Genomic DNA, 57671 nt, shown 5'->3' with positions numbered 1-57671 from the left:
CAATAGCTTCATCGTGCTGTATCCTAACCAGTCGGGAGAGCCGTTGGATACGTCTTTCTTCTCCAAGTTATATACTGATACCGAAACCCGACATTACGAGAAAGTCGGTAAATGGTTTTACAGGTGGTTTAAGAAAGAGGGATAAAATTAGAATTGAAAAGTTCCGTTTAATTTATAAATATCGATACATTTATCTATATTTGTACTATTAGCAATTTTGCTATAAACACCTAAAGGAAAAGAATGGTATGTCAAACGTTGATTTTTCCAAAATAACAGAAGGAATCTATCATGTGATAGAAACTGAAGAGAAAATACTAACCGGGCTACAAAATGATACGATCACGTTGAAACGTAATAAACAAAATCGTACTATCAAACAGATTCTCGGACATTTGATTGATTCGGCATCAAACAATCACCAACGCATGGTCAGATTGCAATACAGTAAAGATTTGCTTTTCTTTCCCGATTACCGTCAGGATAATGATCTGTGGATAGCATTACAAGATTACCAAAATGAAGATTGGAATAACCTGATTCAACTATGGAAGTTTTTTAACCTGCATATCATTCAGGTTATAAAATCTGTAGACCAGACAAAATTGGATAGCTACTGGTGTGATTTTGAAGGAACAAAGGTTACGCTACAAGACATGATAGAAGGTTATCTAAGTCATTTACACCTGCATATTCATGAAATCCATGAATTAATGAATACTTAAAAAGGATAGCGGCTGCTGTTCTTTATATTCTATAATTTTTTAAGATGTATCCACATGGCAACTTACACTCATTTCGCAAAATAACCCGATGTACTGAAACATCTGATACTCTGTGAAGTTCTTAGAAATGAAGCCCCACAAGTATATGTAGAAACCAATTCCGTATGTGCCATCTACTCCATGACGCAAACTCCGGAGCAGCAATATGGTATCTATCATTTCCTGGAGAAAGCAGATGATGACAAATCTCTAAAAGATTCCATTTATTACCAACTGGAAAGTACAGAAATGGCAAAAGGAAATTATCTGGGTTCTCCTGCCCTGGCAATGAATGTATTAGGAAAGCAAGCAAAAAGGTTCGTATTCTTCGATTTAGAAAAGAGTGCGCTGGAGAATGTAGACATTTATGCCAAACAAATCGAATTAAGTACATCCGTAGAAATACATCATACCGACTCCCTGAAAGGCACAATAGAACTGTTGCCTTCACTTCCCGCATCCTCTTTCATCCATATCGATCCTTACGAAATAGACAAGAAAGGAGATTCAGGAGTAACCTATCTCGATATCCTGATACAGGCTACTCAATTAGGAATGAAGTGTTTATTATGGTATGGATTCATGACCGAAGATGATAAAGAATCTTTGGACAACTATATTGTATCCAGTCTGGAAAAGGCAGGTATCAAGGATTACATAGGTGTAGAGCTTACCATGAATTCAATAAAAAAAGATAGTATATTGTGTAATCCCGGCATTCTGGGAAGCGGTATTCTGGCTACAAATGTATCACAAACTTCCAAAGATATCATTCTTGATTACAGTAACAAACTGGTTGATATATACAAAGATGCTAAATACAAAGATTATGATGGAAGTTTATATATTCAGCATCTTTGATATCCACTTATTAATTTAATTACCTAGAACATTACTCTACAAACAGAGCGTCAGAAAGCCGGAGCTTTTAAAATCAGTTTCCGGCCTTTTGGCTATAAATTAACTTATTTCTTTGGCTGATTGTCCACAAGCCATCTATTAGCCGTACATTTTTCGTATCGTCATCTTCCACGTTCCATGCATAACCTCCTGAAGGCAGGCCACGTCTGTCCAATATTTCATTGGGCTGATTATTGGAAAAGAAAAGTTCCAGTTGCGTAGAGTCAGGACTAAACACAATAAAGGCAGAAGCATTGCTATCGTCCACCGATTCCGTGCGGATTCCTTTCTCAAACAAGCGGATACAGTCTTTTTGCACTTCACACCATACATATCCGGCAGAACCGATACAGCCATGTTCATCCCGATCACCTCCCACAATCGGAGATTGCGGATACTGAACTAATTTAGAAGCCGGCATTCCCGGTGTATATTTTCCGGTATAGAACACTTCCAGCGTATCATTCAGAAGCAAACCGTTGACTTCATCTTTATTTGCATCTATCGTACTGAACGAAAGGGTATCATTCTTATCAGTAACAATCGTTACCGTATTCATGGTTGCATCACTAACGATTCCTTTTGAGCTTGCCACTTTTGACGAGCAACCTGCCATGAGGCAGAGCGTACCTACTGCTAATAATATTGTTTTCATTTTCTTTAATTGGGGCTTTGTTTTTAAATTAATGCAAAGATAAAGGTTATACTGCCAATATTTCGCTTTTACAAAATAAATTAATTTCCGGGCAGATTGTTCACCAGCTACACACAAAATGCCTATATTGGACAACGATCTATTAGAAAATCAGCCTACCTTTGTGATATGGATAATCAAAAGTAAATACAGAATACCATGAAAGAAACTTTGCAGATTCCCACTCCCGAAACACTGGAAGCCTTGATAGGTAAGGAACTTTATGATATATGGACTTCACTTTGCCAGCTTATCGAGCAAAAGTACAATATGGAACAACTATGGAACCATGGAGGGAAAAAATGGATATACGAATATAAATATCGCAAAGGCGGAAAAACGCTGTGTGCCCTATACGCCAAAGAACAAACGATTGGCTTCATGGTCATTTTAGGTAAAGATGAGCGTGCCAAATTTGAATCTCTGCGAGAAGTATTCTCCAATGAGACTCAAAAGATATACGATGAGACGACGACTTTCCACGATGGGAAGTGGCTTATGTTCGAATTGAAAGACACTTATTTATTTAATGATATGGAGCGACTGCTATCCATCAAACGAAAACCCAACCGATGATTGAATCAGATATAAATAAAAGGTATTGTCAAAGTTGCGGGATGCCTCTCCGCTTTGATATAGAGAAATATCTGGGTACTAACTCCGACGGTTCCCGAAGTGATGAATATTGCTACTACTGCCTGAAAGATGGAAAATATATCGTCGACATTCCGATGTCGGAAATGATTAATATCTGGATAAAATACACCGATAAGTACAATGAATATGCAGATACCGCTTATTCGCCGAAGGAACTTAGACGAATACTCAACGAACGGCTCCCCAAACTGAACCGATGGAAACAGAAGTTGGAAACCAGTAATATCCATCACCAAAAGATTCAGGATATAGTCGTTTACATCAACAATCATTTATTCGATAGTTTAGATGCAGATATACTTAGTACGATAAGCGGACTTTCCAAATATCACTTCAGAAGAGTGTTTCAAACCGTTGCCGGAGAAAATATTGGAAGCTACATACAACGTTTGCGCCTCGAACATATAGCACATCTGTTAGTATCCACCGACTTTACATTAAATCAGATTTCGGAGCAAACAAACTATCAGACTAAATTCAGTCTGGCAAAAGCCTTCAAAAAACATTTTGGAGTGTCAACCTCTCAATATAGGGAGAAGTATAAGCCGATGTATGACGAACAGCATGCGGTTATCACTCCTGAAATCCGGTCGATTCTGCCGATGAAAGTATTTTGTATCGAGGTGGGTGAAAAGTATAAGGATGAACTCCGATACAAATTAATATGGGACAGGCTCACCAACTATGCTAGGCAGCGCAATGAAGAAAAGTCGAATGATAAGTTTGTCAGCCTTAGTATGGACGACCCGGCCATCACCCCAATAGATAAATGTCGCTTCTATCTCGGGGTAATAATCGATAACAAAGAAAATGATTCCCAGCCGGGAGTGATGGAAGTTCCCGGTGGTCGTTATGCTGTATTCAGGCATATCGGCGACTACTCTTTATTGCATAAATTCTACCGGACTATTTATGAAGAGTGGTTCCCGGAAAGTAAATATCGTCCTCAAAGCACCTTTAGCTTTGAAATGTATATGAACCGCCCTGCCTCCACCCTTAAAACAGAACTAATTACCGACATCTATATTCCGGTCATCAAGAAATAATTAATTATCAACCCTCTAAAAACAATGTATTATGGGAAAAATTTCAGAAATCATGCTATTGAAGCAACCGAAACAATCCGCTTTGGCTGTTGAAGTACAAACAGATATGAACGGAATGTCGGAAGCTATCGGGAAGAATTTTGTAAAAATAGACTCTTTATTTAAGGAACAGGGTGAAGTCACTACCGACATCCCCTACGTTGAATATCCCAACTTTGAAAGTCTGACGGAACAAAATATCAGAATGATTATTGGTCTAAAGTCAACCAGAGAGTTACAAGGTGAAGGGGATATACGGTCTATAACGATACCAGAAAAAAAAATAGTTTCCTGCCTACATAGAGGAACTTACAAGGAACTGGCTGCCCTGTACAACGAGATGATGGAATGGATAAAAAACAACGGTTACAAACCTTCGGGAACATCCATCGAATATTATTACAGCAATCCTAACGTACCCGAAGAAGAACAAGTGACGAGAATAGAAATGCCACTATTATGAATGTTTTCTTCATCTAGTTATTTCTTTCTTCCTATCAATAACTATCGAAGATACATTCCAGTTTTCGTTTAACTTAAGTCAAACTAACGCTTGACTTAAGTTATTCTTTCGCTTGACTTAAGTCAAACGAAAACTCATTAGGTAACGAAAAAGATATTCCATTCAAGGAAAACAACTAAAAACAGCATAGCGGCAAATTACTTCTTATGCGCTGAAGTACCCCACAAAACAGATTAAACACAACAGATACAGACATCATTTTTGTATCTTTGCCGGATACAGAATAAACATGAAAAAAGATATGTCGGGCTTTCGCAAAGTACGATATCTCCCTCGTCCAGGAAAACTTTTCCGGATAAGTCCAATCCCTGTTGTGAGCCATGGGTAATCAGAATATTATCTTTATCGAAAGCCGTGCCCAAACGTTCGTTCATCCGGTTGGCAATCCATTCGCGCAAAGGGGCATAACCTTCTGTTGTAGTATATTGGAGCGCTTTCGTACCTGCCTCTTTCAATACGATCTGATTGATCTCATTGATTTCATCTATCGGAAAAAGTTCCGGAGCAGGCAGACCACCTGCAAACGAAATCACATCTTCCTGTTCGGTAACTTTTAATATTTCTCTTATTTCCGAAGCCTTTATATAAGACATTCTTTTAGCAAAATTCAACTTCATAACCTTTAAGTATATTAGGAGATTAAAACAACACTGCAAAGTAAATCAAAAAAGAAAGACGAGAACAGATACACTTTTTTATATATTGACAGGTACAGATGACTGACTTTTCAAAGGATAAGTATATGAAGTTAATCTCCCCGATTGCTTATTTCGTCATGAGTAATCAGGGTATTCGTCGAATAATCCTATACGGAACCTTGTTAAATGAAATGTAGATATGGAGGACTGGGAAAAAGTATTAAGAATAGAATGTCAGGGCATCACCCCGACTGAAATCTCAAAGGCATTACGTGCCATCAACATTTATGCACAGGAGCTGGAATGAAACAGAGAGAAAGCTAGTAATGAGCTAATAACGAGGCAGGTCTTTTACTTCCTCATAATATTTTTCCACTCCAACCTCTTGCATCCGTTTGTTGATGGCTACAAATCTCTTGTATAAATGCTCATCAAAGCCTGTATTCTCACAAGGAAAGCAGCTACACTGGAAGCAATAATCCACTTGCTTCTCCTCGCTGCATGCACGAACATTACAGGTTTTAAACAACTTGCATTTTTCTTTCCTGCACCCTTGACAAGTTGCCACGGATAAATGATCCAAAAACTCTTTAAAATCCGCATACTTTGCAAAAACAGGCTCATTAAGCATCTCTACGAAACGTTGCGCATACACCTCAAAATTGCCTAACGACTTCTTGAGTTCATTACTGTGGTAAGAAATATCTCCATCGGCAAAAGCAAAGCACTTTCCGCAATGCAGTCCACAAGGGGCAATGCGCCCCTTAATAAATTCACTATCCATCTTTTCCATTGTCATTCCTCAATGATTAATTCCATTTGTATATCTCCCCTCTCATAATATGAACAAACATTTTTCTATCCAGTCTCCAGCAACATCCTTTTTTCCTCTTTTATATACACTAAATATCTATCCGATGTCATCACCTATTGCAAAAAATTTAATTATTATACGCAGATATAGATTGATTTCATATTCTCCGTATATTTTGCGGTAAATATATCGATTATTCTCCGCATTTTATACTAATTATCAATCAAATCATTGACTTTAAATAGTAATCAGTGAGCAAACCAAAGTTCTACTTAGCAATGAAAAAAGATTATCCATGCAAAACGAGGCTTTACTGGTAAAAGAGGAAATTCCTCATTCTGTATAGAAGGACAGTCAGGATATAGCTGTAATGTTAGGCATATCTGTGAAATAGCCAATGCTTTGTACATTGGCTGTTCTAATCTGTATGCAAAATATTCCCCTGTATTTTTCCCAATATCTTGGGAAACTGCCAGAAGAATAACAAAGTACAACAAATTGCCGCCGTCGCATCAGATATTGCTTCAGCCGCATATACACCGGTTACTCCCATATAGTGCGGCAATATCAAAGCCAATGGAATCAGTAGAATCACTTTGCGCAGCAAGGCAATGAAAATAGATATTTTTGCTTGTCCCAAAGCTACAAACATATTTTGGCAGGCTCGCTGTAATCCGAAGATAGTCATACCGCCCAAGAAAACAGGCATTGTCCAGCGGACTGTTTCTATCAGTCTTTCATCACTTGTAAAGGCGGAAGCTACTGTTGAGGGGAATAGAATCATAAACAGCATCAACAGTAAGTTAAATGAGAACATGGTTATCAATGCGACACGGAAACAGTCTCTGACACGTTGTTTATCGCCATGCCCATAATTATAACTCACAATAGGAACAAAACCTTGCGCAAATCCGGTTAATGGGACACTCGCAAATTGCATCGCACTTTGCAGGATGGTCAATGCACTGACATAAATATCTCCAAAATCTTTCAGACTGCTGTTCAGAACAAAGCCAACAAGGCTTTCGGTGCTTGCCATAATAAACGGTGATACACCCAAAGCAAATATAGAAAGTATGATTTTCCGGTTCAACGTCATGTAACGTTTTTCCAAAGGGAGAGAGGCGTGTCGGGAGAAAAGGAAAGTTAAAACCCACACGGCACTACACGCCTGTGAAAGTACTGTAGCCAGGGCTGCGCCTTTTACTCCCATATCAAGCCAAAAGATGAAAATCGGATCGAGGACGATATTCAACAGTGCTCCTATTAATACCGAATACATGGCGATAGCAGGCCGTCCCTGTGCATTGATAAAAGAATTCAGCCCTGTGGATATTTCTACGAAGATAGTTCCCAATAAATAGATAGAGAGATAATCGACTGCATACTCTAATGTATTTTCCGAAACTCCTGTAAAGAGTAGAATCGGCTCCATAAAGGTATATGCGATGAGAGAAGTAAACAAGGTGAATAGGATCAGCAAGATAAAACCATTACCCAGAATTTTTCCGGCACGTGAACGGTCACCTTGTCCGAGTGCGATAGCCGCTAAGGGCGCGCCGCCGCCTCCCACTATCGCTGAAAAAGAAGAAATCAGTATAACAAGAGAAGTCGTTACTCCTACACCCGCCAATGCATCCGTACCAATCCCAGGGATATGACCAATATAAATACGGTCGACCATGCTATAAAGCAAATTAACGAATTGCGCTGCCACTGCCGGAAGTGCCATTTTAAAGATTAGTGGCAACATGCGTTCTGTTCCCAGCCGTTCTTCGTATTTATTTGCCATTCTAAACTTCTTTTTCTAAAATTCAGCCACATTCTTAAAAACAGCCCAAGGTGTCTGCTTATAAGATTGCACAGATCCTTTTGGTATCCAAAGCGTAATACTACCTTTTTCTATCAATTGGCCGAATGTCCGGCTAGTTATTTGAGGAGGCGTCACATTCAAACTATAAATAGCAGTCAGGCTATCACACCGGAAAAATGCGTCATCTTCTACTTTTTGTAATTTAGATGGAAGAAAAACAGTCGATAGTCTATTGCAGCCTGCAAAAGTCCTGGAGATTATTTCCACAATACTTTCAGGAAGCTTGACCGATCGAAGCAACGGACACTGGGAAAAAGCATATCGGGGAATTTTCTTTAGCTGACCGGACAACCGGACATCACGCAAGAAGAGAGCTTCATTAAAAGCATAAGACCGCAAATAACTGACACTACCGGGCATGATATAAAGGGAATCTGATTTATTAGCCGGATAATAAACCAACATAGTCGAATCTTTAGAATAGAGTACCCCCTCTTTCGCCATAAACTCGGAGTTTGAAGGAGATACTGATACGGATTGAATAGAGAGACATCCTTGCCATGCGTTCGGGTAAAGCACTTTCGTCTGTGAAGGAATTGACATCTGCCGCAGAGATTTACAGTCAGCAAAAGCTGCTGGTTGAATCTCCAATGTTTGATCGGGAAGAATTAATTCTTTCAGATGGATGCAATTCCTGAAAAGATGGGTGCTTATAGTATGAGCGGAAAGATAATATTGAATATAATAATCGTTTCCATCCTTTACAAACTTCCATGAATGATTCCGATAATCCCTGTCTCCTTTAAGCTGGCATAACAATTCCCATTCTTTATCATCCATTGTTTCGAACTTAAAAGTCCATGACTGCATACCGGAAGGATTTCGCCGGCTGACCTTCTTTACAAACTTCATTTTAGTGAGATTTTCCTTATAATAAGGATTCACAGAATCTGCCACAATTTCTGTTTTCGACAAATCCAGTTTACAGAGTTCCCCACCATCTTCCCAAACAGAACGAATAGCTCCTGCCATCTTCCGAAGCAGGTAAAAGTCTTTCCCATTCAATTTTCCGGTAACAGTCAGTGAGGTCAGCGTCCGGGCTTCTTCATCGGATATATATTGGCACAAATCACCCGGTTGCTGTAGATTGACCGTTTTATGTTTCTCCTGCAGAAGTCCGCAAGGACGTATGTTTACAATCACATCATCGAATATTTGAAGTTTATCTGCTTTAGCTCCGAAAACAGACAATTTGAAATAACCATCCATAGCGCCTCTCCATCCCCAATTGATATGAAAATAATCGTCGGCAAACCCATCACAAACAAAAAAATGCGACAACCCGCAACATAACACCGGACGTTTGGCCTCCAGTTCCCGGTAAAAGAGTTGTTGTAGTTCCACTCCCGACAATTCATTCTTTCGTATATACCGGATGGAAGGATGATAACCAAAATTCTTATGAAGTGCCATAGTGATCGGTTTCACATAACCGGTGGTTGTCTCCGGCGAGAATTTGGCTGCTGCCGCAACTGCACAATAATACAATAACCGGCTGACACTCTCTGAAGCATCGGTAGATTCTTGCAAATCGTATTTATTCTTTATAGAATTCCAATCAATATGTAATGAATCGTAATCAGCAGTGAGAGAATAACTCTTCCCTCTTTCATCGGTTTGGATATAAGAGCTTTTACCCGTTCCACGCAAAGGGTATTCATAGTATTTCATAATTTGCCCTACGGAGACAGCGGTACACCCTGCCAAATATTTCTTCCCATTGCCATCCAACGGCATTCTGTCATTATAGGGACTCCCCTGCCCCCACGAAATACCTTGCAGCAAAGGCTGGCAAACAGAGTTCTTTCGCTGATAATAAATAATAGTATCTCCCGCAGCAAACCGCGTTCTGTCTTCCTGCCATTCTATAATCTCATGACTGTAACTGTCCAACAGTTTCTTCATAGTACCATTCTGCAAATTGACTCTCCCGAACGGAGAAAACGCCAATATAGGAGAAGGCAAGCTATCATCCAAACCTACTATCACAAAGCCTACCGCCCGGTTTTGAAAAACGTAATTGACCACACATAATTGATTCAGTTCCGAAATTGCACGTTCGCATTTATCAAGAATATTTTCCCGGTTAGAGAACATGAATTTGTCAGCAATCCGAATAGCTTCCTTATGGTCAATCGGAGCTGCTTCTACCACTGTTGAAAACAAGACAGCCTGAATGAACCATAAAATAAAATGAACTTTCTTCATATAATATTTCAATAGATTAACCGAAGTCTCCACTTGTCTGATTTCGATCAAACACCTATAATTAGATTTATTTCATCAGTTCGTCGATTTTGCCACTCATTATATGAGGCAAATATCGGGTAATCTTCTCAATATTCCAGTTCCACCATTGCAACTCCTGCAATCTATCAACCGTGTCTTTATCAAAACGCATCCGGATTTCCTTTGCGGGCATTCCTCCCACTATCGTATAAGGAGGAACATCTTTTGTAACAACCGCCCGTGACGCAATGATTGCTCCGTCCCCAACATGTACACCTGCCATGATAACAGCTTCATAACCAATCCATACATCGCTTCCAATCACTATATCTCCTTTATTATCCCAAGCCGAAGCGACGTCTTTCTTGTCCAGCTGCCATTCTTCAAAGAAGATGGGAAATGGATAATTTGATAAAGAATTCAAGGTGTGGTTCGCACTGTTGAAAAGAAACTTAGCCCCACAAGCAATGGAACAGAATTTTCCTATCACTAACCGGTCTCCATTAACAGGATAATGATACAAAACGTTATTCTTCTCAAATTGAGTCGGATCATTAACAAAATCATTGTATATCGTATAGTCGCCTACAACAATGGCAGGATTCCTGACAACAGCGTTCAGGTAAACAGTCTGATAGTCATTACTGCGCGGATATATCTTCGTATTCAGGATCATTACTTCTTCATTAGGTTGAACATTATCTGACAAATGTACAAGATTATTTTCATATCCCTGTATGAAAGATGGGAATTAACGCTAAAATGTTCCCACTAAATATGTATTCCATATTGATGCTTCACTTCTGCCATCACAAATGTACTTTCCAGTGATCCCAAACTATCAATCGTCCCCAACACATTCAGAATAAACTCCTGATAATATTTCATATTGGGAGCGTGAATCTTCAACAGATAATCATAACTTCCCGATATGTTATAACATTCGGTTACTTCAGGAATATCCTGTATGATCCGTGTAAACTCTGCCGCTATATCCCTGTTCAGACGTCTAAGCTTCACACTGCAGAACACGACAAATCCCTGATTCAGTTTCTCCGCATCCAATACGGCAATATACTTCTTTATATAACCTCCATTCTCCAACCGTTTCAGGCGTTCAAAAACAGGAGTTGAAGAAAGACTCACCCGCGCAGCCAACTCTTTCGTTGTCAATCGGGCATTCTCTTGCAAAGTACGGAGTATTTGCAAATCTACTTTATCCAGCTTATCAAAAGTATCCATAAGAAAAATATTCTTCTAAAAGGTGATTTTCAGGAATAACGCAGTTACATTATTCCATATAACGACACAAAAATAGCATTATTTTCTATATTTCACCTATATCTTGTTCGATATATCTACATCTCATAACTTTGCAAGAAAATAAAGGAAGAATATAAACTTAAAAAACATACGATTATGGCAACAAAGAAATTACACTTCGAGACTTTACAGGTTCATGTAGGACAAGAACAAGCAGACCCGGCAACAGATGCCCGCGCAGTACCTATTTACCAGACCACCTCTTATGTATTTCACAACTCCGCCCATGCAGCCGCACGCTTCGGCCTGCAGGACCCGGGAAACATCTACGGCCGTCTGACCAACTCCACTCAAGGAGTCTTTGAACAACGCGTAGCCGCCCTTGAAGGAGGGGTAGCAGGACTGGCAGTCGCTTCGGGTGCCGCTGCCATTACTTATGCTTTCGAGAATATCACTCGTGCAGGCGATCATATTGTAGCAGCCAAAACCATTTACGGAGGAAGTTATAACCTACTGGCTCATACCTTGCCCAGCTATGGTATCACAACAACATTCGTTGATCCAAGCGATTTGTCGAACTTCGAAAAAGCTATTCAGGAAAATACAAAAGCCATATTTATCGAAACTTTGGGAAATCCAAATTCAAATATCATTGATATAGAAGCAGTGGCAGAAATTGCCCACCGCCACAAAATACCTTTGATTATTGATAACACATTCGGAACTCCGTATTTAATCCGCCCCATCGAACACGGAGCAGATATCGTAGTACATTCCGCAACAAAGTTCATTGGCGGACACGGTTCCTCATTGGGAGGAGTCATTGTAGATTCAGGAAAATTCGACTGGGTAGCTTCCGGCAAATTCCCACAACTGACCGAACCTGATCCATGCTATCATGGCGTACGCTTCGTCGATGCAGCCGGTCCGGCTGCCTATGCAATCCGCATCCGTGCCATTTTGCTGCGCGACACAGGAGCTACCATCAGCCCATTCAACGCTTTTATCCTGCTGCAAGGCCTGGAAACTCTTTCCTTACGTGTAGAGCGTCATGTAGAAAATGCATTGAAGGTAGTGAATTTCTTAAACAATCATCCAAAAGTGAAGAAAGTGAATCACCCGTCATTATCCAACCATCCCGACCATGCACTGTATCAACGTTATTTCCCGAACGGTGCCGGTTCTATCTTTACTTTCGAGGTAAAAGGCGGACAAGAAGAGGCACACCGTTTCATCGACAGTCTGGAGATTTTCTCCCTGCTGGCCAATGTGGCCGACGTGAAATCATTGGTGATCCACCCGGCGAGCACTACCCATTCGCAGCTCAATGAGCAAGAACTAGCCGAACAGGAAATTTATCCGGGCACCGTACGCCTATCCATTGGAACAGAACATATTGATGACCTGATTGCGGATTTAGATCAGGCACTTGCCAAAATCTAACATTCAATCATTGAACTTTCCATGACTACGAGATGTTATACCTATATAACATTAAAAACATTGCAGTCATGGAAAAATATTTAATACACAGCAACGAACTGCATCTGATAGACGCAGAGAAAATCCATCAAGCTGTAGAAAAGATGGTGGAATCACTCGATTTAGCCGCTGGCTCAACTACGAACTTCGATCTCTATCAGGTTGTGGAAAACTACTTTAAAGATCTTGAGAAAAGAAGGAAAATCAATCATGTACTGGGGATCAAAGAAGATAGATATGAACTAGCCGAAGATTTCGGCATTAAATAAAAGAAAGAAATTTATTCAATCACACCAGACAAGTTTATCCAAAAACGAGGGAGTTACACTCAATGTGAAACTCCCTCGTTTTTTTGGAATAATCGGCGTATCATAATTAATTTCCCTGATGTACTGTAAGTTGCGGGAAAGGGAAGTTGATACCTTTTTCATTGAAGGTTTCATAAATCGCTTTATTTATATCGAAATAAACACCCCAGTAATCTCCGCTATTTACCCATACACGTGCCACTACATTCACACTGCTGGCGTCCAGCGCATGAAGAGCCACAAAGGGAGCAGGTTCTTTCAGGATACGTTGATCAACAGCAAGAATATCATAAACGATTTTCTGCACTTTCTCATAATCTTCTCCATAATCTACCCCAACAATCCATTCCACGCGACGAGTCACCTGATTACTATAGTTAGTTACCACTCCACTACTCATTGCACCATTCGGCACGTAAATCACTTTATTATCTGCAGTAGTCAAAATAGTATGAAAAATCTGTATTTCTTTCACTGTACCAGAAACTCCCTGACTTTCTATCCAATCTCCCACTTTATATGGCTTAAACAACAACACAATCAAACCTCCCGCAAAATTCTGTAAATTACCGGATAAAGCCATACCGACAGCAACACCGGCAGAAGCCAACAAAGCAGCAAACGAAGTTGTTTCAACTCCAAGAGCACCTACTACAGAAATGATTAACAGTACAGTCAACGTAATATTCACCAAGCTTTTTACAAAAGTCTTGATACTTATATCCACTTTTCTTTTATCCATCAAACGCCCGACAAACTTATTAAGCATAGAGATAAGGAAACGTCCGACGATAAAGACAATGACCGCAATCAGTATACGTTCTCCGGCACGAATACCAAAGTCTATCAGTTGTTGAGTAATCAACGAGAGTTTGTCCAATCCGTCAGCATTGGCAATCGCTTCTTTCATTAATTCATCTGCGGCCACTTGCACAGAATCCGCAGCTTGTGTTGCTTGTAATAATAGTAGCATAATTAAAATGTATATTAAATGAGTAAACAGTTATATTGCTATTTTAACAAAATACAAAGTTATATTGTTTTTAGTGAATCTAAAAGTTTTTTTTGCTTTCCTCCTGCAAAAGCAGTATTTTTGTAACCGATTCACTGGTAGGGGTGCCTTAACATGACGGGCTGAGAACATACCCATAGAATCTGATCCGGGTAATGCCGGCGTAGAGAACTAATTAGTAAGCAAGATGAAAAAAATTGTATGGATGGCCATCGCCTTATCGGGCGTAGGCATCACTGTTCATGCACAGACGAGTGTAAAGGATAGTATGAGAGTAGTAAACCTGCAAGAAGTGCAGGTAGTATCCACGCGTGCCACCGCCAAAACTCCCGTGGCATTCACCAATATAGGCAAAGCGGAATTGAAGAAGGTTAACTTCGGACAGGACATCCCTTATCTGTTAAGCATGACTCCTTCTACACTGACCACATCGGATGCAGGAGCAGGTATCGGCTACACGACTCTTCGCGTGCGCGGAACCGACGGTACACGTATCAACATCACGGTAAACGGCATACCGATGAACGATGCTGAAAGCCATAATCTGTTCTGGGTAAATATGCCCGACTTTTCTTCCTCCGTAAAAGATATGCAAGTGCAACGCGGCGCAGGTACGTCTACCAATGGGGCAGGTGCCTTCGGAGCCAGCGTTAATATGCAGACTGAAGGTGCATCCATGAAGCCGTATGCCGAATTCAACGGTTCATACGGTTCATTCAACACGCACAAAGAAACGGTGAAAGTGGGAACCGGTTTGCTCAATAATCATTGGACGTTTGACGCTCGTCTTTCCAATATCGGTACGGACGGATACATAGACCGCGCTTCGGTAGACCTGAATTCTTACTACCTGCAAGGAGGCTACTTTGCAGAAAACACATCTGTGAAGCTGATTGCATTTGCCGGAAAAGAAAAGACATATCACGCCTGGGGATACGCAACCAAAAAGGAAATGGAGGATTTCGGCAGACGCTACAACCCCTGTGGCGAGATGTACACCGATGCCAACGGCAACAAGCATTTTTATGACGACCAAACGGATAATTATCTGCAAAAGAATTATCAACTTCTCTTCAATCACACTTTCTCAACGGCTTGGAACCTAAACGTTGCCTTACATTATACCAAAGGTGACGGCTATTACGAAGAGTACAAAGACGGCAGATCCCTTATAGAATATGGCCTGAAACCATTCACAATTGATGGAACCGAAATAACCAAAAGTGATTTAGTCCGTCAGAAGAAAATGGACAACAAATTCGGCGGCGGCGTTTTTTCTCTCAATTATACAGTCAACAGGCTGAATGCGTCTCTAGGAGGTGGTTTGAATCAATACCGGGGCAATAACTTCGGAAGAGTTCCCTGGGTGAAGAATTATGTGGGCACTCTATCTCCCGACCATGAATATTACCGCAATAAATCCAAAAAGACCGATGGCAATATTTATCTGAAAGCAAACTACGATCTTACCAGAGGATTAAGCGCGTATGCCGATCTTCAGTATCGACACATCGACTATACCATTGACGGCAACAATGATAAATATGACTGGAGCGAGAACGCCCTGCGTCCACTGGCAGTAGACAAGAAGTTCGATTTCTTTAACCCGAAAGTAGGATTAAACTGGAACATCACGTCCAACCATCGCGTTTATGCCTCTTTCTCGGTTGCTCAAAAGGAACCGACCAGAAACAATTATACGGATGGCGATCCGGATTCGTATCCCAAAGCAGAAAAATTACTCGACTATGAAGCGGGATATACTTTCGCCAACCAATGGCTGACAGCAGGTGCAAACTTCTACTACATGGATTATACCGACCAACTGGTTCTGACCGGAGCTTTAAATGACATCGGTGAAGCACTGACCGAAAACGTGCCGGACAGTTATCGTATGGGAGTCGAGCTAATGCTGGGAATCAAACCGTGTAAATGGTTTCAATGGGATATAAACGCTACATGGAGCAAAAACCGCATCCAGGATTTTGTAGAAAGCCTGCCGGGCTACCATTATAATGAAGACGGCAGTTCTACTTCCCTCCCGACTGTTCAGATCAAGCATAAAGACACTCACATCGCTTTCTCACCCGACTTTCTATTTAATAACCGCTTCTCATTCATTTATAAGGGATTCGAAGCAGCTCTGCAATCGCAGTTCGTAAGCAAACAGTATATGACAAATGCGGAAGTAGAAGAATTGACTCTTGATAAATATTTTGTCAGTAACCTCAATCTGGCGTACTCCTTCCGTCCCAAGAAGGTGTTGAAAGAAGTCACGGTAGGGTTCACTGTGTACAATCTGTTTAATGAAAAATATGAAAACAACGGTTGGGCTTCGAGCGACTACACCGATACGGTGGAGAATCGGGGAAACTATGCTGGATATGCAGCGCAGGCAGGAACAAATGTCATGGGACATGTTTCTTTCCGCTTTTAATACCACGGGGCTATGGAATTGAATTTTCTGGAAATATTCGGTACGATTGTCGGTCTAGTCTACCTTTGGTTGGAGTACCGGGCAAGTATCTACCTTTGGATAGCAGGCATTGTGATGCCTGCCATCTATATCTTCGTATATTACAAAGCAGGACTGTATGCCGATTTCGGTATCAATATCTACTATCTGATAGCTGCCATCTACGGTTGGTTCTTTTGGATGTGGGGACACAGAAAGAAGAAAGGTCAACAGTCGGCAGATGCTTCAACCGGTGACAAACCCAAAGATCTTCCTATCGTGCATACTCCATGGAAATGTTACTTACCTCTTTTTCTGGTATTTATTGTTGCATTCATCGGCATTGCGTGGATACTAATCGAATATACGGACAGCAACGTGCCCTGGCTGGATAGTTTTACCACGGCATTGAGCATTGTCGGCATGTGGATGCTGGCGCGTAAATATGTCGAGCAATGGTTTGCCTGGATTCTTGTGGATATTGTCTGCTGCGGACTTTATATCTATAAAGACCTTTATTTTACTTCTGCTTTATACGGACTTTACTCCATTATAGCTATCTTTGGCTACTTTAAATGGAAAAAATTAATGAGCATACAATGATAAACGAACACTATACTCCCGAAGCCGTGGTACTTGCCAACGGTGAATATCCTACGCATACGCTTCCCCTGAAAATGCTGGAAGAAGCTAAATTCGTGATTTGCTGCGACGGAGCAGCAAACGAATACATCTTACGCGGACATACTCCCGATATTATTATTGGCGACGGAGATTCTCTTTCGCCGGAAAACAAAACACGCTTTTCGGACATTATTCACCACATAGCCGATCAGGAAACAAACGACCAAACCAAGGCTGTCCACTTCCTGCAAGAAAAAGGCTACCGGAAAATTGCCATCATTGGTGCTACCGGAAAACGGGAAGACCACACATTAGGAAATATCAGTTTATTGCTGGACTATATGAAAAGCGGTATGGAAGTACGAACTGTTACGGATTACGGGGTATTTATTCCCGCAAATGGCACGCAGACTTTTATGTCTCACACAGGCCAGCAAATTTCCATTATCAATTTCGGAGCTAAAGGACTGAAAGGGGAAGGATTGGTATATCCGCTTAGCGACTTTACGAATTGGTGGCAAGGAACTCTTAATGAAGCTACAAGCAATCGTTTTACCATTCAATGCACGGGAGAGTATTTAGTGTTTCTAGCTTCTATGTAAACCGATATTAATTCTCAAACATTCTCATCACTATGAGAAAAAATTCTCACTGCGATGAGAAAAAATACTCATAGTAATGAGAACTTTTTCTCATTGCGGTGAGAATCTTTCTTTCATTTCAATAGACTGACAACGCTTCATAGGCCACTGTGTTACAGTCTATTAAGACTGACTATAATGAAAGTAAATAGCTCTTGAAATCTACAAATTCTTTCGTCATTTGCAGACTTTTCTTCTCGCCTTTCATAAATTCCTGCAATTTGGCAGGTATCTCTACTGATTCACCGATAATGCTTTCCACTGTTTCAAGGAATTTAGCCGGATGAGCCGTTTCAAGAAATACACCCGTTTCGCCTTCTTTCAAGCCTTCTACCAATGCACGGTATCCGCAAGCTCCGTGAGGATCGAGGAGATAATGATGTTCTTTCCAAGTTTCTTTCACCGTTTCACGGATCTGTTCATCGGTATAAGTTGTTCCTGAAATTTCGGCAGAGATAGCAGCGTGCGAACCATTATACAAATCAAGTACACGGGCAAAGTTGCTAGGATCTCCCACGTCCATGGCGTTAGCAATTGTTGCAATAGACGGACGGGGATTGTATTTACCTGTTTGCAGATATTGATAGAAAATATCGTTGCGGTTGTTGGCAGCAATAAAACGCTTCACAGGCAATCCCATTTTCTTTCCGAATAATCCTGCGGTGATATTTCCGAAGTTTCCGCTAGGTACGCAGATGACGGCATTATCCGCTTTTCCGGCACGCTTCAGTTGAGCGTATGCATAGAAATAATAAAATGCTTGTGGCAGGAAACGGGCTACATTGATGGAATTGGCAGAAGTCAATGACAGATGTTCATTCAGCTCCTTATCCATGAAAGCAGCTTTTACCAATGCCTGGCAATCATCAAACGTTCCGTCCACTTCGAGCGCAGTGATGTTCTGTCCCAGTGTAGTGAATTGTTTCTCCTGTATTTCGCTGACTTTTCCTTTCGGATAGAGCACATATACATGAATACCGTCCACACCCAAAAAGCCGTTAGCCACAGCACTTCCCGTATCACCGGAAGTGGCTACCAGTACATTTACATTCTTCTGACCTTCCTTCTTAATAAAGTATCCCAGCAAACGCGCCATGAAACGACCTCCTACATCTTTGAAGGCCAGTGTCGGTCCGTGGAAAAGTTCGAGCGAGTAGATGTTATCCGCTACTTTCACCAAAGGTACATCAAAACTTAAGGTATCATATACAATCTGTTTCAAGGTGTCGGCAGGAATATCCTCACCGAAGAAAGCATCGGCTACACGATAAGCTATTTCCTGAAAAGACAACGTATCAATCGTATCGTAAAACTCTTGTGGAAGAGGCTTGATAGACATAGGCATAAACAACCCTTTATCGGCTGCAAGACCTTTTACAACTGCTTCCTGTAAAGAAGCCACCGGCGCTTGTTTATTCGTACTATAATATTTCATGGGATGATATTTTTAGTGCTCACCACAGATTACACAGATTTACACAGATATTTTCTCTATTATTACATAATACAAAAGTCTCTTATCACTTTAAATCTGTGCGAATCTGTGTAATCTGTGGTGAACATTATTTCATAAATTCTTTAATAAACTCGTCTTCTTTCAACACACCGTAACTACCGTTGCAGGCAGATACTTCGTCATAAGTTTGCACCTCGTCCGGCTCAATTCCCGGATACCAGATAAGGAACGGGATAGGATCGGAAGTGTGCGTACGAAGTTCGCAGGGAGTAGGATGGTCAGGCAATACGGCTATTGCTACCGGTTCATTCCAATCTTTCACTGCTTCGTAGATAGGTCCTACGGCACGTTTATCCAGATTCTCGATAGTGAGAAGTTTCAAGTCGATGTCTCCTTCGTGTCCGGCCTCATCACTGGCTTCGATATGAAGATAGACAAAGTCATCGGTTTTCAAGGCTTCCAATGCAGCAGCCACTTTATTTTCATAATTCGTATTATACAGACCAGTTGCCCCTTCTACTGCAATACGACGCAATCCGGCATAATAACCGATTCCGTTTATCAGATCGACTGCCGAAATCACCGCACCTTTTTTCACTTGCGGGAAAGTTTCGGAAAAAGTAGTCATTTGCGGACGATAACCGGGGCTCCAGGGCCAAATACTATTGGCGGGGTCTTTACCTTCAGATATGCGTTTCAGGTTCAACGGATGATTCTTCAACAGTTCCTGTGATTTCAGAATCAGGTCGTTAATCAGATCTGCCGTTTCTTGCGCTTCTGGCACCAATGGTTTCACCATCAGTGGACGGAAAGGTTTCAAAGGAACATCGTGCGGAGGAGTGCAATCCAGTTCTTTATTTCCTCCCTTGATAACCAACAGATGACGGTACTGGACTCCTGTGTGGAACCGTACGCGGTCATTGCCTAGTTTCTCTTGCAGGTATTGAATCAATACGTCTGCTTCTTCTGTAGATATGTGTCCGGAGGAGTGATTCTTCAGAATTTCTCCTTCCACACAAATCAAGTTACAACGCATTGCCATCTCGCCCGGCTTCAAATCCACGCCGATACTGGCAGCTTCCAGCGGTCCACGACCTTCGTACACTTTCGGAAGATTATATCCCAACACAGACATGTTGGCTACTTCACTACCCGGATGGAAACCTTCCGCCACAGTAATCAGGCGGCCGTTACGTCCCATTCGGGCTAACTGATCCATATATGGCGTCTTTGCATATTGCAGGAGCGTCTTGTCCCCTAATGACTTCACTGGCCAGTCGGCCATTCCGTCTCCCAATATAATGATATGCTTCATTTCTTTTGAAAATTAAGAATGAAGAATGATGAATGAAGAATTGGCTGCACCATTACGCTGCATAGTAATTCTTCATTCTTCATTTTTAGTTCTTCATTTAATTAAACGTTTGCGATACTCATGATGTCGGCAAATACTCCGGCAGCCGTTACTCCGGCGCCGGCGCCGTATCCCTGAATCATCATCGGATATTCTTTATAGCGTTCTGTGGTGAGCAGGATAATGTTGTTGCTGCCTTCCAGACCGTAGAACGGGTGGTTGGCGCCTACTTCCTGTAAGCCGACAGAGGCTTTTCCGTTCTCCAGTTTGGCAACGAAACGCCAGTGTTTATTTTCTTTCTCCAATACCTGACGGCGGGCTTCAAAGTCTGCGTCGAGACTTGGAACACGTTTCCAGAAATCTTCCAGAGAACCTTCGAAGAAGTCATTGGGGACAAAGAGGTTCTTTTCAACATCTTCCTGTTCCAGACGGTATCCGGCTTCACGTGCCAGAATCACCAGTTTACGGATGACGTCTTTACCGCTAAGGTCGATACGCGGGTCCGGTTCGGAGTAGCGTTCTTCCTGTGCCATTTTGATGGTACGGCTGAAAGGAATATCGGCACTGATCTTATTAAAGATGTAGTTCAGTGTGCCTGAAAGCACTGCTTCAATCTTCAGAATCTTGTCGCCGCTATGAATCAGGTCGTTGATCGTGTTAATAATCGGAAGACCTGCACCTACGTTTGTTTCGAACAGATATTTCACACCACGTTGGCGGGCAATCGTTTTCAGTTCGCGATAGTTTTCGTAAGCGGAAGAAGCGGCAATCTTGTTGGCTGCTACCACAGAGATATTGTGTTGCAGGAAATCTTTGTAAAGCGATGCGATATCGGCGCTGGCCGTACAGTCTACAAAGACGGAATTAAAGATGTTCATTCCGATAATCTCGTCGCGGATGGTTTGCAGACTACTGTCTTTACCCTTTTCCAACAGTTCCTGACGGAAATTAGAAAGGTCGAAACCTTCACGGCTGAACATTGCTTTGGCAGCATCAATGATACCTACCACATGGAGTTTCAATCCGTTTTCCATCATGAGTTTCTGCTGTTGGCAACGAATCTGTTCTACGAGGCTGCCGCCTACCGTACCGACACCGCAGATAAAGAGGTTCAGTACCTGATATTCGGAGAGGAAGAAAGAGTCGTGAATGACGTTCAGGGATTTACGCAGAGATTTGGAATCGACCACAAAAGAGATATTTGTTTCCGAAGCTCCCTGCGCACAGGCAATTACGTTGATACCGTTGCGTCCCAGCGTACCGAAAAGTTTACCGGCGATACCCGGGGTATGTTTCATATTCTCGCCTACGATAGCAACAGTAGCTAAATCTCTTTCCGCAAGAATCGGAGAAATCTCGCCCATCTCTATTTCTTTCGCAAATTCCTCGTTCAGCACTTCACAAGCCAGGTCGGCATCGGCATTACGCACACCGATAGAAGTACTGTTTTCCGATGAAGCCTGCGACACGAGGAATACGCTGATTCCGTTCTTAGCCAATGCTTTAAAGATGCGGTAGTTTACACCGATCACCCCCACCATACCGAGTCCCTGAACAGTTATCAGGCTGGTGTCGTTGATGGAGGAAATACCTTTGATAGCCTTGCTCTGCGGGTTGGAAACTTCTTGTTTGATAACCGTTCCCACTCCGTCCGGATTGAAGGTATTCTTTATTATAATAGGAATATTCTTGTGACATACGGGATAGATAGTCGGCGGATAAACCACCTTTGCACCGAAGTTACAAAGTTCGGTCGCTTCTACATAACTCAATTCCGTAATGGTATAAGCAGTTGAAATGACACGCGGGTCAGCCGTCATAAATCCGTCTACATCGGTCCAGATTTCCAGACTTGCCGCATCCAGTGCCGCAGCAATAATGGCAGCCGTATAGTCCGAGCCACCACGTCCGAGGTTCGTCACATCTCCTGTCGTTTTATCCGAAGAGATGAATCCCGGCACTAGTGACACTTTAGGGATAGACTGGAAAGCCTCTTTCACCAACTTATTAGTCAGGTCGGTATCCAACGTGTGTTTGCTATGTTTTCTTTCGGTCTTGATAAAAGTGCGCGAATCGAACCATTTTGCTCCGTCAATCAGTTCGGTAACGATGATGGATGAAAGGCGTTCACCATAGCTGACGATTGTATCCGAAGTCTTCGCGGAAAGGTCTCTAATCAGATAAATTCCCTGGAAGATGTCCTTCAACTCGTTCAGCAATTCGCCAATCTGACGTTGCAACGACACTTGCTTTTCTCCGGCAGGAATCACCTCCTTAATCATCTCTACATGACGGTAAACGATTTCGCGGAACTCACCCTCGTATGCTGAATCTCCTGCTGCCGCCATCTTTGATGTATTTATCAATTTGTCAGTGATGCCTCCCAATGCGGAAACAACTACAATTACCGGCTCACTTGCCGACTCTACAATTCTCTTTACGCTTAAAATGCTGTTCACGGAACCTACGGACGTCCCGCCGAATTTCATTACTTTCATGAAGATACTTATTTAAATGCAATGTCCTGCTGTTTACTTTTTACAGAACGATTGGTTGTTTACGAATAAAATTGAAATTGAATTTTGCCTGCTTATACAAGCGTGAATCACGTAGATACACAAAAACTATCCATTAACCCCTAAGGGTCATGGTACACATGGATGTGACTGTATGTGGATAGTACTTCATCATAGTCCTTGTTTCTACTCTTGTTTTTGATAAGTGTCGCAAAAGTAATAATAAAAACGTTCAATCTATCACTTTTTTCGGTTTTTTTCTGATAAAAAGAATCTTCCGTCTTCTATTCGTCCTGTCATCCGCCTTTACTTTTATGACATTTTGCTACTTATATATCAAATATATTATTATATTTGCGAAAACAATCGCACAAAATCAGCTTATGAATCCATTAAATACTTCCGTATTGCTAATATACACCGGTGGAACAATTGGCATGATCGAGAATGCCGCGACGGGTGCTCTGGAGAACTTTAACTTCGAGCAACTGCAAAAGTATATCCCCGAACTGCAAAAGTTCAACTTCCCGATTGACACCTATCAGTTTGATCCTCCAATGGATTCGTCGGACATGGAACCGGATATGTGGCGGAAGCTGGTACGCATCATTCATGAAAATTACGACCGCTACCACGGCTTCGTCATCCTGCACGGAACGGATACAATGGCTTACACTGCTTCCGCATTAAGTTTTATGCTCGAAGGACTCGATAAACCTGTTATCCTCACAGGTTCACAACTTCCCATAGGTGTACTCCGCACGGACGGAAAGGAAAACCTGATGACCAGCATCGAGATTGCCGTCGCACAAAACAAGGAAGGGAGGGCGCTCGTACCGGAAGTGTGCATCTTCTTTGAAAATCATCTGATGCGGGGAAACCGCACGACCAAGATGAATGCGGAAAACTTCAACGCGTTCCGTTCTTTTAATTACCCGGTATTGGCGGAAGCCGGAATCCATATCAAATATAATAATGTGCAGATTCACGTAAATGGTGAAGAGCGGGAATTGAAGCCTCATTATCTGCTAGATACCAATGTAGTGGTACTGAAACTCTTCCCGGGCATCCAGGAAAATGTGATTGCCGCCATTCTGGGGATTGACGGATTGAAGGCTGTCGTGCTCGAAACATACGGTTCGGGAAATGCTCCCCGGAAGGAATGGTTCATACGTCGGCTTTGTCAGGCCAGCGAACGTGGAATTGTGATTGTCAACGTGACGCAATGCAGCGCAGGAATGGTAGAGATGGAACGTTATGAAACGGGCTACCAGTTGTTGCAGGCAGGTGTTGTCTCCGGATATGACAGTACGACGGAATCTGCTGTGACGAAATTAATGTTCTTACTGGGACATGGATATACAGCGGACGAGGTGCGCGACCGGATGAACCGTTCGATGGCAGGAGAGATAACTCTGTAAATTCCCTGTTTGTTTTACGCATTGAACAGATTTTATCTGAATTTGTTTTGCGCGTTGAACAAATAGGGTTTTAACTAAACAAATTCTTAAGCCAGTTCACAAATAAAATGGCCTGTTCAGAGTCTGCTCTCAAATAGCTTTTTGCAATTGCACTTCCCATAGAAACTCCGGGCTCCTCTTGCCAAGCCAGAAATGTATGAATGCGAGCCTTGGATTTATGAATTGCTTTATACTTATTCACTTTTTTATGTTCTATTACTTCCAAAGCGGCATCTACTTCATCTAACAAGTCTTTGTCATTGACAGCCAACTTAGCCAGGAAATCCTCCAACATTCCACTCAATTGATTATCAGGCATCACCCAAACTCCAATCTTCACATCGTCAGAATCATTTGGGAAAAGAATCAGCCCTTCATTTGGAAGAACATCAGGCACTGTATACTTTCCGCTTTCAACTAATATCTGAGAGATTCGTTGCCAACGCCCGGCTATATTCAAATCCGCATCAATCACAAGCCCTAATATTCGATTATTGGCAGTTTGTTTATCTATCAGAATACGAAATAATTCGATTGCTTTTTCTACTGAACCGCATGGTTTAATAAAAATATTATCCTCTAATTGATTCAATTCCCTTAAATGCGCTATCACAAACAAATCATCCGGTCCCTCTACTAATAATTTGAATGCATAATCTTCTTCTCTCCGCTTGTCAGCCATTTTATCGTTTTATCTAATTTCAATATCCTGCTCCAATACCAACTCCAAGTCTTCCTTATTATCGTAAGTAACGGCTACAACTTTACTTTTACGCCGCTCTAAACGAATAAATGTCCCGTCATTTTCTATATTTTCTGCTACAAAAGCGCGAATTGCATCACGGCTATGAGTTGTTACGAAAACCTGTATATTGAGCATCCTTGACAAACTAAAAATGACTTTCCATAATTTCTGCTGAACTGAATAGTGTAACCCATTTTCAAATTCATCAATAAGCAAAACACCCTCCTTAGTATTCAACATTGCAAGAATAATAGTCAAAATACGGTTTATTCCATCTCCCATAGAACTTAATCTACGTGGCTTTGATTCTCCCTCAAACACAACATACGGTACACGCTCATCCTCATTTCTCTCACGTGAAAGTCTATTTCTGCGTCTATCATCTTTCAAGAAGTTCAAATCCACTATTCTTTGCTCTATTATTTGCAGAGCCTTCACAACCTCTTTCTGTAATGGAGTTAGAGCTAGTTTATCAAACAAAGAAGGATTATTTATCGTATTTATATCCCCCATTCTTACATATTGAACTTTATTCAACAAATCCATTTGGGAACGAGGAACCGAACCATTAAACGTATAAAGAATCTTTTGACCGAGAGAAGGAGTAATCTCCAAACCAAGTCCTATATTTTCATAATAACTACTTGGGTCGTAATTCTCTACAACAGTACGAACTGTTCTATCAAAACCACCTTCTGTTACCTGCATCTCCGTAAAATACACAAATCGTATTTCCACCTTACATTCCATATCTGATAGCATAATAGGAAGCTCAAATTTATGCTCATTATCGTAATTAGGAACAAAGGACAAAAAACTATCCAACTCCTTTCGTTGGTGGTTTTCTACATATCGGTCAGTTGACTCACCACGGAATTCCAATAATTGCATCAGCCATTCAAGACTTCCACCAGATTGAAGTATGGAAACAGCCTCTAATAGCGAAGATTTACCTACGTTATTTTCACCTGCTATCAAATTCACACGTCCCAATTTATCGATTTGTAAACTCTCCAGGTTCTTATAATTCTTTATATACAAACTATTCATATTGAACGGTATTTTGTGTATTATCACAACAAAGATAGTTATTATTGTGATTCGCCTTACATAATTGAATTAAAATCAATGAGATTTGTTTTGTGCTTTGGGCTATTTATAGTTACTTTTGCTCCAAAAGCAAGTTGACGAGACTTATTTAGTTAGAATAAGAGATAAAATGGCAAAAGAGAAAACCGTATATGTATGCAGTAATTGCGGACAGGATTCACCGAAATGGGTGGGTAAATGTCCGTCGTGTGGAGAATGGAATACGTATGTTGAAGAAATCGTACGGAAAGAACCTACCAACCGCCGCCCGGTGTCGGGCATTGAAACACAGAAACCCAAACCACTGGCACTTAGCGATATTGAAGCGGACGACGAGCCACGCATCAATATGCACGATGATGAATTGAATCGCGTATTGGGTGGCGGACTTGTACAAGGTTCTCTTGTCCTGATAGGCGGTGAGCCGGGAATCGGTAAATCCACGCTCGTCATGCAGACCGTACTGCACATGCCGGAAAAGAAAATCCTTTATGTGTCCGGTGAAGAAAGTGCACGACAGCTTAAACTCCGTGCCGATCGTCTCTCTGACGCTTCCAGTGATTGCCTGATCGTTTGTGAGACTTCGCTCGAACAAATTTACGTGCATATCAAGAATACGAATCCCGATTTAGTGATTATTGACTCTATACAGACTATTTCCACCGAGAGTATCGAATCATCTCCCGGAAGTATTGCGCAAGTCAGAGAGTGTTCGGCATCTATTCTTCGTTTCGCGAAAGAAACGCATACCCCTGTGTTGCTGATCGGTCATATTAATAAAGAAGGAAGTATTGCAGGACCTAAAGTATTGGAACATATCGTCGATACCGTCCTTCAATTTGAAGGCGATCAGCATTATATGTATCGTATTCTGCGCAGCATCAAGAATCGTTTCGGCAGTACGGCAGAGTTAGGGATTTATGAAATGCGTCAGGATGGGTTGCGCCAGGTGAATAATCCTTCCGAGCTTTTGCTTAGTCAGGATCATGAGGGAATGAGTGGAGTGGCTATTGCTTCCGCTATCGAAGGAATCCGCCCGTTCTTGATCGAGACACAGGCTTTGGTCAGTTCTGCTGTTTATGGAAATCCTCAACGTTCGGCAACCGGTTTCGATTTAAGAAGAATGAATATGCTGCTGGCTGTTCTCGAAAAACGTGTCGGATTTAAGCTGGCACAGAAAGATGTGTTCCTGAATATTGCCGGAGGACTGAAGGTGAATGACCCGGCTATCGACTTGCCGGTTATCAGTGCCATCCTTTCGTCCAATATGGACGCAGCCATTGAGCCGGAAGTTTGCATGGCGGGAGAAATCGGACTGTCGGGAGAGATACGTCCTGTGAATCGAATTGAGCAACGTATTGGTGAAGCCGAGAAATTGGGTTTTAAACGGTTCTTGTTGCCAAAATATAATTTGCAAGGGATTGACACTAAGAAACTGAAGATCGAGTTAGTTCCGGTGAGAAAGGTGGAAGAGGCGTTCAGGGCTCTATTCGGATAGGGCACTGATAAATAGTCACTGATAAATAAATGATCCGCTTTATCAATTTTATAGTCAAAAATAATATCAACAATAACTAAATGATACAAGAATACCAACTCCGCATCCTTCCCGAAATCGCAGCAAACGAACAGAAACTAAAAGAATATCTTTCTAAAGAAAAAGGTTTGAACCTGCGTGACATCACTGCTACCCGAATCTTGAAACGGAGCATCGATGCACGGCAGCGGACTATCTTTGTCAATCTGAAGGTACGAGCTTATATCCGTGAGATGCCTAAAGATGATGAATACGAGCATACTATATATAATAAGGTAGAGGGAAAGCCGCAAGTGATTGTCGTGGGCGCAGGTCCCGGCGGACTATTTGCAGCCCTGCGCCTCATCGAACTGGGGTTACGTCCCGTTGTTATCGAACGCGGAAAAGACGTACGCGAGCGGAAAAAAGATTTAGCACAAATCAGCAGGGAACACACGGTTGACCCGGAATCAAATTACAGTTTTGGCGAAGGCGGTGCAGGAGCTTATTCGGATGGGAAACTCTACACCCGGAGCAAAAAGAGAGGGAATATAGATAAGATATTGAACGTGTTCTGCCAGCATGGGGCTTCTACGGCGATATTAGTAGACGCGCATCCGCATATCGGGACAGACAAGTTGCCACGTGTCATTGAAAATATGCGGAATACCATCATCGAGTGTGGCGGAGAAGTACATTTCCAGACGCGAATGGAGGCACTGATTATCGAGAATGACGAAGTAAAAGGTATCGAAACAAATACAGGAAAGACTTTTCTCGGACCTGTGATACTGGCAACCGGACATTCGGCGAGAGATGTATATCGTTGGCTGGCTGCGAATCATGTGGCGATTGAAGCGAAAGGCATTGCAGTCGGTGTCCGTTTGGAGCATCCGGCAATGTTGATCGATCAGATACAATATCATAACAAGGAGGGACGAGGCAAGTATCTGCCTGCCGCAGAATATAGCTTCGTCACACAGGTTGAAGGCAGAGGAGTGTATAGCTTCTGTATGTGCCCCGGCGGTTTCATTGTTCCTGCTGCCAGCGGACCGGAGCAAGTGGTAGTGAACGGAATGTCTCCTTCTAATCGTGGCTCGCGATGGAGCAATTCGGGCATGGTGGTGGAAGTGCAACCAGAGGATTTAATAAGTGGAGAGTGGAGAGTGGAGAATGGAGAGTTAGCTGCGCAACGAAATGAACAGCTACTGGCTCTTAACCCATCTCTAAACAACTCTCAACTCTCAACTCTCAATTCTCAACTTCTTCCCCTTTACTTTCAGGAAGAACAGGAACGTCAATGCTGGTTGCAAGGAGGCAGAAGGCAGACAGCACCGGCACAGCGTATGCAGGACTTCACCCGCAAAAAATTGAGTTACGACTTACCCGAATCTTCTTACAGCCCGGGATTGATTTCTTCTCCGCTTCATTTCTGGATGCCGGAGTTTATCAGCAAAAGATTATCTCTCGGTTTCCAGCAATTCGGACGTTACAGTCATGGCTTCCTCACTAATGAAGCGGTGATGATCGGCGTAGAGACACGTACTTCTTCGCCTGTCCGCATCGTACGCGATAAAGAGACATTGCAACATACAACCGTTCGCGGATTATTCCCTTGTGGAGAAGGTGCAGGCTATGCCGGAGGGATTGTTTCTGCCGGAGTGGATGGAGAACGGTGTGCGGAAGCGGTAGCCAATTATTTCAATCGTTAACTAAAACTACATGAAAATGAATCATCAACCCGAAATAGCCATTGTAGAAGCAAACACACTAACCAGTCTCGGCCTGAAAGGAATTCTGGAGGAAATGATTCCTATGGCAACCATACGTACCTTCCATCAATTCAGTGAACTGATGGACGATACGCCGGATATGTATGCCCATTATTTCATTTCCGCACAGATTTATGTGGAGCACAATGCTTTCTTTCTCCCCCGGAAACGAAAAACAATTGTATTGGCAAGCGACAGTCCGCAATTCCAACTGTCCGGCGTGCCTGTACTCAACATCCATGAATCCGAGGAAGAATTGGTGAAAAATATATTGAAACTCCATCAACACGCCCACCACAACGGTTATCCGGTGAAAGATATGCCATCCATGCCTCCGGCGCAGCCTCATCAGGAAATTCTATCTTCCCGTGAAATAGAAGTGCTCGTACTGATAACCAAAGGATTAATCAACAAAGAAATAGCAGATAAACTGAATATCAGCCTGACCACCGTTATCACTCACCGGAAAAATATCACAGAGAAATTAGGTATCAAGTCCGTCTCCGGACTGACTATTTATGCGGTAATGAACGGGTATATAGAAGCAGACCGAATCTGATTCACCACAGAGGACGCAGAGGATAAAAAGGATAAAGAAGGTAAAGAGAAAAACTTTCCACACTTTTTCCCAAAAACACTCAAACAGTCTGTATCAGAGAATGAGTGAAGATGTTACCTTCACTATACCCTCTGTGTCCTCTGCGTCCTCTGTGGTGAAAATTGTGGTGAAAACTGTGGTGAAACAAATCCTAATAAATGAGGATTGACCATTGTCTATATTTGCCGTTACTTTGCAGCAGATAAATGAACAGCAGATGAAGAGAAAGAATTTTATGATTGCCCTTACGCTCCTGACGACTGGTACAGCATGGGCAGAAGATTTCCCGAAAGACTCACTAAAAATAGTAGACATCGAAGAAGTGGTAGTGATTGCCACTCCGAAAGAGAATCGTAAGTTGCGTGAATTACCGGTGGCAGCCACTGTTTTATCACAAGATAATATGCGTGCCAATCAGGTGAACTCTGTGAAAAACCTGACAGGCATCGTCCCTAATCTGTTTATCCCCGATTATGGTTCCAAACTGACCACTTCCATTTATATCCGTGGAATCGGCTCACGTATCAACACTCCGTCCGTAGGACTTTATGTAGACAACATCCCTTATATCGACAAATCCGCTTTCGACTTCAACTATGCTGATATCGAACGTATTGATATTCTCCGCGGACCACAAGGCACTCTCTACGGGCGTAATACGATGGGAGGACTTATCAAAGTGCACACAAAATCGCCTTTCACTTATCAAGGTACTGATATCCGCATGGGAGCAGCGACCTACAATAATTATAATGTGTCACTCACCCACTATCACCGGACATCCGACCGCTTCGCCTTTTCTACCGGAGGTTTCTACGAACACACAGGTGGCTTCTTTGAAAATTCGGCAAGAAACAACGAAAAGGTAGACAAGAGCAATGCCGGTGGCGGACGTTTCCGTGGTATTTACCTGCCTACTTCGAACCTGAAAATAGATATGGCCCTTAGCTATGAATATAGCGATCAGGGCGGATATCCGTATTACTATACCGGGATTACCCCCAGTGCGATAGCTAAAGCGAAAGAAAATGGTAAGGAAATGACAGAAGACCGGGCAGATTATATCGGTAAGATTTCATATAACGACCGCAGCAGTTACCGCCGTGGATTGCTCAACTCCGGTGTTAACATCGAATATCAAGCCAACAACTTTATATTAAGTGCCGTGACAGGTTATCAGAACCTGAACGACCGCATGTTTCTCGATCAGGATTTCACAGAAAGAGATATTTTCAATATTGAGCAAAAGCAACGTGCAAACACCATTTCCGAAGAGATTGTGTTGAAAGCCAAACCCGGAAAAAGATGGCAGTGGGCTACGGGAGCTTTCGGATTCTATCAATGGCTGCATACTACAGGTCCTGTTCTGTTTAAAGAAGAAGGAGTGAAGTCGGTCATTGAAAACAACGCCAATGCAGCTTTTGAAGAAGTATCTGCCAAACCCGGAGCTCCCACCATGGGAATGACCGTACATAACCCGTCATTAAGCGTAGGAGGAACTTTCGATACCCCGACTCTTAGCGGTGCACTTTATCATCAGTCTACTTTCAACAACTTGTTCATAGAAGGACTGTCCGTTACAGCCGGCCTCCGGCTCGATTACGAGAAAATCAGTATGAAGTATAATTCTCTTAGCACTCCTATCGACTTTGGTTTTGATTTTCACTTAGCTATGGGACCCAACCAAATAAACTTGTCTGATCAGAATATGAAAGCCCCTGCCTCTTTCGTTGGCAAGCTCTCTACTGATTATGTACAGCTCCTACCCAAATTTGCTATTCAATATGAATGGAAGAATCAAAATAACGTTTATGCCACCGTCACCCGGGGATATCGTTCGGGAGGATATAACATCCAAATGTTCTCTGACTTATCACAAACAGAATTGAAAAATTCGATGATGAATGCCATCAAAGAAAGTCCGACAATAGGGCAAGATGCCACCTGGGGAAAAACCATCATTAATATGATGAACCAAATGGTACCTACAAAAGAGATTGATGTAAAAGCGTCCACCACTTACAAACCCGAATATTCGTGGAACTACGAAGTAGGTAGTCACCTTACTCTATGGGAAGGAAGACTTTGGGCTGACGTCGCAGCATTCTATATGGATACCCGCGACCAACAACTCTCCCAATTTGCAGAAAGTGGTCTGGGACGTATCACGATCAATGCAGGAAAAAGCCGTAGCTATGGTGCAGAAGCAGCCCTTCGTGCCAGTGTGACAAAAGAACTTAGCCTGAATGTCAGTTACGGATATACGTATGCCACCTTTACGGATTATGTAATCACCGAAGAGCAAAAAGACGGCACTTTTAAAGTAACCGCAGATTATAATGGCAAATATGTTCCCTTTGTCCCCAAACATACCTTAAATATCGGAGGAGAATACGCCATCACCTGCAGTCCGCGCTCTATCTTCGACCGGGTTGTATTCCAAGCTAATTATAACGCTGCCGGACGTATCTACTGGACTGAACAAAACGATGTCAGCCAATCTTTCTATGGCACACTCAACTGGAGAACGAATCTGGAAATCGGTGACGCAATGATTAGTTTCTGGGCACGCAACTTCTTGAATAAAGAATATGCCGCCTTCTATTTCGAAACAATGAACAAAGGTTTTATGCAGAAAGGACGCCCAATGCAATTTGGGGTAGATCTCCGCTGCCGGTTCTAATCATTTTCACTCATAGAGATATTATTTAGTCATTTTATTGTCAGCTAAAGATTTTATCCATATAGAACAATGATTATCAAGTCATTGACACCTGACAATAAGTGCTGACAATAACCCAAAAACAGGCTGACAATAAAAGATTCGGACTTTTATTGTCAGCCTGTCTCTTATAGATTGATGGCATGGAATACGTGATAGAAGAACGTATGCCTCTATGAAGTATGCATTATAAAGCCGTTATACTTAATTAATCCAATAGGCATTGTTCTCTTAACCCTACGCTATCTTTACCTTTCCATGGCTGTGGTAGCTTCTCTTCACGGCCGTGGAGAGATCTCGTCACGGCTGTGGGAAGAAGTCACCACGGCCGTGGGAAGGTAAAGATAGCGGTACCTTCACACAACTATACCGGCATCTTAACGGAACTATACCGGTACTCTGGCATTACTTTACCTACAGTTTCCTATTGGTTTGCTTATATCTAAGATTATCTTGCCCACATCTAATACACTTCAACTACACTCCACCACGATTAAGCAAGTTTCTCTGTTCCATCAGATACACGCGTCATCTGATAAGCGATACGCTCTGTACCGTTCTTTACATAAATGATGCCACAGCGTTGAAAACCATACTTCGTCAATATATGCTGCATGACTTTATTGTCCCGATGAGTATCTACCCGGAGATTGGGCCAACGTTCGAAACACCAGTTCAAGCAGGTTTCCGATACCCCCTTCTGTTTTCCGTTCGTTGCCAGCCGATGAATCACTCCATAAGGTTCATTATTGAGCCATGTTCCTTCATAAATCTGTTGATAAGTAGGGTCGTCTCCCAAGATAAAACAAAAAGTCCCCAAAATTTCTCCCTGTTCATCTATGCAGACAAAGCTATGTCCATCTTCAATTTCCTGACGAATCAATACTTCAGAAGGATAACCGTCAATCCATTGAGTAGTATTTCCGGTTGCACGCATAAAGGCACGGGCATAGTCATAAATCTCCATCACTAAAGGGAGATCTTTTATTTCGGTAGATCTGATTTCCATCATTTGAAAAGTTATTCAAGAATAAAACAGATAATAAAATTACTCATTGATAGCTCCACAATGGGGGCATACACCTTTTTGCTTCAACTTTTCCCCACAACGCCCACAACGATACTTATACCCAATGTTCCGATGGACTTTCTTCGCAAAAACCAGCATAAAAAAGGCAAGGAACAGATAACCGATATAAATATGTGTCATCAGGATAAAGAAGAAATAGCAGAAAATACAACAAGACATCAACCCCAGCAGATAAAAGATAGCTGCAGCGGGAGTCAACTGTCGGAACAAATCATCCAGCACCGCCAAAGCGACTATCAAAAACAGCCAAATACTCAACAAGAAGACAGAGAGAATAAAAGGAACTTTGAACGGCGACAAAGTAGGATTGAAATAAAAATGCTCCCACGTTTCCGGCACAAAGACCTGCATCGATTCGTAAATCGTTGCACTGAAAGCCATCAACAAACAGAGAAATAACGGATAAACACTATCTATATCATTAAAATAGACCATCTGCAACTGCTTTCGACGAAAAGCGCGAAACAGATATACACCGACGAATAAAGCGAAGATGATAATGAAATAAGAAGCATGCGTATCACTGAAAAGATGAATGGCCTGCGAAATACTATCAGTCGGCACAAATGACTTCTTGAGTTCTTTTTCACGTATCCAGCCCTGTTCATCCTGTGTGTGAGCCAGCTTCACCCAAACACTGTCTACACTATCGGCAGGGTGAACCGCAAACTCTGCCACCACTACCCTATCCCCTTTATTCAACTGAATAAAAGTATCTTTTATCGGAAGACATTCCAAAGAGATGGAATCATCGACTACTTCCAAGTTTGTATTCCATGTATAATGCCGTTCGTACAAGTAAGTCAACGAGTCTTTCGTCTTCTTCGACAGTTCTTCCGAATCCAAAGCCGGTGCTTTATAATAACAAGATGAGAGCAAAAGTAAACATAGTAGGAGGTTCATCACTGTTTTCATTGAGCCGCTTTTACTTTCATTCGACAATTCTTACAATCAAATTCCAGACGAAAACGTTTGCCGTCATTTGACACCAGGTAATAGGGTTCTTTATAAGGTGAACGTACCCGTTGATGGATGGGACACCATCCCATACTGTAACGCAAACAATGTTTACAGAACATCAGTACCGCATCTTCCACCGCTTCTTTTTCGTAAGCCGCTGCTACCTGTTGAACCCCATGCTCCTGATAGAAAGAGGCTGCACGAGTATTCATGACATTTCCCAGATAGGTTAGCGTCGTTTGTGGAAAAGCATGATTGGTTGACTTCCATACCGACAATTCCTGACGGTAATTGATTCGACGGGCAGTTATTAACCGGTCGATTGCCTGCCGGCGGAAATCGGCTAATACCGAAGCCGGCAGAAACCAGTTGTCGGTAAAAGAGATTTCTATTTCTTTTGCTTCGAAAGGCGTATTCCCCAATTTGGACAGTTGCGTTTTCAGGTTGTCCGTCTGCGGAGTCCGGGCCGGCTCTTTCTCACGTGGAAGGATGATTGTGACTCTATTATCATCTTCGTCAGTCAATGTCAAAGAGAAACCGGAATGATGGTCGGCAAGCAACATTCGCACTGCGATTTTCCTTTCGGCAGACTTACGGGAAAGCACTCGTTCAAATTCCTGGTCGAAATTACGATATAATGTGGTACGAGGCTTGATGCGAGGCATTTCCTGTGGATATAGTTTGTTGCTGTCCACCCGGTTGATGCGGAATCCCTGTAAACGTCCCTGTTCGTCGATATAACAAACACCGTCTCCATTGTTAAAGGATTTAAGTCCCGCAACCGTCAGATAATTGCCGCGAATCTCCTTCACAGTCCCCATCTCCTCGCCCAACGACTTGGGAGTGTCGAAAGAGAAAATCTCTTTGTCACGTCCATGCAGGAAATAATGTGTGAATCCACGGCTGAAACTCTTATCCAGTTGCGGCTTAAACTCGAAATTGCACGTACCCGAAGAAGCCCTTACATATTCCGGACGACGGGCAAAGATGGCATCCAGCTTTTGACGATAAGCGGCCGTTACATTCTTCACGTAAGAAACGTCTTTCAGCCGCCCTTCTATCTTGAACGAGGAAGCTCCGGCATCCAGCAATTGCTCCAGTTCGTCACTTTGATTCATATCTTTCAGGGAAAGCAGATGTTTGTCTTTGACAATCACTTTCCCGTCCGCGTCTACCAGACTAAAAGGTAACCGGCAGAATTGCGCACATTCTCCCCGGTTGGCACTACGACCGAAACAGGCTTGGCTGACATAGCACTGCCCGCTATAGCTGACACAAAGTGCCCCATGTACGAATACCTCTAAAGGCACTTCCGGACAATTTTCGTGTATCTTTTTTATTTCACGCAACGATAGTTCCCGCGCCAGGACTACTTGCCGGAAACCCGCCTTCCAAAGGAATTTTACTTTTTCCGGTGTACGGTTGTCCATTTGTGTACTGGCATGAAGCGGTATCGGAGGAAGATTCAACTTCGTGATCCCCATGTCCTGCACAATCAGCGCGTCTACGCCAATCCGATAAAGTGCATGAATCATCTCCTCCGTCTCTTTCAACTCTTCTTCTTTCAGAATCGTATTGACCGTGACATAAATACGTGCATGATACAAATGGGCATGCTGCACCAATGCTTCAATATCTTCCAATGAGTTCACAGCCGCCGCACGGGCACCGAACTTCGGAGCACCGATATATACTGCATCTGCCCCATGATTGATAGCTTCAATGCCACATTCCAGGTTTTTCGCCGGAGCGAGAAGTTCTATTTTACGCTGCTTTATCATTGAATATCGTTGATGTTGTAAGGTGTTTCCTGATAAACGAAGTAGTTCAGCCAATTGGAGAACAACAAATTAGCATGAGCACGCCAACGTACCAACGGGCCTTTTTCAGGATCATTGTCTATATAATAATTGCGGGGCATCTCTATCGGCAAGCCTTTATCGAGATCGCGACGGTATTCCGTGTCCAGTGTCAGCGGAGAATATTCGGAGTGTCCCGTGACAAAGAATTCACGACCGCCCCGTGCCATTGCCATATAGACACCGGCATCTTCCGATTCGGAAAGCAACGTCAATTCCGGAACTTTCAGAATGTCTTCCCTGCGTACTTCTGTATGACGGCTATGCGGCACATAGAAACAATCATCAAAACCACGGAAGATGGAGTGGAAAGGTTCCAATACCCGATGTTCAAAGATACCGAACATCTTCTCTTTCAACGGATATTTAGGAACTCCATAATGATGATACAATCCGGCCTGCGCAGCCCAGCATATATATAAGGTAGAAGTGACATGCGTACGTGCCCAATCAAAGATTTCCGTAATCTCATCCCAATAGGTCACCTCCTCGAAGTCCATCTGTTCTACAGGAGCTCCGGTGATAATCATACCATCATACTTCTCGTGACGCATCTGGTCGAAATCCGTATAGAACGTTTTCATGTGTTCTATCGGCGTATTCTTTGACGTGTGGCTCTTGATCTTCATAAATGAAATCTCCACCTGAAGAGGTGTATTGGAGAGTAAGCGCACCAAGTCTGTTTCCGTTGTAATTTTCAACGGCATCAGATTCAGAATCACAATCCGTAGCGGACGAATATCCTGTTGCGTAGCGCGGGAAGTGTCGATCACAAAAATATTCTCTTCCTTCAAAAGCTCTATCGCAGGTAGTTTATCGGGTAAATTTAAAGGCATAATCGCTATATATTAGTAATTTGAGTGCAAAAATACGAAAAATATAGCAGATTATAGGGAGGTAGCTTATTTAGAAGACGTACAAATTAAGTCAATTTAAACATAGAAGCATAACAACCAATCAATAAAAGCCTTATTTTTGCCGGAGAAATTAGTACTAATAATTTAAATCTTAGAAAAATGGCATACGTAATTAGTGACGATTGTATTGCTTGCGGAACTTGCATTGACGAGTGTCCGGTAGAAGCTATCTCTGAAGGTGATATCTATTCTATCAACCCAGATGTATGTACTGACTGTGGTACTTGTGCAGACGTTTGTCCGTCTGAAGCAATTCACCCGGCTGAATAATACAAGTTACAAAAAGAGTATAGGCTGCTTTCTATGGAAGGCAGCCTTTTTTATTGCTCTTTCTTCACCACAGATTACACAGATTAACACAAATTAATTCACAATCAAACGGATAGAAAAATACAAAGAAGTTCCTTAAACAAAAAATCACCCTTACTGCATAAAAAAACTGCACTCCTAAAGTTTTGTGTCCAACTTTTGGGGTGCAGTTCATACTGTAGTAAGGATGATTTTATTAATCTAATATTTTTCAGACAGACAATCTCTTTTCAATCTGTGTCAATCTGTGTAATCTGTGGTGAACTATTATTTCAACTTAGCCAATGCTTCTTTGATACGACGGATAGCCTCTACGATATTTTCATCGCTTGTAGCATAACTCATACGGATACACTCAGGAGCACCGAAAGAGGCACCACCTACACAAGCCACGTGAGCTTCTTCAAGCAAGTACATTGCCAAATCATCCGAATCTGCAATCTTACGTTCGCCGTTACTCTTTCCAAAGAAAGCATCGCATTTCGGGAACAGATAGAAAGCACCTTGCGGAACGTTTACCTCAAATCCCGGAACTTCCTTAGCCAACTTCACAATCAGGTCACGACGGCGTTGGAATGCTTTCTGCATTTCTTTTACCGGTTCTTGTGTTCCTGTATATGCCACTTCAGCAGCTTTTTGAGAAACAGAACAAGGACCTGAAGTGTACTGACCTTGCAACTTGTTGCAAGCTTTTACAATCCATTCCGGACCGGCAATGAAACCGATTCTCCATCCTGTCATAGCGTAAGCCTTGGATACACCGTTTACAATCACTGTACGTTCCTTCATTTCTGGGAATTGAGCGATACTCTGATGTGCACCAATATAATTGATATGTTCATAAATCTCGTCAGCGATTACTATCACCTGCGGATGTTTAGCCAATACTGCTGACAATCCGGCCAATTCTTCTTTTGTATATACAGAACCTGTCGGATTAGACGGAGAACAAAGAATCAATGCTTTGGTCTTCGGAGTAATAGCTGCTTCCAGCTGTTCCGGAGTAATCTTGAAATCTTGTTCGATACCTGCCGAAACAATTACGGGAGTACCTTCTGCCATTTTCACCATTTCCGGGTAGCTTACCCAGTAAGGAGCCGGCACGATAACTTCGTCACCCGGATTTACCAATACAAGGATGGTATTACAAACAGATTGTTTGGCACCATTGGCACACGAAATTTGAGCGGCTGTATATTCCAGACCGTTTTCTTTTTTCAGTTTCTCAACAATAGCATTGCGCAAAGCCGGATAACCCGGTACCGGAGAGTAACGAGAAAAGTTATCATCTATGGCTTTTTTCGCAGCTTCTTTGATGTGGTCAGGAGTATTAAAATCCGGTTCTCCTACACTTAAGTTAATAACATCAACACCCTGTGCCTTGAGCTCGTTGCTCTTTTGCGACATGGCAAGCGTCGCCGATGGCGACAAGCTGTTCAAACGATCTGATAATTGATTCATTTTGTATCTATTTTATTGTTGTTGAGTGAAAATCGTTGCAAAATAAGCGATAATATTTGATATATGAAAACAAATTGGCAATTTACTTATTAAAATGTAAAGTATGTCCCATTCTTTCTTTCTTTGTTCTCAAGTATCGTTCATTATACGGATTAGGAACTGTTTCAACAGGTACATTTTCTACTATCTCCAATCCGTATGCTTCCAAACCAACACGTTTCACCGGATTATTTGTCAAAAGTCTCATTTTGTGTACTCCCAGTTCACGAAGGATTTGTGCGCCTACTCCGTAATCACGTTCGTCGGCAAGGTGTCCCAAACAAATATTCGCGTCAACGGTATCCATACCGTCTTCCTGCAACTTATATGCTTTCATCTTTTCCATCAGACCGATGCCACGCCCTTCCTGATTGAGGTAAACCACCACACCTTTTCCTTCTTTTTCGATCATTTCCATCGCTTTATGCAGCTGCTCGCCACAGTCACAACGTTGTGAGCCAAGGATATCTCCAGTAGCGCAAGAGGAATGGACGCGTACCAAGATCGGTTCGTCTTCACTCCATGTTCCTTTAAATATAGCCATGTGCTCCAATCCGTTTGATTTCTGGCGGAAAGGAATCAGACGGAACTTTCCGTGTTCGGTAGGCATATTTACTTCTACTCCTTTTTCTACAATGGATTCCTGTTTCAGGCGATAAACGATCAGGTCATGGATAGAAATCAGCTTCAGTCCGTGTTCGTCTGCCATCTGACGGAGTTCGGGCAAACGTGCCATTGTTCCGTCTTCACTCATGATTTCCATCAAGGCACCTGCGGGGTAAAGTCCTGCCAGACGAGCCATATCAATCGTAGCTTCTGTATGTCCGGCACGGCGAAGTACTCCTTTTTCTTGCGCGTACAACGGATTGATGTGTCCGGGACGCCCGAAAGTAGCCGGTGTAGAAGTCGGATCGGCCAACGCCTGAATAGTAGCGGCACGGTCGGAAGCGGAAACACCTGTTGTACAGCCTTCCAGTTTGTCAATGGTAACCGTAAAAGGAGTTCCCAACACGGAAGTATTGTCACTTACCTGATGCGGTAAATCCAACTCCTTGCAACGAGACACTGTGACAGGTGCACAAAGTACGCCACGTGCATGCTTCAACATGAAATTTACTTTTTCGGGAGTTATCTTTTCAGCTGCAATAATCAAGTCGCCTTCGTTTTCGCGGTCTTCATCATCCACTACTATGACAAACTTGCCTTCTTTGAAGTCGGCAATCGCATCTTCTATTCTATCCATTTTAATAGTCTCTTTCATAACACTTATTTATTGATTTTCTGTATGATGAATTGAATTTGTTCATTGTTCTTTATAATCCGTTCCATATCCTTAGCCAGACGAACGCGGAACGCCCAGATGCGGAAATAGAAAAATAAACCGATAGGGAAAATGACTCCGGCTACCAGATTCAACCAATATATATGGAACGGGCGCACATGAGCAGAAACGGAAATAACCGGATAATTGTTTAATGCGCCGATCAAAGTGGCAGATTTCGTATTGGACATTTCTTCAACCAACGCTTCCAGCTTTTCATTGATTGCCATCACCTCGTTATCATCCTCACTCGCCATCCACAACTTAAAGTAATTCGGTGCTTTTTCCAATCGTTTCCTGGCGGCATACGCTTTACACTCTGCCGAAAGTTGTTCCAAATCACCCGTCAGACGTGCGTAATCAGGATCATGAATAATCACTTCTTTCTTAAATATATGGCGCACACTACGAATTCCCACAATCTTTTTAAACCAGTTGATATAAGCATCTGCATTAAGCACCACAGAGTCTTTATTCGATTTATAAGTAAGGAAGATTCCTAACGGGGCAAGGACTGCGCTACTTGTCCACATCCCCATCCAAACAATCCACTTACCGTCGCGGGCCATTTTATATCCTGTATTATCAATGATATAATAAATGATAAACACCAACACTGATACGATGACCGGCATTCCCAGACCTCCTTTACGGATAATACCGCCCAACGGAGCTCCAATAAAGAAGAACAGCAGACAAGAAAGTGAAATCGTTATCTTCTTATGCCATTCCGTCTTATGTTTTCGAATACTATAATCATTGTTCTCCATCGTGAATTTCTTAAACCCAAGATCGTTAGCCACGTTCTCCGCACGACTGACAGCAGAAGAAATCACCTTCTGTTTCTGCGTTAAAGAGGCTACTTCGTAAAGACTATCTACATTATATTCATAAATATCCGCCTTTTCTATTTTGATCGTATCTTCTTTTGTCAATCCATAAGAAGGACGGAAATTTCCTTCTGCCACTTCCCTATAATACTGTCGTCCGATACTGTCTCCCACAACCGTCATCGAGTCAATGGAACTCTGCAACTGCGCCATGTCCTTAGCACTGGACTGCTTACCCATAATCTCACCGTCAACCATATTGAAATCGGAATTAAACTCAATAATGGTATGTTTTTCCCTGAATTCCTCGCGTCGATAAGGAACATTCTCCGATTTCATACTTTGAGCTTTCAGATTCTCAAATAAATCTCCACTATACAAATGCAGCCAAAGATGCTGTTTATCCGCGGTCATCTCCAAACGCCCGGAATCAGCATATATAATACGTGCTTTCTCAAAGCCATCTTTCATACTATAAATCAGCACATCATATAGCATACCGGTCTTCCGGTTCTTCTTAGCTACCTTTAAATTATAGTCCTTGATTTCAGAATAGAAAACTCCTTCCGGAATGTCCAACTCCGGAGATTTTTGTTTCATCGAAAGGATCAGGGTTCCCAATTTAGCCTGGGCAATAGGACCTACTACATTTTGAAAATAGAATGAGACACCGACAAGTCCGCAAACGAAGAAAGCAAGCGGACGCATGATTTTAAGGAGAGAAATACCTGCGGCTTTCATCGCAAGCAATTCATAACGCTCGCCAAAGTTACCGAAAGTAATCAAAGAAGCCAGTAGCACTGCCAATGGCAACGATACCGGCACTAATGTTAACGCGGAATAAAAGAAGAATTGAGCCATTACGCTCATCTCCAATCCCTTTCCGACCAATTCGTCTACATATCTCCACAGGAACTGCATCATGAATATGAACAGACAGATGAAGAATGTACCAATAAAGAGCATCAAAAAACTCTTTACGATGAATATATCTAATTTCTTTATGCGTAGCATCTTAATAGGTTCGTGCAATTAGGATGCAAAATTAGCACAAAAAAAGGAGCATCGAAAATTTTTAGTTGAAAGTTAACTAAAAACCACAAGTTCTTCTTAATTTAGCTACTTGTGACTCCCACAATTCTTTCATATCATCCACTTCATCCGGCTCTGCGAAATCGGTAATTTCCAACACATAGTCACTAGTCAGCTCATTATAAGTCATCTTGATTTCAAAATAATCGCGTTCGTTTTCATCATCCTGCCAACGGAAGCGGATAAAAGAGAAAGAGCGAATGGCAATAATCTCTGCTTTCCTCAGCTCTGTCTTCCCCCAATGAAACTCTACTATTTTATCGTCAGAAATAACTTTGTCGGCAAACCAGTCCTCCAACCCGGTCGGTGTACTTATAGCTGACCAAAGAATATTTTTAGACGTTGCATTCAACAAATACTCCAAATGAATCTTTTCCTTTTTCATAGCAATTTCGAATTGTTTTTACGTGTGCCAAGATAAATACTTTTTTCTAAATACATCGCATAAATCAGACACTTTATTTAATTATTCTTTCATTATCGGACCTCAAACTCCCTGTTTATAGGGAAAATCAAAACCCTTCTTAAAGAAAAAACACAAAAAAGTTATGAATTGTTTTGGAGATTATAAAAAATCATCTATCTTTGCACCCGCAATCGAGAAACGATGGCGGGATAGCTCAGCTGGTTAGAGCGCATGATTCATAATCATGAGGTCCCCGGTTCAATCCCGGGTCCCGCTACTTGATAAGAATAAGGCATTTGAGAGGCTTCCACTCTTGGGTGCCTTTTTCTTTTATACATCAATTGGTGGCAGGTGACGCTATAGGTGACGCTAGTTAACGACTTCCTAATTGCCTGTTCTGATTTGACATTAAGTTTATCATCACAAAAATACGAAAAATCTATTTCTTAATAAAGAAATGTATAGAATACAATAAAAAAAACAGCAAATGAATTTCTTCAAATGCTGTTCTTTCTATGCACGATAGGATGATTTACCTTTTTATCATCTCATAGTTTTCTTCTGAATTCTCATCTGTAGCAGTAATATGTAACTCTGTCTTAGTCAGTTTAGTTATCGTTATCGACTTACCCGCTAACCAACCAGAATCTCTCAAAATAAGCTTATTACCATTAATAGAACTTGCAAAATAATAAGTATGGCTACCGTCACTATATCCTCCATTGCCGTCTGTATCTTCAAAGAAGATATATTCTCCAGAGACATCCTCTGTCCAATTCTCCTTTTGATTATTGTCATCATACTCCCAACCATAACATTTAATCATATCCCAAGTACCTTGAAGATTAGCCAAAGAAATTTCGACTGAATTTTCTTCTTCATCATCGTCGCTACAAGAAGTAAAACCTGCACATAAAGCAATAACCAATAAAGTTGCAAAAAATCTAAATGTTTTCATATTCTGTAAATAATCTTTTCGTTAATAATTTAATTTGTAGTATAAGCTGCTCAAAAAATGAGTTGGCTACTTAAAAGATAGTAGCAAAAGTTGTTTCTTAATGTCTGATTCGTAGTTATATATCGTTTTATCTACCCTGTTCCCTTTGGATAGTATTATACAATGAGAAAAGCGTGGGAACTTGAATATCACAGTTCAGAGGTATCGCCAAACACCCACAACTCAATGATAAACAAGCCCACGCCAAACGATATATAGACTATCTTAACAAGATAGGTATATAACATTGACGTGAGCGTTCTTGCTTATCACCTTGAGTTGTTCATTAAATTGGCGATTTTCTGAACAAGGTAATATCTTAAACGCTCTTCGTTAACTAATATGTCCTTTCAGCCCCAACACATTAGGTATCTGAAATTGCCACAAAGTTACGAAAAGCGTTTGTAATAGCAAGAACTATTGTTTATTAAAAGTTGAGAGCTGTCTCTTCTTAGTAAATCCAAGTAGGTAGAAAATTTGTGATTGCCTATATAAGAGCAAAATCTTAAAATTTTCTACCCAACTGATAATTTATACCTATGGCTTTATAAACTGATTTTTTATCCGTTGAACGGTGGAAATACCAATACTTTGTAGCTTAGCTATATTTCTGATTGAATAGCCTTTTCTTAGTAAAGCAATGACTTCTTTATATTCCTCTTTTTTCTTATCATCCGTTTTGGTTGAACCTGTCTTTCTGCCAAGTTTACCACCTTTGGCAATATAATTTGCCCTACCACTATTCAAACGGTATTGGATATTACTTCTTTCGATATTTGCCATTTCCGCAAGTACTGTCACCATGATAGATGCTATTGGATTAACTTCTCCATTTGCTTGCAAAGTATATAAGCCCAAGTTCTGTATGTAAACCGATACTTTCGATTCATGCAATATATCTAAAGAGCGAAGAACCTGTAATGTACTTCTTCCTAGTCTTGACAATTCAGACAAAAGTAGAATATCCACAGATTCACGTTTACAGTATTTCAAACATTCTCCTAAAATCTGTCTTTCCTCTATTTTCTTTGCACCTGAAATATGCTCCTGGAATATGTTTACTATTTCTATATCTTGTGAGATAGCATATTTCTTTAAATCCTCTATTTGTCTGCTCGTGTCCTGTCTGTCATTACTTGAAGAAACACGAGCGTATATTACGGCTGTTTTCATTTTATTCTTTGATTAAATTGATAACATGAAAGAATGTGTTCAAACCAACTTTGCAGATTTATTTGAACACATTTCTATTTTGAACACTAACGAGGTTTATTCGCTTCCTCAATATCCCATAAACCTATAAAAATCACAAGCCATATCAACGGCACACACGCACTAATCATAGCCAATACCACAAAAAAGAGCCAAACAAGTATCTTATAATAAAACATGATTCTTTGTTTTACGTAGTTAATAAAATAGGAGAATACCCATTTCTGAATATTCCCCTGTTTAATCAATCAATAAACCACTTATATTTAGTGTCTCCATGCAAAGCGGCATTTATTCCCGTTGCTATTTCGGTTGCATTTACCGCTCTATCCAAAAATGAATCGATATACGAATGGGTTTTGCACGCTCCAGTTAACAAATTGTACAATTTCCACATACTAATATCATTTCCCAAGCTCCCAAAGTTCTTATCATTGATATATGCTTTTGCAACTGTATTTATTTGTGAATCAGTGATAAGCATTTTAGGAATATCTTTCTGATAACCTTGTGGTAATGATTGATAAAGTCTCATTCTCCCAAGTAATTGGCAAAATTGATGTTCTGTGAGATATGAGTTACCAAGTGTTTGCAATAAATGTAGATGTTTTGCAGGTTGGTAACTCTGAAACATTTCCAATACTGCTTGATATAAATCCCTTGTATTAGTAACTTCCAAGCAACTAAGAAAACCGTCTGTTGACACACACAAGTTTGTGCATACTTTACAAATAAAGCCAATAAACACTTTAAAGCGTTCTGCTCCTTTCTTTGAATAAAGATTAGTGTGATTATAAGCACGAACACCACCAATAGTTAATATTAACTTATTCCCGTTCACCGTTTCGTAAATCGTAGGAATCTGAATAATAAAAGCACATCTTTCGTAGTAGATAGTCTTATCACTTTCAAGAAGTTGATTAGCGGGTTTGTGTATTGCTTCGGGTATTCTCCCCTTGATAATGTGACTTACACGAATATCGGGCTTATCAATACTTTCACCACTGAAAAACGTATTTGCAGCGTCATAAACAGTATCAATAAATGCAGGGTGAGGAATTGTAAGCTCATTATCTTTGGCAAATACGGGTGTAATACAATCTTCTTTTAAATGTTGCATTGTTACCTCTAACGTATTGGCTTCCAAGAAATGAGGATTCTCTTTCTTTACCTGTGGTTGTTCTTCGATTATTACCGCTTCTTCTGCATATTCACCAAAGTTACTTTCCCTTCTTACCTGTGGCACATTGCCAATAATTTGTAAATTTCTCATAACGAATAAAATTTTAAATGATTTATAAATTGATTACGTGGATTGAAATATATTTCGTTTCTCTCCAACTACCCTCGGGGGGCGTAAAAGTGTACTCTTTTCACCCGTACGTAACTTTCAATTCAGTAAATCATAGGAGAAGTAAGCTGATATATATTTAAGCTCTTATTTTTATAGGTAGGGGGATTATATATAAGTACCTGTACTTTATTGCACGCATATCTTTCTACTCTCCACAAATGGAACTACTTTAGACCATTACAGAATGTGGCATAACCATACAACCAATGTTTGAAAAATGAGTATCATTCATTTTTTAGCTTCCCCAATTATTCGTAAATTTGTGTATCCCATGAAGGAAGGATTACCGTATTGTATTGAGGGCTTATTATCTCCATTTCGCAATTACTACCAATACGGTAATTTACCTTTTTCACAATCTCCCATAGATAAAGCCATGTCTGATAGATTTTATTGCAGTCGCCTATATACTAGTATTAGACGACCTTTCTCATTTTTGTAGCATAACCATAAAAAGTAGGGCAATTTGACGTCTGCCCTACCGCTTGTGGTTATGATCTTTTTTTCATATTACCTACCATGTCAGAAGTATATACCTATCAAGAATTACGTGAATTAGCCTTGAAACACGGAATCAGAGATAATAAAGTCCATATCGGTGTATGGATACAAACACAAGGCTATCAAAAACAGAGAATACAGATTAACCACATTAGAAAAACATTTTATTTAAAATCCCATGATTGAGACAAGAATCCCAATAACACCTGACACAAGTACCACCCTTACAGATGAGACAACAGAACACATTGTTAATCACAAGGTAACAATCAAAATAGACAGAGATTATTTAAGAAAGAAGTATGCAGAACTATACGAACAACTGGCAAAAATAAAGCTGCCGCCCTCTTACAAGAAGAAATAAGTCCTCCGGTATCACCGACAACGTGTAAATCATCGTTAATAAAGCAATACTTACAGCCATTAACCAACGATATATTTATTCATATTTTTCTATTGTCATATAAGTAGCATAATTAAAATAATCGTATTTTTGCAGAAAAAGATTATTATGGTAGCTACAACTATTCATTTATTTATGGCTCTTGCATTATTTCTTATCCAAAACTGGATTGGAAGTAAATCTTATTCAAGAGGATATGTAAAATTTTCCCTATTAGACGATAAAGATGAAGCTTTATCTTTTAATTTTGTTATAAAAGTTTTTGGCCCAATTGTCTATCTTATTATTATGGTTGCAATATTACAATATTTTCATTGCAATCAGTTCCTATTTAACATCATAAATGTTGTCTATTATTATATCCTAATTAGGATTATAACTATATTTTTATACGAGCGTTCAAGTATTGTAAACTGGTGGAGGATAATATTCTATTACTCGTCCATTTTAACAATATCTTCAATTATATGTAGCAAATTCATTAACTCTGTAGATAATCTATTACCTGATTTTTTTGAAATAAAAAATGAAATTTGGCTATTGATAATTATATTTTTATACCAAGTAGGAAACAGAACAGAAGAAATATTACCAAAGGAGCCGTATGAGACTTCAAGGGCTTATCTACCAGAGCTGAAACAAAGAAAGAAAAGATATATCCTAAAAAAATATTCACATTACAAGAAAGAATATTGGAATATAATAGACAAAATTTCCAATCAAAACATACAAATAAACACTACAATTATTGCCATTCTAATTTTTGAAAATTTCAATAGACCACCAATTATTAGATTTGTCGAGCGTTGTCTAATTAAAATAACAAAGAAAGAAATGACGTTAGGGATAATGCAAGTATCTTCCAATAGAGCCATAAGTGATACTCAAAGTGTTGTTATAGGAACAGAAAATCTTTGTTCTAAATTTCGAAAGAATCAAAAGGAAAGCGAAACAGCTAGATTTCGACTAATGATAAAGCATCATTGTCCAGATAGAAAATATATTCGACAAGTTTTATTTATTACCAAATGTATTATTGATAATCTAGATAATCGCTATGATTATAGTGACTTGTATAGTGAAATAGAACATGAATTTGAGCTTTATGAAACCATTTAATATTGAAAGTATGGATAATAAGAATAATAACGTTAAAAATTATATTGAACAAGGAAAAGAATTAAAGAGTGGACAAATAGCATCAAGCCATTTAATTAAAACTCTAGAAATCTACGGTTTCATTCCTGTTAAAACAGGAAGAATCATCTATAATGAAATTATAGATATCCACCCAAGAATAGATACTTTCGCTGTATATAGTAATAGAATCGTATCAGATAGCAAAGCACTACCATACTATAAAAAAATTTCATATAACCAGGAAGACATTGAATGCGACGTAAAATATGTCTATTCTCCTAATTTAAATTACGATGTAATATTAAAATGTCTTTCTTATTTAGATACTGGTAGATGCAATGGTTTCAAAACACATGACGAAGCAATTAAGTATATCAGCAGTATCATAAATAACAATATCGTTGTTTTTAAAACAGAATCGGGAGAAAACGAGCAAGTAAACACCAAATTTCATCTTGGTAATAAACATCAAGCTTTTCATATAGCACCTAAAGGTTCATTTGTTATGTATAGACAACCCCATGATAATGAACTTGGGTGTTTTTGCTTTGAATTCCAAGTTCTATGTCGATATGTAAACCATATCACAGGCAACGTTTCATACCTAATTTTAGACCCTTCTGAAATAAATATATTATGATAGTTTCGCAATTCTATTCTCTATCAGACACTTTTAAATTTGGTCAATACAAGGGCATGGCATTAAGCGATGTTATTGACTGGGATTATCAATATATTTATTGGTGCATGAACAGCATTTCCAATATGGAATTTCTAATTTATGATTCTGCAATAGAAGAATTAAAACAAGTCTATCCCCATTTTTATATATCTAATGATTTTGAAAACAAAAGAATACAAAGATTAGAGGAAGCTAGTAATATGACTACCATGTTAGAAGACAATAATGATTTCTACTACGATAGTGACTATTTTGAAAATAAAACTAATGAGAAATATAATGGCTTCTATGCACAAGATGAAATGGGATACAATGATGATGAAATAGACACTATTTTTGACGGTAATCCAGACGCTTATTGGAATATTGATTGAATAATAAAAGCCGCAGTTGAGCACATTTGTAAGTGTACTCGCTTGCGGCTATTTTTATGGTTTAAAATTAATCAATAAATCTCTTAATCAAATATCCCCTAGTTGGCTTTCCCTCGATTCGTTGAGTTCCAGCTTCCAGTTCAACCCATTCTTTTAAGTCCATAGGCTTCTTCATTCCAAATTGTTGTGCAATCGCCTTCAGTTCCTTAGAAGGCATAAATGCACCAATCGTTAATAATGTTTTTAGGCGTTGACCAATATCACTATCAGCACAAATATTCTCTTTTTTTAAAGCTTCAAGAGCAACTTTTACAGCCTTCATACTTCTTAACTTTTTCACCTGTTCCACTCCCAATTTACACAAAGCGTCTCTTATGAAAGGATATTCTTTTTCAATGCTCTGTTTTGCTTCAATATCCAAACAATATTTCATATCAGCATACAAGATAAATGTTTCCAAGAATGTAGGCTTCTTACAAACAGGCTTTATAAAGTTGTCGTCTAGTTGCACCCATTCCACTTTGGAATGTAATATACCTGCCCTCTCATATTCAGCAACTAAATCTTTCTGTGAACGATATATGCTATTCATTAACCTATAATTATAGAGCACAACTTTAGCTGCCATATCATTAACAATAAACTCATCATTTTTTTCATCATATTTGAGAAATGAGGATTTACCTAAATCTGACTTTTGTTGCTTCTTTGCTCCTATCGAAAGTCGGTTATATGCAGTAGCTCTTTCTTTAGCATATTCCAACTCTTTTTCTATCTCCTTTTTTGCCTTCCCATAATTTTCATAGTAGTCTTTTGGTCTTGTATTAAAAATATGAACAACCAAATTTCTAAACGGATTATTGGTATTTCTTATTCTCCCTGCAATTTGGGGGATATCCATATCAACGCTTAATAGAGTATGTTCATTATGAATATTACTCACGACATAACAGATACCTGTTTCAGAATAAAAATCCACTCCTTCAAACGATTTGGAAGTTATGAAATTAAATTTCTTTGGCGCATCCGTAGAACTAGATATCTGATATTCCCCTAATGTTCTACGGTTCTTGTCTTCATCAGCACAAATAATCCTGCAATCATCATTTGTAAGATGAGTATATTCTAATATTTTCTTTATTTCTGTGACACTGTTTATAAAGAAGTAAGCTTCGTATGATTTCAATTCATCTTTTTTTATATATCCCTCTCTCTGATACGCTTTAATAAGATTTGCAGTAAGCATATAAGCTCTATTGGTTTTATAAGGTAGAATCGTTAAAGGCTCTATATGTTTCCAATCAGCAATATATTCTTCCACGTCTTTTAAAGCATCCGGTTTGAAATCCATAGCAATTGGAGTAGCAGACATAAAACAATATGATTTAAACTCATTAAAATGTTCCAATACTCCTTCTACGGCTTCTTTTCTATAAGAATATATTTTCAAGAGATTATGATATTCGTCAACTAATAACCTATACTCTTTGGGGATAATAAGAGAAACTAGAGAAGGTATCTTATCATAAGTACACATTATTTTTTTCGTTCCTTCTTTAGAAAGATATTCTTTTAATCCTTTCTTTAATGTAGGAGTGAATGTACCATACAATCCGAAAAGATTTCTAACCGGACTCAATCCTGCCTTTCTATTTTCAGCCTTCCACACAATACTATTTCCGTTCTCATCTTTAGGTGGATAACACTTGTTTTCTATTAATTCAGTGGTAGGAACTACAATCACATAATTCTCACCATTTTTAAGAGCAATTGTTGTTCCGCCACAACCTGTGACTACCTTATTAAAGATACAATTATGAGGAAGGTCTTCTAAATCAAGAAAGCCGTCATGTTCTTGGATTTCTAGTTTTTTCATGTCTATTATTCAGAAAAAATTGTAACGCTATCATCGACTACAAAATTAATACTTTATAAATACCTGTACTACTATTTTCCTGACTTTCCATATTTTTTATATAGCTATAATCTGCAAAAAAATGTAACGAGAAAAATCGACAAAAAATAGCATCCTCAAATAGGACATTTTTCAAACAAGGTCTATAAAAGTATTTTTCCGGTAAAAATGTCCTTCACATTATAATATTTCTTCAATCAGCAAATAACATCTTTCACCTTTGATTTTACATTCGGACACCATAAAAAAATCGCATATAGTCTTACTTGTTATGGCTTTAGGGGGATATATATTCAATAGAGCATAAATTCTCTTTATTTCTTCTTTGGTATATTTACGAGTGTATTTTTGACCAACAGTAAATGAGTTCTTTATTAAGCGAATTACCTCCGTTCCGGTTGCCTTCTCGCTGTATTGCTTCTGTATCATGGCTTCCGTGATTTTCTTCTTGGAATATTTGAGTTTTTCAATCACTTCCTTACCTACCGTATCATAAGCTTCAACAATAAATGAATCAGCCGCAATCAAATCCCGCTTGTATTCCAGTTCCATTTCAGTAACACAATCTCCCAACATCTCCAACTGGCGGACTATCTCTTTACGCTTGTCTTTAATGGATTGAGATTTATTTTCCCTCTTTAACCGCTCGCTATCACCCAACGGACAATAGTAGCCCGCATGATAAACAATAAAAGAATCACAGTTATCGTATGCTTTATATAGAGAATTTTCATCATGGAAATAATTTTTCATCAATTCCTCATCCATGTAGTTGTCTATTGCAAACCAATTCTCTCTCCCGTTCCTATCAAGCATCCTATTGAAAGGAAGACTTTCCAATGCAACACGATAAGCATCACGGGAAGCCCTGTCTGTTGCACAATCATAAAAGTTCTTCATCGTTCGGTATATCTCCTTGCTGCAAATAAGATAACCTTTTATTTCCTCTTTGCTTCTTTGGGGCAATCCTTTTTTGGTATTACTTATATAGATAATTGACGAAACTCCATTTCTGAATCGTCCTACTATCTGAATTGCGTCTGTATATGGGTCTATCATAGTATGTTCCGCAAAATAGACATCGGTCAGCATTATAACATGAGGTTGCTCTTCCAACTCCATATCCACAGCATTGAAAAAGCGGCTTGTGAAAAAGTTGTACCGCTTCATTTTATCCTTGTTCCACTCTTCATAAACATTACAGAATCTATTCTTTTTTAGTTTATCAACACTTTTTGGAGCACAAAAGACTGCGGAATCTTCCAACAGGTCTAGTTGCTTCATCAATGAATATATAATATCGGTTGAATTGATAAACACACAAATGGGAAGTGGCGCAGCTTCCTCATTGTCTAGTTTGGATAATACAGTTTTTAATGCTTGCAGTGTATTATTCGTATGATGCAGCCAAAGTTCCTTTTTATAATCGAAGGTCGGCTGTATTTCTATCATTTTAAAATTCTGTTCCTTAAATCGAGGGTCATTCAATTCTATTGGTGTGGCAGAGACCAATGCTTTTTGGTCAAATTTAAAGAAATCATCTATCGGTAGTGTTATGTTATTCCGGTAATCCGCATCCTTCACTAGCTTATGACATTCATCAAACAGAAGAAAACAAGAACAATGCGCACTCATTTCCAGTTCTTCAAATGCGTCCTTTACTTTCTGAAAACTTTCGGGAGTAGTAAGTATCTTATAATACTTATTCTTACTCTTCTCCAAATATTTTATGATATCGTCAGTATATACACCTTCATATACTCCGAACAGATTATCATCTTTATGTTTAGGGTCATTACATTTACCGATAATAACAGGAACATTCGGCTCAATGATAATCGAGTTACGTTTTGCGGTGATTTCTCCATAGGTAGCACCAAGTCCGGTCAACTTCTTATAAAGAATTGTATTCGTGGGAATTTCGGGAAGAACTTCGGTAAGGTATTGCACCCTACCGAGTTCATTAAGATTAATTTCTATTGTCATCTTCCTCATTAACGTCTATCACATCCATTCCTTCATTTTCGTACTCTTCCTGCTTGATTGCATCAAAATCGGGTGCATCTTGCAACAAATTTCCAGGAGTTTTAGCTTCATTAATGAACTGGGACAATTCTTCTACTGGTTTTACATTTAACTTTTTCATACATCTTAAATTTTAATAGATTTATAAATATAGGGAAGGAATTGCGCCTTCCCCCGTTAATAATTCAATTATGCTATCAATTCTTTTTCCAATAAATAATCATATAACTCTTCTGTCCTTTCCAACCGGAAGAAAATCTTTCCTTTTCTGAAAAAAGCACTGGCAGTAATTTTCGCTCCATACTCACGAAACGTAGGAACAAATTGTAATGCTTTTCCCGCTAAAATCAGTTGCTTAAAAATTGATAGTTGAAAATCCTTATCTTCTCCCTCACCATAAGCCGTAACACTATTAGGATTAAAACCAAAATCTTCCGCTTCTCCTGTTTCCAAATAAGTACGTAACCAACTTAATCCTTCTTGATTCAATATCAAACAGAAACCTTGAATCTTTTTGGATTCAATCCAAGCGCATGGATAGTTATCCTTGTTAGTGTAAAACTTAACATTCAATTGCTCACCTCTTTTCATCATTGCCTTTACAGTTTGCATTGCACCTTCATTATCATAAGACTTAACTACTTTCTTTTCTACAAATTCCAAATTCATAATCTTCATTTTTTTTTAAATTAAACATTAATGAATCTCAAACGAGGTGCGCACCTTTGTTTTTGATTACGCTGCAAAACTACGGAGAAATAGAAGCGTATGAAATGAAGAAAAAAACATAAAGAAATCCCTTTTTTTATGCTTAATTCTTTATGTAATCACAAATATCATAAATCACAATATATCAACAAATTATGTATATTTACACAATAATCATCAATTAAATAAAGGCTATCATTTTTTATCTTTATATGTTTTACCAATATGATTTTAAATGTTCAACCGGATTATTGGGAGACGTTTTGCACATGGGGATTTTCCACCAATTTGGACGAACTTCATATTTTTGTAAGTTCCTGATTGTAGCCCGCAAATTCAATATGTCATTTTTAGGACTGTCCTCATCAATCAGTTTGAGATATTTCAGTAACTCAAGAATAAAATTCCCCTCGTTATCTGTTAATCCTTTACCTTTGGCTGCAAATGATGAGTGGCGTAGTAGGTTATATATACTAAGAGTTATCGTATCAAGTATCGCATTTTCGCGTTTCCTGCCTCTTTTACCTATACTGGGATAATCTTTATCCAATTCCGTTTCCGCTTCTTCCAAAGTTGAAACTCCTAAATATTTATCAAGATATGGAGTTATCATATTGAGAAACCAACTATCATCATTCGTAAGTTCTATTTTCTGTTTGTTATATTCAATCGTGACAATATTACTCTTGGTCTTTTTCTTCTCATGAAACATCTTGTAAAGACGTAGCATATCCGGTCTGACAGAATAACTATACTTTAGTTGCGTTGGGTCAGCAATATAATCCTCAAAATCAAAATAGCCATTGGTCTGTGTGTATTTATAGTAGATACTTACAATAAGAAGAATAGCGTAAAATACATCTTGGTCTTGCTGTTCATAAGCTTCGTCTTCATCTTTATTGTATGTATTCCACAATGTTTCAATATACTCGGCTTTAAAATTACCACTTTCAAGGACTAAATTCTTTCCCACAGTCATGCTAAATTCATATTTGTCCTCATCTGTCCCGCAATTAGGATAGGGAATCTCCTGCTCTTCCTTCTTTATGGACAAGTACAAATCCTGTATTTCCATTGGGAACTTATTACCCAAAAGATATACATCAGATATATAGTCCAGTTCATTATGAAACATTGAACGGCTGAATCCCACTTCACTATTCAGCCATGATTCGATTCGTTTTATCGTATTGATTGGTATTATCTGATATTCCATATTTTCAAACTTTGTCACAAAAATAAAAAATGTCGCTTCACCATAAAAGCAAAGCGACATTTTATTTTAAAGAAGATTCTTCATTGCTTCATCTATCTGCTCATTTTCAAAGCTATCAAGATAATACTGTGTCGTTGACAAATTTGTATGTCCCAATGCTTCACTAATAATCGATATATTGACTCCAGAGCGTTTTAACACTGTAGCAAAAGAATGTCTTGCCACGTAGGTTGTTATAGGAATAGAAAGATTCAGAAATTGACCAATCTTTTTAAGATTCCTATTAATACCCTTAGTTACCTTTATTATTCTATCATCTTGCTGTTGCTGTGTTTTATGAATTCTTCTATCAAGAATAGGAAAAATAAAGTCCTTAGGGCTACAACCTTCTTTAGTATATTTCAAAATAATTTCTCGCAGTTGTCCTTGTAGTGCAAAGTTAATAGGCTGTCCTGTCTTATGACGGTTGAAACGTAAACGATTCTCTGTTATATTTTCGTATCTCAAATATGCAATATCAATTAAATTAATTCCACATCCCAAATAACTAAACAAAAACAAATCTTTACTCAAATAAAGTAATGGACTGTGATATTTAGTAATTAACCGTAAGTCCACATTCATTATCCTTTTTATATCTTCTTTCTTTATTGCTCGTTTGGACGTTTTTTTGCTAAATCGTGCGACCTTAAAACGTTTAAAAGGATAATTCTTCTCATGCACAAGATTGTCTTCTATCGCCTTGTTATACAAAGCCCGTAATTCTCGAAATCGAATACCTATAGTATTGCTAGAATTCTCTCGACTTCTCAAAAAAGTCTCATACCTTCTTAACCAAGCCGAATCAATACTCGCAAAAGATATATTCAAGTTACCACAAAAAGCGAAAAGAGAATTATATGTACTGCGATATACTTTAGCATTTCCAATTCTCTTTTCAACTTTCATTATCTCAATTTGTTTTAAAAGATACTCTCCAACCGTTTGAGGAACTACGGTATTCTCCATTTTATCAACTAATGACTGTGGAGTAAAGTTTTTATCCTCACTTTTAAAATCAATAACTTGCTCCAAATACTGTTGCTTTTTAGATTCTATCATCTTCATCAAAACCTCTCTATTGGGACAAATCTTTTTAGGTTCGTTCTTCTCAAAATTCCAAAACTGGGCTCTAATAGATAATCCTAAACTCTTAGTTGCTCTCTTTTTACCCTCACTCACCTTTACAAATAAAGGGTGTTCACCATTTGATAAAGTTTTCGATTTAAAACATACCACACTAATATTTACGCTCATAATCAGAAAGTTATGAACAGTATTTTAGGTGACGCTATAGGTGACGCTATTTTATCATTTTCCCCACAATAAATCTCTTTTTTATCAAATCGCAATATTTTACAAACGTATATATATCACTGATTATCAATAAAAAGGGATAGCTCTGCTGGTAGCTTTCAAAGGCGTCAGCCTTTGGAAGACGCAGATTCATAATCATGAGGTCCCCGGTTCAATCCCGGGTCCCGCTACTTGATAAGAATAAGGCATTTGAGAGGCTTCCACTCTTGGGTGCCTTTTTCTTTTATACATCAATTGGTGCCGGTTTACACTATGGTTTACGGCTCAGTCTGAAACCTTGGGGGATTGCGTTAAAATTCTTATTTTTGCATCAT

The 57671-nt window shown here is 40.0% G+C and carries 50 protein-coding genes, 2 tRNA genes, 1 pseudogene and 1 riboswitch (1 of these 54 running past the window's edge); of the genes and pseudogenes, 23 read left to right on the top strand and 30 right to left on the bottom strand.

Annotation, left to right across the window (positions count from 1 at the left end; translation table 11 throughout):
- The 3 genes from DW173_RS19520 to rlmJ form a co-directional block, all read left to right on the top strand.
- A protein-coding gene (locus DW173_RS19520) for a cation:proton antiporter (protein ID WP_120145033.1) crosses the window boundary here: on the top strand, nt 1-145 show its end. It extends 1988 nt beyond the left edge of the window; 145 of the gene's 2133 nt are visible here — the last part of the coding sequence; the start codon falls outside the window, past its left edge; it ends in the stop codon at nt 143-145.
- 103 nt (nt 146-248) lie between these two features.
- Nucleotides 249-725, top strand: coding sequence for a DinB family protein (locus DW173_RS19515; protein WP_120145032.1), 477 nt, complete (start codon nt 249-251; stop codon nt 723-725).
- 93 nt (nt 726-818) lie between these two features.
- Complete coding sequence (gene rlmJ / locus DW173_RS19510; protein WP_233562231.1) at nt 819-1625, top strand: 23S rRNA (adenine(2030)-N(6))-methyltransferase RlmJ; 807 nt, start codon at nt 819-821, stop codon at nt 1623-1625.
- A 73-nt stretch (nt 1626-1698) separates the two neighbouring features.
- Here the strand turns inward: rlmJ and DW173_RS19505 are convergent, their stop codons facing one another.
- Nucleotides 1699-2319 carry a hypothetical protein gene (locus DW173_RS19505; protein ID WP_120145031.1) on the bottom strand — a complete coding sequence of 207 codons (621 nt, stop codon included), beginning with the start codon at nt 2317-2319 and terminating at the stop codon, nt 1699-1701.
- Between the two features lie 198 nt (nt 2320-2517).
- Between DW173_RS19505 and DW173_RS19500 the strand changes: the two genes are divergently transcribed.
- The 3 genes from DW173_RS19500 to DW173_RS19490 are packed head-to-tail and all read left to right on the top strand — an operon-like array spanning nt 2518 to nt 4563.
- Nucleotides 2518-2934 (top strand): DUF3788 domain-containing protein, encoded by a 417-nt coding sequence (locus DW173_RS19500; protein WP_004306427.1) that lies wholly within the window; start codon nt 2518-2520, stop codon nt 2932-2934.
- Nucleotides 2931-4061: a GyrI-like domain-containing protein gene (locus tag DW173_RS19495; protein WP_120145030.1), complete on the top strand. Its 1131-nt coding sequence runs from the start codon at nt 2931-2933 to the stop codon at nt 4059-4061. The genes DW173_RS19500 and DW173_RS19495 overlap by 4 nt, the downstream gene beginning before the upstream one ends.
- Nucleotides 4062-4092: 31 nt before the next feature.
- Nucleotides 4093-4563, top strand: a complete 471-nt coding sequence (locus DW173_RS19490; protein WP_120145029.1) for a GyrI-like domain-containing protein — start codon at nt 4093-4095, stop codon at nt 4561-4563.
- Between the two features lie 296 nt (nt 4564-4859).
- Here DW173_RS19490 and DW173_RS19485 read toward each other — a convergent pair.
- The 6 genes and pseudogenes from DW173_RS19485 to DW173_RS19460 form a co-directional block, all read right to left on the bottom strand.
- Nucleotides 4860-5240 (bottom strand): annotated as a pseudogene (locus DW173_RS19485) (aminotransferase class I/II-fold pyridoxal phosphate-dependent enzyme); the annotation flags it as partial.
- A 352-nt stretch (nt 5241-5592) separates the two neighbouring features.
- On the bottom strand, nt 5593-6060 hold the full coding sequence (locus DW173_RS19480; RefSeq protein WP_225450615.1) for a DUF3795 domain-containing protein: 468 nt from the start codon (nt 6058-6060) through the stop codon (nt 5593-5595).
- Nucleotides 6061-6493: 433 nt separating this feature from the next.
- A complete protein-coding gene (locus tag DW173_RS19475; protein WP_120145028.1) occupies nt 6494-7867 on the bottom strand; it encodes an MATE family efflux transporter in 1374 nt (457 codons plus the stop codon).
- Nucleotides 7868-7882: 15 nt separating this feature from the next.
- Nucleotides 7883-10156 carry a C10 family peptidase gene (locus DW173_RS19470; protein WP_143241901.1) on the bottom strand — a complete coding sequence of 758 codons (2274 nt, stop codon included), beginning with the start codon at nt 10154-10156 and terminating at the stop codon, nt 7883-7885.
- A gap of 67 nt (nt 10157-10223) precedes the next feature.
- Entirely contained in the window at nt 10224-10847 is a 624-nt protein-coding gene (locus DW173_RS19465; protein WP_049703611.1) for a CatB-related O-acetyltransferase, read from the bottom strand.
- A gap of 101 nt (nt 10848-10948) precedes the next feature.
- Nucleotides 10949-11419 carry an Lrp/AsnC family transcriptional regulator gene (locus tag DW173_RS19460; RefSeq protein ID WP_004315247.1) on the bottom strand — a complete coding sequence of 157 codons (471 nt, stop codon included), beginning with the start codon at nt 11417-11419 and terminating at the stop codon, nt 10949-10951.
- A gap of 177 nt (nt 11420-11596) precedes the next feature.
- Here DW173_RS19460 and DW173_RS19455 point away from each other — a divergent pair, with 177 nt between their 5' ends.
- Nucleotides 11597-12883: an O-acetylhomoserine aminocarboxypropyltransferase/cysteine synthase family protein gene (locus DW173_RS19455; RefSeq protein WP_120145027.1), complete on the top strand. Its 1287-nt coding sequence runs from the start codon at nt 11597-11599 to the stop codon at nt 12881-12883.
- 68 nt (nt 12884-12951) lie between these two features.
- A complete protein-coding gene (locus DW173_RS19450; protein WP_004306417.1) occupies nt 12952-13191 on the top strand; it encodes a hypothetical protein in 240 nt (79 codons plus the stop codon).
- Nucleotides 13192-13297: 106 nt separating this feature from the next.
- Here the strand turns inward: DW173_RS19450 and DW173_RS19445 are convergent, their stop codons facing one another.
- On the bottom strand, nt 13298-14203 hold the full coding sequence (locus DW173_RS19445) for a mechanosensitive ion channel family protein (RefSeq protein WP_008640739.1): 906 nt from the start codon (nt 14201-14203) through the stop codon (nt 13298-13300).
- A gap of 129 nt (nt 14204-14332) precedes the next feature.
- Nucleotides 14333-14429: riboswitch (TPP riboswitch) on the top strand.
- Between DW173_RS19445 and DW173_RS19440 the strand changes: the two genes are divergently transcribed.
- Genes DW173_RS19440 through DW173_RS19430 form a run of 3 tightly spaced genes read left to right on the top strand, consistent with a single transcriptional unit; the run spans nt 14430 to nt 17923 of the window.
- Nucleotides 14430-16679 (top strand): TonB-dependent receptor, encoded by a 2250-nt coding sequence (locus tag DW173_RS19440; RefSeq protein ID WP_120145026.1) that lies wholly within the window; start codon nt 14430-14432, stop codon nt 16677-16679.
- A 12-nt stretch (nt 16680-16691) separates the two neighbouring features.
- On the top strand, nt 16692-17300 hold the full coding sequence (pnuC, locus tag DW173_RS19435; RefSeq protein ID WP_120070762.1) for a nicotinamide riboside transporter PnuC: 609 nt from the start codon (nt 16692-16694) through the stop codon (nt 17298-17300).
- Complete coding sequence (locus DW173_RS19430) at nt 17297-17923, top strand: thiamine diphosphokinase (protein ID WP_120145025.1); 627 nt, start codon at nt 17297-17299, stop codon at nt 17921-17923. Before pnuC ends, DW173_RS19430 begins: the two co-directional genes overlap by 4 nt.
- Before the next feature lie 172 nt (nt 17924-18095).
- Here DW173_RS19430 and thrC read toward each other — a convergent pair whose 3' ends face one another.
- From thrC to thrA, 3 genes are all read right to left on the bottom strand, one after another.
- Nucleotides 18096-19397 (bottom strand): threonine synthase, encoded by a 1302-nt coding sequence (thrC, locus tag DW173_RS19425; RefSeq protein WP_120145024.1) that lies wholly within the window; start codon nt 19395-19397, stop codon nt 18096-18098.
- A gap of 127 nt (nt 19398-19524) precedes the next feature.
- On the bottom strand, nt 19525-20733 hold the full coding sequence (locus DW173_RS19420; RefSeq protein WP_120145023.1) for a cofactor-independent phosphoglycerate mutase: 1209 nt from the start codon (nt 20731-20733) through the stop codon (nt 19525-19527).
- Nucleotides 20734-20834: 101 nt separating this feature from the next.
- Complete coding sequence (thrA, locus tag DW173_RS19415) at nt 20835-23270, bottom strand: bifunctional aspartate kinase/homoserine dehydrogenase I (protein ID WP_004315263.1); 2436 nt, start codon at nt 23268-23270, stop codon at nt 20835-20837.
- Nucleotides 23271-23671: 401 nt separating this feature from the next.
- On the opposite strand from thrA, the gene DW173_RS19405 reads away from it, so the two are divergent.
- A complete protein-coding gene (locus tag DW173_RS19405) occupies nt 23672-24709 on the top strand; it encodes an asparaginase (protein ID WP_008025258.1) in 1038 nt (345 codons plus the stop codon).
- Nucleotides 24710-24779: 70 nt separating this feature from the next.
- On the opposite strand, the gene DW173_RS19400 is transcribed toward DW173_RS19405, so the two are convergent.
- Both DW173_RS19400 and DW173_RS19395 read right to left on the bottom strand, forming a co-directional pair.
- Complete coding sequence (locus DW173_RS19400; RefSeq protein WP_049703552.1) at nt 24780-25430, bottom strand: DUF3226 domain-containing protein; 651 nt, start codon at nt 25428-25430, stop codon at nt 24780-24782.
- A gap of 9 nt (nt 25431-25439) precedes the next feature.
- Nucleotides 25440-26543, bottom strand: a complete 1104-nt coding sequence (locus tag DW173_RS19395) for an AAA family ATPase (protein WP_118407181.1) — start codon at nt 26541-26543, stop codon at nt 25440-25442.
- A 169-nt stretch (nt 26544-26712) separates the two neighbouring features.
- On the opposite strand from DW173_RS19395, the gene radA reads away from it, so the two are divergent.
- The 4 genes from radA to DW173_RS19370 all read left to right on the top strand — a co-directional run bounded on the left by radA (nt 26713) and on the right by DW173_RS19370 (nt 33151).
- Nucleotides 26713-28080 (top strand): DNA repair protein RadA, encoded by a 1368-nt coding sequence (gene radA / locus DW173_RS19390; RefSeq protein ID WP_049703550.1) that lies wholly within the window; start codon nt 26713-26715, stop codon nt 28078-28080.
- 80 nt (nt 28081-28160) lie between these two features.
- Entirely contained in the window at nt 28161-29810 is a 1650-nt protein-coding gene (locus DW173_RS19385; RefSeq protein WP_049703549.1) for an NAD(P)/FAD-dependent oxidoreductase, read from the top strand.
- Between the two features lie 16 nt (nt 29811-29826).
- Nucleotides 29827-30429 (top strand): response regulator transcription factor, encoded by a 603-nt coding sequence (locus DW173_RS19380; protein ID WP_008640722.1) that lies wholly within the window; start codon nt 29827-29829, stop codon nt 30427-30429.
- A gap of 256 nt (nt 30430-30685) precedes the next feature.
- On the top strand, nt 30686-33151 hold the full coding sequence (locus tag DW173_RS19370; protein ID WP_049703610.1) for a TonB-dependent receptor: 2466 nt from the start codon (nt 30686-30688) through the stop codon (nt 33149-33151).
- 532 nt (nt 33152-33683) lie between these two features.
- Here the strand turns inward: DW173_RS19370 and DW173_RS19365 are convergent.
- From DW173_RS19365 to metA, 4 genes are read right to left on the bottom strand one after another with little or no spacing between them, the layout of a single operon-like run.
- Complete coding sequence (locus DW173_RS19365; RefSeq protein ID WP_004314570.1) at nt 33684-34202, bottom strand: GNAT family N-acetyltransferase; 519 nt, start codon at nt 34200-34202, stop codon at nt 33684-33686.
- Nucleotides 34203-34238: 36 nt separating this feature from the next.
- Nucleotides 34239-35195, bottom strand: a complete 957-nt coding sequence (locus DW173_RS19360) for a zinc ribbon domain-containing protein (protein ID WP_008017684.1) — start codon at nt 35193-35195, stop codon at nt 34239-34241.
- Nucleotides 35192-37021 carry a peptidase U32 family protein gene (locus DW173_RS19355; protein ID WP_120145022.1) on the bottom strand — a complete coding sequence of 610 codons (1830 nt, stop codon included), beginning with the start codon at nt 37019-37021 and terminating at the stop codon, nt 35192-35194. Before DW173_RS19355 ends, DW173_RS19360 begins: the two co-directional genes overlap by 4 nt.
- Nucleotides 37018-37935: a homoserine O-succinyltransferase gene (gene metA, locus DW173_RS19350; RefSeq protein ID WP_004314573.1), complete on the bottom strand. Its 918-nt coding sequence runs from the start codon at nt 37933-37935 to the stop codon at nt 37018-37020. Before metA ends, DW173_RS19355 begins: the two co-directional genes overlap by 4 nt.
- Before the next feature lie 180 nt (nt 37936-38115).
- Between metA and DW173_RS19345 the strand changes: the two genes are divergently transcribed.
- A complete protein-coding gene (locus tag DW173_RS19345; protein WP_002559159.1) occupies nt 38116-38286 on the top strand; it encodes a DUF362 domain-containing protein in 171 nt (56 codons plus the stop codon).
- A gap of 306 nt (nt 38287-38592) precedes the next feature.
- Here the strand turns inward: DW173_RS19345 and DW173_RS19340 are convergent, their stop codons facing one another.
- The 4 genes from DW173_RS19340 to DW173_RS19325 all read right to left on the bottom strand — a co-directional run bounded on the left by DW173_RS19340 (nt 38593) and on the right by DW173_RS19325 (nt 43453).
- Entirely contained in the window at nt 38593-39786 is a 1194-nt protein-coding gene (locus tag DW173_RS19340) for a pyridoxal phosphate-dependent aminotransferase (protein ID WP_004306402.1), read from the bottom strand.
- 82 nt (nt 39787-39868) lie between these two features.
- Nucleotides 39869-41086, bottom strand: a complete 1218-nt coding sequence (locus DW173_RS19335; protein WP_004309056.1) for a bifunctional 3,4-dihydroxy-2-butanone-4-phosphate synthase/GTP cyclohydrolase II — start codon at nt 41084-41086, stop codon at nt 39869-39871.
- A gap of 5 nt (nt 41087-41091) precedes the next feature.
- Nucleotides 41092-42990 carry an LptF/LptG family permease gene (locus tag DW173_RS19330; protein ID WP_032841814.1) on the bottom strand — a complete coding sequence of 633 codons (1899 nt, stop codon included), beginning with the start codon at nt 42988-42990 and terminating at the stop codon, nt 41092-41094.
- A gap of 76 nt (nt 42991-43066) precedes the next feature.
- Complete coding sequence (locus tag DW173_RS19325) at nt 43067-43453, bottom strand: START-like domain-containing protein (protein ID WP_008640713.1); 387 nt, start codon at nt 43451-43453, stop codon at nt 43067-43069.
- Between the two features lie 224 nt (nt 43454-43677).
- Between DW173_RS19325 and DW173_RS19320 the strand changes: the two genes are divergently transcribed.
- Nucleotides 43678-43751 (top strand) — tRNA-Met (locus DW173_RS19320).
- A 255-nt stretch (nt 43752-44006) separates the two neighbouring features.
- On the opposite strand, the gene DW173_RS19315 is transcribed toward DW173_RS19320, so the two are convergent.
- The 3 genes from DW173_RS19315 to DW173_RS19300 all read right to left on the bottom strand — a co-directional run bounded on the left by DW173_RS19315 (nt 44007) and on the right by DW173_RS19300 (nt 46956).
- Nucleotides 44007-44432, bottom strand: a complete 426-nt coding sequence (locus tag DW173_RS19315) for a hypothetical protein (protein WP_048697546.1) — start codon at nt 44430-44432, stop codon at nt 44007-44009.
- Between the two features lie 576 nt (nt 44433-45008).
- Complete coding sequence (locus tag DW173_RS19310; protein ID WP_060451305.1) at nt 45009-45644, bottom strand: recombinase family protein; 636 nt, start codon at nt 45642-45644, stop codon at nt 45009-45011.
- Nucleotides 45645-45927: 283 nt separating this feature from the next.
- Nucleotides 45928-46956, bottom strand: coding sequence for a DUF3871 family protein (locus DW173_RS19300; protein ID WP_120145021.1), 1029 nt, complete (start codon nt 46954-46956; stop codon nt 45928-45930).
- A 760-nt stretch (nt 46957-47716) separates the two neighbouring features.
- On the opposite strand from DW173_RS19300, the gene DW173_RS19295 reads away from it, so the two are divergent.
- From DW173_RS19295 to DW173_RS19280, 4 genes are all read left to right on the top strand, one after another.
- Nucleotides 47717-47902 (top strand): hypothetical protein, encoded by a 186-nt coding sequence (locus DW173_RS19295; RefSeq protein WP_049701761.1) that lies wholly within the window; start codon nt 47717-47719, stop codon nt 47900-47902.
- Nucleotides 47903-48049: 147 nt separating this feature from the next.
- Nucleotides 48050-49060, top strand: coding sequence for a hypothetical protein (locus DW173_RS19290; protein ID WP_120145020.1), 1011 nt, complete (start codon nt 48050-48052; stop codon nt 49058-49060).
- Nucleotides 49047-49721 carry a hypothetical protein gene (locus DW173_RS19285; protein ID WP_120145019.1) on the top strand — a complete coding sequence of 225 codons (675 nt, stop codon included), beginning with the start codon at nt 49047-49049 and terminating at the stop codon, nt 49719-49721. The genes DW173_RS19290 and DW173_RS19285 overlap by 14 nt, the downstream gene beginning before the upstream one ends.
- Entirely contained in the window at nt 49718-50137 is a 420-nt protein-coding gene (locus DW173_RS19280) for a hypothetical protein (RefSeq protein WP_049701758.1), read from the top strand. Before DW173_RS19285 ends, DW173_RS19280 begins: the two co-directional genes overlap by 4 nt.
- 67 nt (nt 50138-50204) lie before the next feature.
- Here the strand turns inward: DW173_RS19280 and DW173_RS19275 are convergent, their stop codons facing one another.
- The 6 genes from DW173_RS19275 to DW173_RS19250 all read right to left on the bottom strand — a co-directional run bounded on the left by DW173_RS19275 (nt 50205) and on the right by DW173_RS19250 (nt 57297).
- Complete coding sequence (locus tag DW173_RS19275; protein ID WP_182281640.1) at nt 50205-52013, bottom strand: DEAD/DEAH box helicase family protein; 1809 nt, start codon at nt 52011-52013, stop codon at nt 50205-50207.
- Nucleotides 52014-52232: 219 nt separating this feature from the next.
- The gene (locus DW173_RS19270) at nt 52233-54038 is read right to left on the bottom strand and encodes a DEAD/DEAH box helicase family protein (RefSeq protein WP_120145018.1); all 1806 of its coding nucleotides are present in this window, start codon (nt 54036-54038) and stop codon (nt 52233-52235) included.
- Nucleotides 54022-54198, bottom strand: coding sequence for a hypothetical protein (locus DW173_RS19265; protein ID WP_007754371.1), 177 nt, complete (start codon nt 54196-54198; stop codon nt 54022-54024). The genes DW173_RS19270 and DW173_RS19265 overlap by 17 nt, the downstream gene beginning before the upstream one ends.
- 68 nt (nt 54199-54266) lie before the next feature.
- Nucleotides 54267-54755 (bottom strand): hypothetical protein, encoded by a 489-nt coding sequence (locus tag DW173_RS19260; protein ID WP_007754370.1) that lies wholly within the window; start codon nt 54753-54755, stop codon nt 54267-54269.
- A gap of 247 nt (nt 54756-55002) precedes the next feature.
- Nucleotides 55003-56001, bottom strand: coding sequence for a hypothetical protein (locus DW173_RS19255; protein ID WP_196046077.1), 999 nt, complete (start codon nt 55999-56001; stop codon nt 55003-55005).
- A gap of 66 nt (nt 56002-56067) precedes the next feature.
- Nucleotides 56068-57297 (bottom strand): site-specific integrase, encoded by a 1230-nt coding sequence (locus DW173_RS19250; RefSeq protein WP_120145017.1) that lies wholly within the window; start codon nt 57295-57297, stop codon nt 56068-56070.
- A gap of 133 nt (nt 57298-57430) precedes the next feature.
- Here DW173_RS19250 and DW173_RS23855 point away from each other — a divergent pair.
- Nucleotides 57431-57527 (top strand) — tRNA-Met (locus tag DW173_RS23855).
- Nucleotides 57528-57671 lie beyond the last annotated feature (144 nt).

The organism is Bacteroides sp. AM16-13, from assembly GCF_003602705.1.
Taxonomy (GTDB): domain Bacteria; phylum Bacteroidota; class Bacteroidia; order Bacteroidales; family Bacteroidaceae; genus Bacteroides; species Bacteroides xylanisolvens.
This window is presented reverse-complemented; position numbering and strand designations above follow the sequence as displayed.

Excerpts from the sequence above, each read along its gene's own strand:
- DW173_RS19295 (WP_049701761.1), top strand. The coding sequence starts at position 47,717 with ATGATTGAGACAAGAATCCCAATAACACCTGACACAAGTACCACCCTT.
- DW173_RS19330 (WP_032841814.1), bottom strand. The coding sequence starts at position 42,990 with ATGCTACGCATAAAGAAATTAGATATATTCATCGTAAAGAGTTTTTTG.
- DW173_RS19270 (WP_120145018.1), bottom strand. The coding sequence starts at position 54,038 with ATGACAATAGAAATTAATCTTAATGAACTCGGTAGGGTGCAATACCTT.
- DW173_RS19380 (WP_008640722.1), top strand. The coding sequence starts at position 29,827 with ATGAATCATCAACCCGAAATAGCCATTGTAGAAGCAAACACACTAACC.
- DW173_RS19490 (WP_120145029.1), top strand. The coding sequence starts at position 4,093 with ATGGGAAAAATTTCAGAAATCATGCTATTGAAGCAACCGAAACAATCC.
- DW173_RS19310 (WP_060451305.1), bottom strand. The coding sequence starts at position 45,644 with ATGAAAACAGCCGTAATATACGCTCGTGTTTCTTCAAGTAATGACAGA.
- thrA (WP_004315263.1), bottom strand. The coding sequence starts at position 23,270 with ATGAAAGTAATGAAATTCGGCGGGACGTCCGTAGGTTCCGTGAACAGC.
- DW173_RS19290 (WP_120145020.1), top strand. The coding sequence starts at position 48,050 with ATGGTAGCTACAACTATTCATTTATTTATGGCTCTTGCATTATTTCTT.
- DW173_RS19280 (WP_049701758.1), top strand. The coding sequence starts at position 49,718 with ATGATAGTTTCGCAATTCTATTCTCTATCAGACACTTTTAAATTTGGT.
- DW173_RS19385 (WP_049703549.1), top strand. The coding sequence starts at position 28,161 with ATGATACAAGAATACCAACTCCGCATCCTTCCCGAAATCGCAGCAAAC.
- DW173_RS19250 (WP_120145017.1), bottom strand. The coding sequence starts at position 57,297 with ATGAGCGTAAATATTAGTGTGGTATGTTTTAAATCGAAAACTTTATCA.
- DW173_RS19325 (WP_008640713.1), bottom strand. The coding sequence starts at position 43,453 with ATGAAAAAGGAAAAGATTCATTTGGAGTATTTGTTGAATGCAACGTCT.
- DW173_RS19445 (WP_008640739.1), bottom strand. The coding sequence starts at position 14,203 with ATGCTACTATTATTACAAGCAACACAAGCTGCGGATTCTGTGCAAGTG.
- DW173_RS19505 (WP_120145031.1), bottom strand. The coding sequence starts at position 2,319 with ATGAAAACAATATTATTAGCAGTAGGTACGCTCTGCCTCATGGCAGGT.
- DW173_RS19285 (WP_120145019.1), top strand. The coding sequence starts at position 49,047 with ATGAAACCATTTAATATTGAAAGTATGGATAATAAGAATAATAACGTT.
- DW173_RS19340 (WP_004306402.1), bottom strand. The coding sequence starts at position 39,786 with ATGAATCAATTATCAGATCGTTTGAACAGCTTGTCGCCATCGGCGACG.
- DW173_RS19260 (WP_007754370.1), bottom strand. The coding sequence starts at position 54,755 with ATGAAGATTATGAATTTGGAATTTGTAGAAAAGAAAGTAGTTAAGTCT.
- DW173_RS19515 (WP_120145032.1), top strand. The coding sequence starts at position 249 with ATGTCAAACGTTGATTTTTCCAAAATAACAGAAGGAATCTATCATGTG.
- DW173_RS19400 (WP_049703552.1), bottom strand. The coding sequence starts at position 25,430 with ATGGCTGACAAGCGGAGAGAAGAAGATTATGCATTCAAATTATTAGTA.
- DW173_RS19460 (WP_004315247.1), bottom strand. The coding sequence starts at position 11,419 with ATGGATACTTTTGATAAGCTGGATAAAGTAGATTTGCAAATACTCCGT.
- radA (WP_049703550.1), top strand. The coding sequence starts at position 26,713 with ATGGCAAAAGAGAAAACCGTATATGTATGCAGTAATTGCGGACAGGAT.
- DW173_RS19365 (WP_004314570.1), bottom strand. The coding sequence starts at position 34,202 with ATGATGGAAATCAGATCTACCGAAATAAAAGATCTCCCTTTAGTGATG.
- DW173_RS19500 (WP_004306427.1), top strand. The coding sequence starts at position 2,518 with ATGAAAGAAACTTTGCAGATTCCCACTCCCGAAACACTGGAAGCCTTG.
- DW173_RS19405 (WP_008025258.1), top strand. The coding sequence starts at position 23,672 with ATGAATCCATTAAATACTTCCGTATTGCTAATATACACCGGTGGAACA.
- DW173_RS19475 (WP_120145028.1), bottom strand. The coding sequence starts at position 7,867 with ATGGCAAATAAATACGAAGAACGGCTGGGAACAGAACGCATGTTGCCA.
- DW173_RS19360 (WP_008017684.1), bottom strand. The coding sequence starts at position 35,195 with ATGAAAACAGTGATGAACCTCCTACTATGTTTACTTTTGCTCTCATCT.
- DW173_RS19300 (WP_120145021.1), bottom strand. The coding sequence starts at position 46,956 with ATGAGAAATTTACAAATTATTGGCAATGTGCCACAGGTAAGAAGGGAA.
- DW173_RS19430 (WP_120145025.1), top strand. The coding sequence starts at position 17,297 with ATGATAAACGAACACTATACTCCCGAAGCCGTGGTACTTGCCAACGGT.
- thrC (WP_120145024.1), bottom strand. The coding sequence starts at position 19,397 with ATGAAATATTATAGTACGAATAAACAAGCGCCGGTGGCTTCTTTACAG.
- DW173_RS19370 (WP_049703610.1), top strand. The coding sequence starts at position 30,686 with ATGAAGAGAAAGAATTTTATGATTGCCCTTACGCTCCTGACGACTGGT.
- metA (WP_004314573.1), bottom strand. The coding sequence starts at position 37,935 with ATGCCTTTAAATTTACCCGATAAACTACCTGCGATAGAGCTTTTGAAG.
- DW173_RS19455 (WP_120145027.1), top strand. The coding sequence starts at position 11,597 with ATGGCAACAAAGAAATTACACTTCGAGACTTTACAGGTTCATGTAGGA.
- pnuC (WP_120070762.1), top strand. The coding sequence starts at position 16,692 with ATGGAATTGAATTTTCTGGAAATATTCGGTACGATTGTCGGTCTAGTC.
- DW173_RS19255 (WP_196046077.1), bottom strand. The coding sequence starts at position 56,001 with ATGGAATATCAGATAATACCAATCAATACGATAAAACGAATCGAATCA.
- DW173_RS19450 (WP_004306417.1), top strand. The coding sequence starts at position 12,952 with ATGGAAAAATATTTAATACACAGCAACGAACTGCATCTGATAGACGCA.
- DW173_RS19395 (WP_118407181.1), bottom strand. The coding sequence starts at position 26,543 with ATGAATAGTTTGTATATAAAGAATTATAAGAACCTGGAGAGTTTACAA.
- DW173_RS19495 (WP_120145030.1), top strand. The coding sequence starts at position 2,931 with ATGATTGAATCAGATATAAATAAAAGGTATTGTCAAAGTTGCGGGATG.
- DW173_RS19315 (WP_048697546.1), bottom strand. The coding sequence starts at position 44,432 with ATGAAAACATTTAGATTTTTTGCAACTTTATTGGTTATTGCTTTATGT.
- DW173_RS19480 (WP_225450615.1), bottom strand. The coding sequence starts at position 6,060 with ATGACAATGGAAAAGATGGATAGTGAATTTATTAAGGGGCGCATTGCC.
- DW173_RS19345 (WP_002559159.1), top strand. The coding sequence starts at position 38,116 with ATGGCATACGTAATTAGTGACGATTGTATTGCTTGCGGAACTTGCATT.
- DW173_RS19440 (WP_120145026.1), top strand. The coding sequence starts at position 14,430 with ATGAAAAAAATTGTATGGATGGCCATCGCCTTATCGGGCGTAGGCATC.
- DW173_RS19355 (WP_120145022.1), bottom strand. The coding sequence starts at position 37,021 with ATGATAAAGCAGCGTAAAATAGAACTTCTCGCTCCGGCGAAAAACCTG.
- DW173_RS19265 (WP_007754371.1), bottom strand. The coding sequence starts at position 54,198 with ATGAAAAAGTTAAATGTAAAACCAGTAGAAGAATTGTCCCAGTTCATT.
- DW173_RS19470 (WP_143241901.1), bottom strand. The coding sequence starts at position 10,156 with ATGAAGAAAGTTCATTTTATTTTATGGTTCATTCAGGCTGTCTTGTTT.
- DW173_RS19275 (WP_182281640.1), bottom strand. The coding sequence starts at position 52,013 with ATGAAAAAACTAGAAATCCAAGAACATGACGGCTTTCTTGATTTAGAA.
- DW173_RS19335 (WP_004309056.1), bottom strand. The coding sequence starts at position 41,086 with ATGAAAGAGACTATTAAAATGGATAGAATAGAAGATGCGATTGCCGAC.
- DW173_RS19420 (WP_120145023.1), bottom strand. The coding sequence starts at position 20,733 with ATGAAGCATATCATTATATTGGGAGACGGAATGGCCGACTGGCCAGTG.